The sequence below is a fragment of the Pseudomonas huaxiensis genome (assembly GCF_003231275.1).
Classification (GTDB): domain Bacteria; phylum Pseudomonadota; class Gammaproteobacteria; order Pseudomonadales; family Pseudomonadaceae; genus Aquipseudomonas; species Aquipseudomonas huaxiensis.
Genome location: NZ_QKVL01000029.1, coordinates 1 through 56,224, shown reverse-complemented (window position 1 = coordinate 56,224; position 56,224 = coordinate 1). Strand labels below are relative to the sequence as shown.

Annotated in this window: 52 protein-coding genes and 1 pseudogene (1 of these 53 cut by a window edge); 19 read left to right on the top strand and 34 right to left on the bottom strand. The window is 63.3% G+C overall.

The window, feature by feature from the left end; genetic code table 11:
* Positions 1–498 carry the start of a glutamine--tRNA ligase/YqeY domain fusion protein gene (locus tag DM374_RS23985; protein WP_110972105.1) on the bottom strand. It extends 1,203 nt beyond the left edge of the window, so the window shows 498 of its 1,701 coding nt (coding positions 1–498); its start codon is at positions 496–498; the stop codon falls past the left edge of the window.
* Positions 499–735: 237 nt separating this feature from the next.
* Between DM374_RS23985 and DM374_RS23980 the strand changes: the two genes are divergently transcribed.
* The 3 genes from DM374_RS23980 to DM374_RS23970 all read left to right on the top strand — a co-directional run bounded on the left by DM374_RS23980 (position 736) and on the right by DM374_RS23970 (position 2,531).
* Positions 736–1,239: a peptidylprolyl isomerase gene (locus DM374_RS23980; RefSeq protein WP_110972104.1), complete on the top strand. Its 504-nt coding sequence runs from the start codon at positions 736–738 to the stop codon at positions 1,237–1,239.
* Positions 1,236–1,961, top strand: a complete 726-nt coding sequence (locus tag DM374_RS23975) for a UDP-2,3-diacylglucosamine diphosphatase (RefSeq protein WP_110972103.1) — start codon at positions 1,236–1,238, stop codon at positions 1,959–1,961. The genes DM374_RS23980 and DM374_RS23975 overlap by 4 nt, the downstream gene beginning before the upstream one ends.
* Positions 1,962–2,252: 291 nt before the next feature.
* Complete coding sequence (locus DM374_RS23970; RefSeq protein WP_110972102.1) at positions 2,253–2,531, top strand: hypothetical protein; 279 nt, start codon at positions 2,253–2,255, stop codon at positions 2,529–2,531.
* Positions 2,532–2,584: 53 nt separating this feature from the next.
* Here DM374_RS23970 and DM374_RS23965 read toward each other — a convergent pair whose 3' ends face one another.
* The 5 genes from DM374_RS23965 to miaE all read right to left on the bottom strand — a co-directional run bounded on the left by DM374_RS23965 (position 2,585) and on the right by miaE (position 8,054).
* Entirely contained in the window at positions 2,585–4,114 is a 1,530-nt protein-coding gene (locus tag DM374_RS23965) for a DHA2 family efflux MFS transporter permease subunit (protein WP_110972101.1), read from the bottom strand.
* Positions 4,111–5,307: an HlyD family secretion protein gene (locus DM374_RS23960; protein WP_110972100.1), complete on the bottom strand. Its 1,197-nt coding sequence runs from the start codon at positions 5,305–5,307 to the stop codon at positions 4,111–4,113. Before DM374_RS23960 ends, DM374_RS23965 begins: the two co-directional genes overlap by 4 nt.
* An 18-nt stretch (positions 5,308–5,325) precedes the next feature.
* Entirely contained in the window at positions 5,326–6,807 is a 1,482-nt protein-coding gene (locus DM374_RS23955; protein WP_110972099.1) for an efflux transporter outer membrane subunit, read from the bottom strand.
* The gene (locus DM374_RS23950; RefSeq protein ID WP_110972098.1) at positions 6,804–7,277 is read right to left on the bottom strand and encodes a MarR family winged helix-turn-helix transcriptional regulator; all 474 of its coding nucleotides are present in this window, start codon (positions 7,275–7,277) and stop codon (positions 6,804–6,806) included. The genes DM374_RS23955 and DM374_RS23950 overlap by 4 nt, the downstream gene beginning before the upstream one ends.
* Before the next feature lie 171 nt (positions 7,278–7,448).
* Positions 7,449–8,054 (bottom strand): tRNA-(ms[2]io[6]A)-hydroxylase, encoded by a 606-nt coding sequence (gene miaE, locus DM374_RS23945; protein ID WP_110972097.1) that lies wholly within the window; start codon positions 8,052–8,054, stop codon positions 7,449–7,451.
* A 154-nt stretch (positions 8,055–8,208) separates the two neighbouring features.
* Here miaE and DM374_RS23940 point away from each other — a divergent pair, with 154 nt between their 5' ends.
* Entirely contained in the window at positions 8,209–9,072 is an 864-nt protein-coding gene (locus DM374_RS23940; RefSeq protein ID WP_110972096.1) for a universal stress protein, read from the top strand.
* Positions 9,073–9,127: 55 nt separating this feature from the next.
* On the opposite strand, the gene DM374_RS23935 is transcribed toward DM374_RS23940, so the two are convergent.
* Positions 9,128–9,595 carry a DUF1289 domain-containing protein gene (locus DM374_RS23935; protein WP_110972095.1) on the bottom strand — a complete coding sequence of 156 codons (468 nt, stop codon included), beginning with the start codon at positions 9,593–9,595 and terminating at the stop codon, positions 9,128–9,130.
* 405 nt (positions 9,596–10,000) lie between these two features.
* On the opposite strand from DM374_RS23935, the gene acnB reads away from it, so the two are divergent.
* Entirely contained in the window at positions 10,001–12,601 is a 2,601-nt protein-coding gene (acnB, locus tag DM374_RS23930) for a bifunctional aconitate hydratase 2/2-methylisocitrate dehydratase (protein WP_110972094.1), read from the top strand.
* 232 nt (positions 12,602–12,833) lie between these two features.
* On the opposite strand, the gene prpF is transcribed toward acnB, so the two are convergent.
* The 5 genes from prpF to DM374_RS23905 form a co-directional block, all read right to left on the bottom strand.
* Entirely contained in the window at positions 12,834–14,024 is a 1,191-nt protein-coding gene (prpF, locus tag DM374_RS23925; RefSeq protein WP_110972093.1) for a 2-methylaconitate cis-trans isomerase PrpF, read from the bottom strand.
* 168 nt (positions 14,025–14,192) lie between these two features.
* Positions 14,193–16,778, bottom strand: coding sequence for a Fe/S-dependent 2-methylisocitrate dehydratase AcnD (gene acnD / locus DM374_RS23920; protein WP_110972092.1), 2,586 nt, complete (start codon positions 16,776–16,778; stop codon positions 14,193–14,195).
* Positions 16,779–16,954: 176 nt separating this feature from the next.
* Complete coding sequence (gene prpC / locus DM374_RS23915; protein WP_110972091.1) at positions 16,955–18,082, bottom strand: bifunctional 2-methylcitrate synthase/citrate synthase; 1,128 nt, start codon at positions 18,080–18,082, stop codon at positions 16,955–16,957.
* A gap of 121 nt (positions 18,083–18,203) precedes the next feature.
* The gene (gene prpB, locus DM374_RS23910) at positions 18,204–19,094 is read right to left on the bottom strand and encodes a methylisocitrate lyase (RefSeq protein ID WP_110972090.1); all 891 of its coding nucleotides are present in this window, start codon (positions 19,092–19,094) and stop codon (positions 18,204–18,206) included.
* Positions 19,091–19,801: a GntR family transcriptional regulator gene (locus DM374_RS23905; RefSeq protein ID WP_110972089.1), complete on the bottom strand. Its 711-nt coding sequence runs from the start codon at positions 19,799–19,801 to the stop codon at positions 19,091–19,093. The genes prpB and DM374_RS23905 overlap by 4 nt, the downstream gene beginning before the upstream one ends.
* Positions 19,802–20,086: 285 nt before the next feature.
* Between DM374_RS23905 and rloA the strand changes: the two genes are divergently transcribed.
* From rloA to pabB, 4 genes are all read left to right on the top strand, one after another.
* Positions 20,087–20,623 carry a retropepsin-like aspartic peptidase RloA gene (gene rloA / locus DM374_RS23900; protein WP_110972088.1) on the top strand — a complete coding sequence of 179 codons (537 nt, stop codon included), beginning with the start codon at positions 20,087–20,089 and terminating at the stop codon, positions 20,621–20,623.
* Positions 20,624–20,628: 5 nt separating this feature from the next.
* Positions 20,629–22,161 carry an osmotic stress tolerance membrane protein RloB gene (gene rloB, locus DM374_RS23895; protein WP_110972087.1) on the top strand — a complete coding sequence of 511 codons (1,533 nt, stop codon included), beginning with the start codon at positions 20,629–20,631 and terminating at the stop codon, positions 22,159–22,161.
* Entirely contained in the window at positions 22,161–23,141 is a 981-nt protein-coding gene (locus tag DM374_RS23890; protein WP_110972086.1) for an alpha-L-glutamate ligase-like protein, read from the top strand. Before rloB ends, DM374_RS23890 begins: the two co-directional genes overlap by 1 nt.
* Positions 23,142–23,259: 118 nt before the next feature.
* Positions 23,260–24,603, top strand: a complete 1,344-nt coding sequence (pabB, locus tag DM374_RS23885) for an aminodeoxychorismate synthase component I (protein WP_110972085.1) — start codon at positions 23,260–23,262, stop codon at positions 24,601–24,603.
* 23 nt (positions 24,604–24,626) lie between these two features.
* On the opposite strand, the gene thrH is transcribed toward pabB, so the two are convergent.
* Positions 24,627–25,244, bottom strand: coding sequence for a bifunctional phosphoserine phosphatase/homoserine phosphotransferase ThrH (gene thrH, locus DM374_RS23880; protein WP_110972084.1), 618 nt, complete (start codon positions 25,242–25,244; stop codon positions 24,627–24,629).
* Between the two features lie 146 nt (positions 25,245–25,390).
* Here thrH and DM374_RS23875 point away from each other — a divergent pair, with 146 nt between their 5' ends.
* Entirely contained in the window at positions 25,391–26,125 is a 735-nt protein-coding gene (locus tag DM374_RS23875) for a phosphoadenylyl-sulfate reductase (protein ID WP_110972083.1), read from the top strand.
* Between the two features lie 161 nt (positions 26,126–26,286).
* On the opposite strand, the gene cysB is transcribed toward DM374_RS23875, so the two are convergent.
* The 3 genes from cysB to DM374_RS23860 form a co-directional block, all read right to left on the bottom strand.
* On the bottom strand, positions 26,287–27,261 hold the full coding sequence (cysB, locus tag DM374_RS23870; RefSeq protein WP_009394496.1) for an HTH-type transcriptional regulator CysB: 975 nt from the start codon (positions 27,259–27,261) through the stop codon (positions 26,287–26,289).
* A gap of 121 nt (positions 27,262–27,382) precedes the next feature.
* Complete coding sequence (locus DM374_RS23865; protein WP_095157792.1) at positions 27,383–27,880, bottom strand: universal stress protein; 498 nt, start codon at positions 27,878–27,880, stop codon at positions 27,383–27,385.
* Between the two features lie 84 nt (positions 27,881–27,964).
* Entirely contained in the window at positions 27,965–28,873 is a 909-nt protein-coding gene (locus DM374_RS23860) for a 5'-nucleotidase (protein ID WP_095157794.1), read from the bottom strand.
* A 294-nt stretch (positions 28,874–29,167) separates the two neighbouring features.
* Here DM374_RS23860 and DM374_RS23855 point away from each other — a divergent pair, with 294 nt between their 5' ends.
* Positions 29,168–30,241, top strand: a complete 1,074-nt coding sequence (locus DM374_RS23855) for a 3-deoxy-7-phosphoheptulonate synthase (RefSeq protein ID WP_095157796.1) — start codon at positions 29,168–29,170, stop codon at positions 30,239–30,241.
* 72 nt (positions 30,242–30,313) lie between these two features.
* Here the strand turns inward: DM374_RS23855 and DM374_RS23850 are convergent, their stop codons facing one another.
* Positions 30,314–30,595 carry a GNAT family N-acetyltransferase gene (locus tag DM374_RS23850; protein ID WP_095157798.1) on the bottom strand — a complete coding sequence of 94 codons (282 nt, stop codon included), beginning with the start codon at positions 30,593–30,595 and terminating at the stop codon, positions 30,314–30,316.
* Positions 30,596–31,108: 513 nt separating this feature from the next.
* On the opposite strand from DM374_RS23850, the gene oprI reads away from it, so the two are divergent.
* Entirely contained in the window at positions 31,109–31,360 is a 252-nt protein-coding gene (oprI, locus tag DM374_RS23845) for an outer membrane lipoprotei OprI (RefSeq protein WP_037058464.1), read from the top strand.
* 131 nt (positions 31,361–31,491) lie between these two features.
* Here oprI and DM374_RS23840 read toward each other — a convergent pair whose 3' ends face one another.
* From DM374_RS23840 to DM374_RS23830, 3 genes are all read right to left on the bottom strand, one after another.
* Positions 31,492–32,469: a L,D-transpeptidase family protein gene (locus DM374_RS23840; protein ID WP_110972082.1), complete on the bottom strand. Its 978-nt coding sequence runs from the start codon at positions 32,467–32,469 to the stop codon at positions 31,492–31,494.
* A 103-nt stretch (positions 32,470–32,572) separates the two neighbouring features.
* Positions 32,573–32,854, bottom strand: a complete 282-nt coding sequence (locus DM374_RS23835) for a hypothetical protein (protein WP_110972081.1) — start codon at positions 32,852–32,854, stop codon at positions 32,573–32,575.
* A gap of 56 nt (positions 32,855–32,910) precedes the next feature.
* Entirely contained in the window at positions 32,911–33,516 is a 606-nt protein-coding gene (locus tag DM374_RS23830) for an arylesterase (protein WP_177431598.1), read from the bottom strand.
* A 10-nt stretch (positions 33,517–33,526) separates the two neighbouring features.
* Here DM374_RS23830 and DM374_RS23825 point away from each other — a divergent pair, with 10 nt between their 5' ends.
* The 3 genes from DM374_RS23825 (at position 33,527) to greB (ending at position 37,282) form a co-directional block, all read left to right on the top strand.
* Positions 33,527–34,210 carry an ABC transporter ATP-binding protein gene (locus tag DM374_RS23825; protein WP_095157806.1) on the top strand — a complete coding sequence of 228 codons (684 nt, stop codon included), beginning with the start codon at positions 33,527–33,529 and terminating at the stop codon, positions 34,208–34,210.
* Entirely contained in the window at positions 34,211–36,718 is a 2,508-nt protein-coding gene (locus tag DM374_RS23820; RefSeq protein ID WP_110972079.1) for an ABC transporter permease, read from the top strand.
* A 90-nt stretch (positions 36,719–36,808) separates the two neighbouring features.
* Positions 36,809–37,282: a transcription elongation factor GreB gene (greB, locus tag DM374_RS23815; RefSeq protein ID WP_110972078.1), complete on the top strand. Its 474-nt coding sequence runs from the start codon at positions 36,809–36,811 to the stop codon at positions 37,280–37,282.
* Positions 37,283–37,306: 24 nt separating this feature from the next.
* On the opposite strand, the gene DM374_RS23810 is transcribed toward greB, so the two are convergent.
* The 3 genes from DM374_RS23810 to DM374_RS23800 form a co-directional block, all read right to left on the bottom strand.
* Positions 37,307–37,615, bottom strand: coding sequence for a hypothetical protein (locus tag DM374_RS23810; protein WP_110972077.1), 309 nt, complete (start codon positions 37,613–37,615; stop codon positions 37,307–37,309).
* A 260-nt stretch (positions 37,616–37,875) separates the two neighbouring features.
* Entirely contained in the window at positions 37,876–38,310 is a 435-nt protein-coding gene (locus DM374_RS23805; protein WP_110972076.1) for a DoxX family protein, read from the bottom strand.
* Positions 38,311–38,412: 102 nt separating this feature from the next.
* On the bottom strand, positions 38,413–39,837 hold the full coding sequence (locus DM374_RS23800; protein WP_110972075.1) for an MltF family protein: 1,425 nt from the start codon (positions 39,835–39,837) through the stop codon (positions 38,413–38,415).
* 165 nt (positions 39,838–40,002) lie between these two features.
* Between DM374_RS23800 and DM374_RS23795 the strand changes: the two genes are divergently transcribed.
* Both DM374_RS23795 and DM374_RS23790 read left to right on the top strand, forming a co-directional pair.
* Positions 40,003–40,809 (top strand): TatD family hydrolase, encoded by an 807-nt coding sequence (locus DM374_RS23795; protein WP_110972074.1) that lies wholly within the window; start codon positions 40,003–40,005, stop codon positions 40,807–40,809.
* Positions 40,810–40,904: 95 nt separating this feature from the next.
* Positions 40,905–42,383 (top strand): methyl-accepting chemotaxis protein, encoded by a 1,479-nt coding sequence (locus DM374_RS23790; RefSeq protein ID WP_110972073.1) that lies wholly within the window; start codon positions 40,905–40,907, stop codon positions 42,381–42,383.
* 129 nt (positions 42,384–42,512) lie between these two features.
* Here DM374_RS23790 and DM374_RS23785 read toward each other — a convergent pair whose 3' ends face one another.
* From DM374_RS23785 to DM374_RS23775, 3 genes are all read right to left on the bottom strand, one after another.
* Complete coding sequence (locus tag DM374_RS23785; protein ID WP_110972072.1) at positions 42,513–43,310, bottom strand: acyl-CoA thioesterase; 798 nt, start codon at positions 43,308–43,310, stop codon at positions 42,513–42,515.
* Positions 43,311–43,394: 84 nt separating this feature from the next.
* Complete coding sequence (locus DM374_RS23780; protein ID WP_110972071.1) at positions 43,395–44,162, bottom strand: CHAD domain-containing protein; 768 nt, start codon at positions 44,160–44,162, stop codon at positions 43,395–43,397.
* A gap of 14 nt (positions 44,163–44,176) precedes the next feature.
* Entirely contained in the window at positions 44,177–44,455 is a 279-nt protein-coding gene (locus DM374_RS23775) for a hypothetical protein (protein ID WP_110972070.1), read from the bottom strand.
* 165 nt (positions 44,456–44,620) lie between these two features.
* On the opposite strand from DM374_RS23775, the gene DM374_RS23770 reads away from it, so the two are divergent.
* Positions 44,621–45,685, top strand: coding sequence for a patatin-like phospholipase family protein (locus tag DM374_RS23770; RefSeq protein ID WP_110972069.1), 1,065 nt, complete (start codon positions 44,621–44,623; stop codon positions 45,683–45,685).
* A 150-nt stretch (positions 45,686–45,835) separates the two neighbouring features.
* On the opposite strand, the gene DM374_RS23765 is transcribed toward DM374_RS23770, so the two are convergent.
* The 6 genes from DM374_RS23765 to kdpF are packed head-to-tail and all read right to left on the bottom strand — an operon-like array spanning position 45,836 to position 53,789.
* Positions 45,836–46,534: a response regulator gene (locus DM374_RS23765; protein WP_095157832.1), complete on the bottom strand. Its 699-nt coding sequence runs from the start codon at positions 46,532–46,534 to the stop codon at positions 45,836–45,838.
* The gene (locus DM374_RS23760; protein ID WP_110972068.1) at positions 46,531–49,194 is read right to left on the bottom strand and encodes a sensor histidine kinase; all 2,664 of its coding nucleotides are present in this window, start codon (positions 49,192–49,194) and stop codon (positions 46,531–46,533) included. Before DM374_RS23760 ends, DM374_RS23765 begins: the two co-directional genes overlap by 4 nt.
* Positions 49,195–49,203: 9 nt before the next feature.
* Complete coding sequence (gene kdpC / locus DM374_RS23755) at positions 49,204–49,764, bottom strand: potassium-transporting ATPase subunit KdpC (RefSeq protein WP_110972067.1); 561 nt, start codon at positions 49,762–49,764, stop codon at positions 49,204–49,206.
* Between the two features lie 15 nt (positions 49,765–49,779).
* Positions 49,780–51,834 (bottom strand): potassium-transporting ATPase subunit KdpB, encoded by a 2,055-nt coding sequence (gene kdpB, locus DM374_RS23750; RefSeq protein ID WP_110972066.1) that lies wholly within the window; start codon positions 51,832–51,834, stop codon positions 49,780–49,782.
* Complete coding sequence (gene kdpA / locus DM374_RS23745; protein ID WP_110972065.1) at positions 51,831–53,540, bottom strand: potassium-transporting ATPase subunit KdpA; 1,710 nt, start codon at positions 53,538–53,540, stop codon at positions 51,831–51,833. The genes kdpB and kdpA overlap by 4 nt, the downstream gene beginning before the upstream one ends.
* Positions 53,541–53,549: 9 nt before the next feature.
* Positions 53,550–53,789, bottom strand: a complete 240-nt coding sequence (gene kdpF / locus DM374_RS33820) for a K(+)-transporting ATPase subunit F (RefSeq protein ID WP_225422572.1) — start codon at positions 53,787–53,789, stop codon at positions 53,550–53,552.
* A gap of 124 nt (positions 53,790–53,913) precedes the next feature.
* Here kdpF and DM374_RS23735 point away from each other — a divergent pair, with 124 nt between their 5' ends.
* Positions 53,914–54,699 (top strand): sulfite exporter TauE/SafE family protein, encoded by a 786-nt coding sequence (locus DM374_RS23735; protein WP_095157844.1) that lies wholly within the window; start codon positions 53,914–53,916, stop codon positions 54,697–54,699.
* A 130-nt stretch (positions 54,700–54,829) separates the two neighbouring features.
* Here DM374_RS23735 and DM374_RS23730 read toward each other — a convergent pair whose 3' ends face one another.
* Positions 54,830–55,408, bottom strand: coding sequence for a hypothetical protein (locus DM374_RS23730; RefSeq protein ID WP_225422571.1), 579 nt, complete (start codon positions 55,406–55,408; stop codon positions 54,830–54,832).
* Positions 55,389–56,224: pseudogene (locus DM374_RS23725) on the bottom strand (PAAR domain-containing protein); the annotation flags it as partial. The gene DM374_RS23730 and the pseudogene DM374_RS23725, both read right to left, overlap by 20 nt.

Genomic DNA, 56,224 nt, shown 5'->3' with positions numbered 1-56,224 from the left:
GTTTTCCTCGACGCTGCGCTCGCGGAACGGGCTGTTCTTGCCCGGCTCGGTCAGGTTGCCGCGGTATTCCCTGGCTTGCTCAGGGGTCAGGTCGCAGACATAGGCGTTGCCCGACTTGATCAGATCCACGGCCCAGTCGTGCAGTTGATCGAAGTACTGGGAGGCGTAGCGTACGGGACCGGTCCATTCGAAGCCCAGCCACTTGACGTCTTCCTGGATGGCGTCGATGTACTCCTGGTCCTCTTTGGCCGGGTTGGTGTCATCGAAACGCAGGTGGCAGGCACCGCCGAATTCCTTGGCCAGGCCGAAGTTCACACAGATCGACTTGGCATGGCCGATGTGCAGGTAACCGTTGGGCTCAGGCGGGAAACGGGTAACGATGCTGCTGTGCTTGCCCGATTCCAGGTCGGCCTGCACGATCGGGCGCAGGAAATTGACAGGGACGGCGGGCGCGCCTTTGGCGGCATTGGGAGCGGTGTCAGCAGTGGGCTTGCTCATAGGATCCTTGGAATTCTGGTCTTCGGCCCGGGTAGGCCGCGTGAAACAAAGCGCTTATCATAGCCGAAGCGGTCGCGCTGCCGACAGCACCGCGCCGACAAACCGGCGCTAATATGGGCAGGCACCGCAAAAAAATCAGCACAATGAACGTATCGCCGACGCCAGAGCGGGCGTCAGGGTCAAATACGCATTTTTACACCCCTCCTTCCCACATGCCTTGAGAGAGCGAATTTCAGCATGGCCAAAGTCAAATTGAGCACCAACCACGGCGATATCGTTGTGGAACTGAATGCAGAAAAAGCCCCGATCACCGTGGCCAACTTCATCGAATACGTAAATGCTGGTCACTACAGCAACACCGTATTCCACCGCGTCATCGGCAACTTCATGATCCAGGGCGGCGGTTTCGAGCCGGGCATGAAAGAGAAGAAAGACAAGCGCCCAAGCATCCAGAACGAAGCCGACAACGGCCTCAGCAACGACAAGTACACCATCGCCATGGCCCGCACCATGGAACCGCATTCGGCGTCGGCACAGTTCTTCATCAACGTTGCCGACAACAGCTTCCTCAACCACAGCGGCAAGAACGTGCAAGGCTGGGGCTACGCCGTGTTCGGCAAAGTGACCGAAGGCACCGAAGTCGTCGACAAGATCAAAGCCGTTGATACCAGTTCCAAATCCGGCCACCAGGACGTGCCGAAAGAAGACGTGATCATCGAGAAAGCCGAGATCATTGAGTGATACTGCTGATCTCCGATCTGCATCTGCAAGAAGAACGCCCGGACATTACCCGGGCGTTTCTTGATCTGCTGGCAACCCGCGCCCGAGATGCACAAGCGTTGTACATCCTGGGCGACTTTTTCGAGGCCTGGATCGGCGATGACGGCATGACGCCGTTCCAGACTTCAATCTGCCAGGCCCTGCGTACGCTGAGCGACAGCGGCACTCAGGTGTTCCTGATGCACGGCAATCGCGACTTCCTGATTGGCAAGGCCTTCTGCAAGGCCGCGGGCGTCACCCTGCTGCGCGATCCCAGCGTGGTCGAGATGGGCGGTGAGCCTGTGCTGCTAATGCACGGCGACAGCCTGTGCACCCGCGACGAAGCCTATATGAAGCTGCGCCGCACCCTGCGCAACCCGCTGAGCCTGTGGATCCTGCGTCATCTGCCGCTGAGCACCCGGCGCAAGCTGGCGCGCAAACTGCGCAGTGAAAGCAAGACGCAGACCCGCATGAAAGCCACCGACATCATCGATGTGACCACCGAGGAAGTGCCACGAATCATGCAGCAGCATGGCGTGCACACCCTGGTCCACGGCCATACCCATCGGCCGGCGATCCACAAGCTCACCCTCGATGACGGCAGCGCTGGACGCCGCATCGTTCTGGGTGACTGGGACCGCCAAGGCTGGGCCCTGCAGGTGGATGAACAGGGTTTTCAACTGGCTCCGTTCGCGTTCGCCTGAACACCCGCTTCGCGGCACCGGCCGCGAAGCCTCCCCCCTGCCTGAACCCTCCGAAAGTCTCCCCGCACTACTTTGCGCACGCAGCTTCAAATACGTATCTGTCGTGGGCGATCGCTTACATTTCGCGAAGCCAATGACCGACAGACGCCATCTTTGCCAGTGATATCGTAGAGCCATTATGTGAACTGGATCACAGCCAAACACCGCGAACATGGATGCCGGAAACCATCGAATAAACGGGGCGATATCCGAAAAGCCAGACGAGTAGGAATTTATAGGGAGATAAACCGCATGACCGCTCAAGCACAAATTGTTGGTGGCTGGACTCCACTGCACGCTCTGGACTCCAACGAACAGGCCATCTTCGACAAAGTCACCTCGCAGTTGATCGGCGCAACCTACAAGGCACTGGAAGTCCGTTCCCAAGTGGTCAACGGCATCAAGTACCAGTACGTGGCCAACCAGTCCATCCCAGGCTACGAAGGCACCAGCCGTGTAGCCGTGGAAGTCTATGCACCGGCCGGCGGCAACCCAAGCATCATCTCGATCACCCCGCTGCTGCTGGGTTGATTGCACCAACCCCCGGGCGCATGGATTAGGCGCCTGGGGGTTACCGCCTTATTTCAATGCCCGCCCGCAGCCGGCCCCGCCTTCGCCGCAAACGGCGGCTTCGCCAGCCATACCAGCAGAATCAACCCCGCGAACACCCAGCCCATCAGCGTGAAATAATCCACCGTCGACATCATGTACGCCTGGCTGCTGAGCATCTGCTCCAATTGCCGGTATGACGCGCCCCCTGCCCCGCCCATCTGGTTCAGCGCCTCGCGAGTCGCAGGTTCATAGGTGCTGATGCTTTCGCTCAGGTAAGCATGGTGCTGATCGGCGCGGCGGATCCAGATCCAGGTGGTCAGCGACGCGGCAAAACTGCCGCCCAAGGTCCTCAGGAAAGTCGCAAGGCCCGAGCCGTCGGCGATCTGCTGTGGCGGCAGGTCCGAGAGCAGGATGCTCAGGGTCGGCATGAAGAACAGTGCCACGCCAATCCCCATGAACAACTGCACCAGGGCTACGTGCTGGAAGTCCACTTCATGGGTGAACCCCGCCCGCATGAAGCAACTCGCGCCAATCGCCAGAAACGCAAGCCCGGCCAGCAGGCGCAGGTCGAAGCGGTGCGCGTACTTGCCGACGAAAGGCGACAGCAGCACCGGCAGCAGGCCGATTGGCGCCACCGCCAGTCCGGCCCAGGTCGCGGTGTAGCCCATCTGCGTCTGCAGCCATTGCGGCAGGATCAGGTTGATACCGAAGAACCCGGCATAGCCGAGCACCAGCACGATGGTGCCGATGCGGAAGTTGCGGTGGGCAAACAGCCGCAGGTTCACCACCGGGTGCTTGTCGGTCAGTTCCCAGATGATGAACACCGCGATGAACACCACGGAAATCAGGCTGCCAATGACTATGAAGTTCGACTCGAACCAGTCCAGGTCATTGCCCTTGTCCAGCACGATCTGCAAAGCGCCGACCCCGATGATCAGGCTCAGCAGGCCGATGTAGTCCATCGGCTGGCGGCTGGTCTGCACCGGCCGCGTGCGCATCTGCTGGCGAACCACGGCAGCGGCGAACAGGCCGATGGGGATATTGATGAAGAAGATCCACGGCCAGCTATAGCTGTCGGTGATCCAGCCTCCGAGAATCGGCCCCGCGATCGGCGCCACCACCGTGACCATCGCCAATAGCGCCAGGGCCATCCCGCGTTTCGCCGGCGGATAGACGGCAATCAGCAGGGTCTGGGTCATCGGGTACAGCGGCCCGGCGACCACGCCCTGGAGAATGCGGAAACCCACCAGTTCCGGCATCGACTGCGAGATCCCGCAGAGGAACGACGCCAGCACGAACAGCAGGGTCGCCCAGATGAACAACTTGACCTCGCCGAAGCGCCGGCTGAGCCAGCCGGTCAACGGCAGGGCAATGGCGTTGCTCACCGCAAACGAGGTGATGACCCAGGTGCCCTGCTCCGAACTGACGCCGAGGTTGCCGGAAATGGTCGGCAACGCCACGTTGGCGATCGTGGTGTCGAGCACCTGCATGAAGGTCGCGAGCGACAGGCCGATGGTGGTCAGCAGCAGGCTCGGCGGGGTGAACGAAGCCTGGTTGCTCATCGCTGGGCAGTCTTGTCGCTGGCGCTGTTGTCGTGGATCAACCGGGCAATCAGGGTGTCGGCCTCGGCCAGTTGACGGTCATACACCTGGGTGGCGAAGGTCGCCTTCTGCGGCGCCTGTTGGGCCAGTACCGGACCGCTCTGGTCGTGCAGATCGACGTCGACCGTTGTCGACAGGCCGATGCGCAGCGGGTGCTGGGTCAGTTGCTCAGCGTTGATGTGCACCCGCACCGGGACGCGCTGGACGATCTTGATCCAGTTGCCGGTGGCGTTCTGCGCGGGCAGCAGGGCGAACGCGCTGCCGGTACCGGCGCCGAGGCTGTCGATGGTGCCGCTGTATTTGACGTCGCTGCCGTACAGGTCGGTGCTGATGTCCACCGGCTGGCCGATGCGCATGTTGCGCAGTTGGGTTTCCTTGAAGTTGGCGTCGATCCACAACTGATCCAGCGGGATCACCGCCATGGTCGCGGTGCCCGGCTCCAGGCGCTGACCCAGTTGCACGGTGCGCTTGGCGACATAACCGGTGACCGGCGCCACCAGGGTGGTGCGGGCATTGCTCAGGTAAGCCTGGCGCAGGTCGGCGGCGGCGGCCTGAACCTCAGGGTGAGACGACACCACGGTGTCATCCACCAGCGCGGTGGTGGTGTTCAGTTGCTGTTTGGCATTGCTCAGCGCGCTCTGTGCCGACGACAGGTCGTCACGGGCGTGGGACAGTTCTTCCTGGGAAATCGCCCCACCAGCGGCAAGGGTCTTGCGCCGGTTGTAGTTTTCCTGGGCCTTTTGCAGCTCGGCCTGGCGCGCAGCGACCTGGGCTTTCATGCCGTCGACGTTGCTGTACAGCCCGCGCACCTGACGTACCGCCCGGGCCAGCTTGGCCTCGGCAGCCTGCAGGCCGACCTCGGCATCGCTCGGGTCGAAGCGGATCAATTCCTGGCCGGCGTGCACCAGGTCGCCATCGTCGGCGCCGATGCTGACCACGGTGCCGCTGATCAGCGGCGTGATCTCGACCACGTTGCCGTTGACGTAGGCGTCGTCGGTGCTTTCAGTCCAGCGCCCGTACAGCTCATGCCAGGCCCAGGTGCCGGCGCCGATGGCGAGCACCACGAGTAGCAGCCCGAGCAGCCAGGTCTTGCGCTTGCGCTGATTATTAACGTCCTGCTCGTTGACGGCAGTGTCCGAAGTTGGGGTAGCCATTGACGAATACCTTGGCGATTAAGGGTGACGGGAGGCCGGCGATGCTGCTGCGGCCTGCTGTTGTTGGGATGCCGCATCAGGCTGGAAACCACCGCCGAGCGCCTGCATCAGCAGGATCGAACGGTCGATGCGCTCAGCATTGAGCTCGGCCAGTTGGCGCTGGGCCTGCAGCAGTTGCTGCTCGATGCTCAGCACATCGAGGAAGTTGCCGATGCCGGAGCCGTAGCGCTGCATGACGGTGTCGTAGGACTGCTGGGCGATGTCGGTGGCACGCTGTTTGGTCGCCACCTGCTCGCCGAGGGCATGCAACTGGTCGATGTTGTCGCTGACTTCGCCGAGGGCGTTGACCAGGCTCTTGTTGTACTGGGCAACGGCCAGGTCGTAGTCGGCGTCGCGGGCATCGAGGTCGGCGCGCAGGCGGCCACCATCGAAGATCGGCAACGAGATGGTCGGGGCAATATTGAAGAAGCGGCTCGGCGCACCGAAGATCGCATCGCCCAGCAACGCCTGCGTGCCAGCCGCGGCGCTCAGGTTGAGGTTGGGGTAGAAGCGGGTCTTGCTCGCGTCGATCGACTTGCTCGCCGCCTCGACTCGCCAGCGCGCCGCTACCAGGTCCGGACGCCGACCGAGCAGCTCGGCGGGCAGCACCGATGGCAACGCCACCGCGCCCGGTTTGAGCACGGCGGGCCGGGCAATCTGCTGGGCACGGTCCGGCCCTTTGCCGAGCAACACCGCCAGGGCGATCTGCGCGCTGCGCAATTGTTTCTGGGCGCTGATCGCCTGCTCTTCGGAGCTGGCGGCCAGGCTTTCGGTCTGCTGGAGCTGGTATTCGCTGTCGATTCCGGCAGCCAGGCGGCGCTGACCCAGGTCGAGCATCTGCCGGGTGCGTTTGAGGTCGTCCTGGGTCAGGTCGTGGACGATATAGGCCTGGCCCAACTGACTGTAGGCCCGGGCCACGTCGGCGGCGAGGGTCAGACTGGCGGCCTGGCGGTCGACTTCGGCGGCGCGGGCCTGGCCCAACGCGGCTTCCCAGGCGGCACGCTGGCCGCCCCAGAGGTCGAAGGTGTAATTGAAGTCGAGGCTCAGACTGCGCAGGGTCGAATAGCGACCGCCCTGCCCGGCCGGATCCTGGTCCCGCGCCAACCGCGAGCGGCTGGCGCTGGCATTGGCGTCCAGGCTCGGCATGCGATCGGCGTCGGCGGCATAGGCTGCGGCGCTGGCCTGATGGGCGCGGGCGCTGGCGATCTGCATGTCCGGGCTGTCGCGCAGGGCTTCGCCGATCAGGCCGTCCAGTTGCGGATCACCAAGGCTGCGCCACCAGTCGCTTTTCGGCCAGGCGGCCGGCGACAGTGTGACGCCCTTGAGGGTCTGTTCGGCCTTGAGGTCGCTGGCCGCCAGGCGCTCGCCTTCCGGCGCGAGACCGCGATAGCTGGCGCAACCGGCCAGGGTCAGGGCGATAACCAGCAGGCTCAGGCTACTGCGCAAGGTGGTGGTGTTCATTTGTCACTCACCCGCAGCGCTGTCAGCGAATCGCCGGCGTTGAGCAGGACCTTGGTGAGAATCGCGGTGAGCGTGGCCAGCTCGTCAGGCGCCAGCACGCCGACCAGTTCGTTCATCGCCTCGGCGCCGATATGCGGCAGACGGTCGGCGAGCTTCTGTCCTTCTTCGGTCAGTTCGACGCGCACTTGCCGGCGGTCCTCTGGGCAGCGACTGCGGGCGATCAGGTCTTTCTGTTCGAGGCGGTCGAGCATGCGGGTCATGGAACCGCTGTCCAGGCCGAGGTAACGGCACAGCTCGGCGGGGGTGTCGACGCCGTATTGGGCGACGATGATCAGCACCTTGAACTGCGCGGCGGTGACGCCGTAGTCCTGCAGATGGCTGTCGAGAATGCGGTCCTTGACCAGCGCAGCACGCCCGAGGAGCAGGCCGATAGTGCAGGTCTGGAAGTTTTCCGGAGTGAAATGGGACATGAAGGGAGAAACCTGCTTAGGCAGTGATGTAAGCAGATATTACTGCCCAGACATTAATTGTCCAGGCATTTATTAGCTTGCTTCCTATTTTGACGACGAAAGGCCGAGTAGATCGGTCGGGATTCAGGCAGGGAAACATCGGCGCGCAGAGAACCCGCGCGCCGTGGGAACTCAGGCTGGAACGCCGCTGTGGAAGCGGAATTCCTCGTCCGGAGAAACGACCAGTTCGGCCTCGGCTTCACGGACTTTGACGATGGTGCGTTCGATATCAGCGGCGTCGCCGTATTGGTAGGCCAACTTCAGGTAGCCCTGATAATGCCGCGCCTCGCTTTTCAGCAGGCCGTGATAGAACTTGCCGAGTTCTTCGTCGAGATGCGGCACCAGTGTGGCGAACCGCTCGCAACTGCGCGCTTCGATAAAGGCACCGACCACCAGGGTGTCGACCAGCTTCACCGGTTCGTGGGAACGCACCAGGCGGCGCAGGCTCGAGGCATAGCGGCCGGCATTGATCGGACGCAGCGGCACCTTGCGCCGCTTCATCAGACGCAACACCTGTTCGTGGTGCACCAGTTCCTCGCGGGCGAGGCGCGACATCATGTGGATCAGGTCGATGTGGGTGTTGTACTTGGCGATCAGGCTCAGCGCCGTACTGGCGGCCTTGAACTCGCAATTCTTGTGGTCGATCAGCATTGTTTCCTGATCGGCCAGCGCCGCTTGCACCCAGGCATCTGGCGTGCGGCAGCCGAGGAAGGCTTCGATTTCGGGGATGAGTTCCATGATTCACAACAGGCATGAGGCGGCAGGGCCGGCGATTATACCGGCGCGGGCGGCTATCACCAGTGACTATGCTTTGATATGTATCAAGCCGCGCCGCATCGAGCGCCGACTATAGTCAGGCATTGGTCGCCATTTCCCAAGGGAGTTCTCGTTCATGCAAGCCGTCCGCAGCATCCTGGTGGTACTCGATCCCGAGCACGCCCACAGCCGGGCCTTGACCCGGGCCAAACTCATCGGCAAAGCGACCGGCGCACGCCTGCACCTGTTGATGTGCGACAAGAAACACGACCACAGCGCCCTGCTCAGCCTGCTTTCCAGCCAGTTGCACGACGATGGCTACGACAACGTCACCTATGAGCAGGCGTGGCACGACACCCTTCATGAATCGATCATCGATGTGCAGCAAGCCGAAGGCTGCGAACTGGTGATCAAGGAGCACCGCCCGGACAGCCCGCTGAGAAAGGCCCTGCTCACCCCTACCGACTGGAAACTGCTGCGTCTGTGCCCGGCAGCGGTGCTGATGGTCAAGACCGAACGGCCCTGGACCGGCGGCGTGATCCTCGCGGCCGTCGACGTGGGCAACAACGACCAGGACCACCGTGTGCTGCACGGCGATATCGTCGATCACGGCTACGCCATCGCCGACCTGGCCAAGGGCAATCTGCACGTGATCAGCGCCCATCCGTCGCCCATGCTTTCAGCGGCGGACCCGGTCTATCAGCTCAAGGAAACCATCGAACAGCGCTACCGCGAAGCCTGCGCCGCGTTCCAGGCGGAGTTCGATATCAGCGATGAGCGCCTGCATGTCGCCGAAGGGCCCGCGGATGTGTTGATTCCATACACCGCCAGCAAACTGGACGCCGTCGTGACGGTGATCGGCACCGTGGCCCGCACCGGGATCACTGGCGCGCTGATCGGTAATACGTCGGAAGTGGTGCTGGATTCGCTGGAATGCGATGTGCTGGTGCTGAAGACGGCGGAAGTGGCGGCGCAGTTGAATGAACTGGCCCAAGGCTGATTTCTGAAGAAACCTTCAGGGCCTCATCACTGGCACGCGATGAGGCCCTGACGAATCAGCCCAAGGCGTCCTTGAGGAACCCCGGCGCGATATAGCGCTGGTAATGGGCTTCGGAAAGCAGGAAGAACTCGGTATCGATGGCATCCCGCAGTTGCGGCAATTCCCACTCGCGAAACTCTGGCAACAGCACCAGCCCGTAGGCTTCCAGCTCGCGGATCACCCGCGCACCACGGGCGATCAACTGGTAGGCCCAGCAATATTCCGACTGATGCGGCACGTAGCGAATCTTGCGCTGCTCCAGTTGCAGGCGCAGCCGCTCGGCGTCGAAAACCTCCAGCTTGGCGGTCATCACCTGGACCAGAAGCTGTTCCAGGCGCAACCATACCGCGCGTTTTTCATCCTCGCTGTAGCCGTTCCAGTGGATCACTTCATGGTGGAATCGCTTGCAGCCGCGGCACACCAGATCCCCGTAAACCGTGGAGCAGAGACCGACGCAAGGCGTCTTGATGGACTGATTGGACATGGGCAGATCGACAGCATGGCAACGAAACAGACGGCCATGTTAGCCCTTTGTCTAACGAGGGTCACTCGCTAAAGTCTTCGTCGTCGCCTTACCTTTATTTTGAATTTACCGTAGAATCACCCGGCCTTTTAAGGCGCCAAATGTCCGTTAGAAGCTGTTTTCAAAGCGTCACGAGCACAGTTATCCGGTAGAACGGCGTTGGCACGGGGAATTCACCAGTGAATGTCCCGTGCCAGCCCTCATCAGCTCCCCGTTCTGCAGGCGTAAAACTTTGAAAGCAGCTTCTGTAAGGATTTCCTGCAACTCTGGCTACGCGGCTCAAAAAGCCGTATTTGCGCATGAGTGCGGATTTTCTGGATGAGCGTCCCGGACACCCATTTGGGACCACTGATGAGGGTAATAACTGTGCTTGAAGCCTACCGCAAACATATCGAAGAGCGTGCAGCCCTGGGTATCGTTCCCCAGCCGCTCAACGCCGAACAAACTGCAGGCCTGGTCGAGCTGCTGAAAAACCCGCCGGCCGGCGAAGAAGCCTTCCTCGTTGAACTGATCACCGACCGCGTTCCACCGGGAGTCGACGAAGCCGCCTACGTCAAGGCCGCTTTCCTCTCCGCCATCGTCAAAGGCGACGCCAAATCCCCGCTGATCGACCGCAAGCGCGCCACCGAGCTGCTGGGCACCATGCAGGGCGGCTACAACATCGCCAGCCTGGTCGAGCTGCTGGATGACGCCGAGCTGGGCGCCGTCGCGGCCGAACAGCTCAAGCATACCCTGCTGATGTTCGATGCCTTCCACGACGTGGCCGAAAAAGCCAAGGCCGGCAACGCGCATGCCAAGGCTGTGCTGGACTCCTGGGCTGCCGGCGAGTGGTTCACCACCCGTCCTGCGATCGCCGAGAAATACACCCTGACCGTGTTCAAGGTGCCTGGCGAAACCAACACCGACGACCTGTCCCCTGCTCCAGACGCCTGGTCGCGCCCTGACATCCCGCTGCACGCCCTGGCCATGCTGAAAATGGCCCGTGACGGCATCGAGCCAGAGCAACCCGGTTCGGTCGGTCCGCTGAAGCAGATCGAAGCGGTCAAGGCCAAAGGCTTCCCGGTCGCCTACGTCGGTGACGTGGTCGGTACCGGTTCCTCGCGCAAATCCGCAACCAACTCCGTGCTGTGGTTCTTCGGCGACGACATCCCGTACGTGCCGAACAAGCGCGCCGGTGGTTTCTGCTTCGGTACCAAGATCGCTCCGATCTTCTACAACACCATGGAAGACGCCGGCGCCCTGCCGATCGAATTCGACTGCACCAACCTGGCCATGGGCGACGTCATCGACGTCTACCCGTTCAAAGGTGAAGTACGCCGCCACGGTAGCGACGAGCTGGTCACCAACTTCGAACTGAAAACCGAAGTGCTGCTGGACGAAGTCCGCGCTGGCGGCCGTATCCCGCTGATCGTCGGCCGCGGCCTGACCGAGAAAGCCCGTACCGAACTGGGCCTGGGCGCTTCCGACCTGTTCAAGAAGCCAGAGCAGCCTGTCGACACCGGCAAAGGCTACACCCTGGCACAGAAAATGGTCGGCAAGGCTTGCGGCGTGACCGGCGTTCGTCCGGGCACCTACTGCGAACCGAAGATGACCACCGTCGGTTCCCAGGACACCACTGGCCCGATGACCCGCGACGAGCTGAAAGACCTGGCGTGCCTGGGCTTCTCCGCTGACCTGGTCATGCAGTCGTTCTGCCACACCGCTGCCTATCCGAAGCCGATCGACGTCACCACCCACCACACCCTGCCGGATTTCATCCGCACCCGTGGCGGCGTGTCCCTGCGTCCTGGCGACGGCATCATCCACAGCTGGCTGAACCGCATGCTGATGCCTGACACCGTCGGCACCGGCGGCGACTCGCACACCCGCTTCCCGATCGGCATCTCGTTCCCGGCCGGTTCCGGCCTGGTCGCCTTCGCCGCGGCTACCGGCGTCATGCCGCTGGACATGCCGGAATCGATCCTGGTTCGCTTCAAGGGCAAGCTGCAACCTGGCATCACCCTGCGTGACCTGGTTCATGCCATCCCTTACTACGGGATCAAGCAAGGCCTGCTGACCGTCGAGAAGAAGGGCAAGATCAACGCCTTCTCCGGCCGCATCCTGGAAATCGAAGGTCTCAACGAGCTGACCGTCGAACAAGCCTTCGAGCTGTCCGACGCCTCGGCCGAGCGTTCCGCTGCAGGTTGCACCATCAAGCTGCCGGAAAAGGCTATCGCCGAGTACCTGACCTCCAACATCACCCTGCTGCGCTGGATGATCGGCGAAGGCTACGGCGACCCACGCACCCTGGAGCGCCGTGCGCAAGCCATGGAAGCCTGGCTGGCCAACCCTGAGCTGCTGGCTGCCGATGCTGACGCCGAATACGCCGAAATCATCGAAATCGACCTGGCCGACGTCAAAGAGCCTGTGCTCTGCGCGCCGAACGACCCGGACGACGCTCGTCTGCTGTCGACCGTTCAGGGCGAGAAGATCGACGAAGTGTTCATCGGTTCGTGCATGACCAACATCGGTCACTTCCGCGCTGCCGGCAAGTTGCTGGAGAAGGTCAAGGGTGGCATCCCTACCCGTCTGTGGCTGGCTCCGCCAACCAAGATGGACGCTCACCAACTGACCGAAGAAGGCTACTACGGCATCTACGGCAAAGCTGGCGCACGTATGGAAATGCCAGGCTGCTCGCTGTGCATGGGTAACCAGGCTCGCGTTCAGACCGGTTCGACCGTGGTGTCCACCTCGACCCGTAACTTCCCGAACCGCCTGGGCGACGCGACCAACGTGTACCTGGCCTCGGCTGAACTGGCTGCGGTCGCTTCGATCCTCGGCAAGCTGCCGACCGTCGAGGAGTACATGGAGTACGCGAAGAACATCGACAGCATGGCTGCCGACGTTTACCGCTACCTGAGCTTCGACCAGATCGCCGAGTTCCGCGAAGTCGCTGCGAACGCCAAGATCGCCGCTGTTCAGATCTAAGCAGAACCTGCGTTGAAAAAGCCCCGCTGAAAAGCGGGGCTTTTTTATGCCTTTGATCCTAGGCGTCGAGTTGCTGCCATCGCGAGCAAGCTCGCTCCTACAAAAACGACGCAACCAACTGTAGGAGCGAGCTTGCTCGCGATGGGCCTGCACAGCAGGCCCGGAAACAAAAAAGCGGCGCCCGCCTCTCGACGGACACCGCTGTTCAACGCTGAAGCCTGCGAAAAATGCCTTAGAACGAATCCCCCGGCACCCGCACCCACCCTTCCATCAACACCCGCGCACTACGGCTCATGATCGCCTTGGTCACGGTCCACTGCCCGTTCACCTGCTGCGCCTGCGCCCCCACCCGCAAAGTCCCGGAAGGATGCCCGAAGCGCACCGCTTCGCGCTCGCCACCACCGGCCGCGAGGTTGACCAGCGTTCCCGGAATCGCCGCCGCCGTACCAATCGCAACCGCCGCAGTGCCCATCATCGCGTGGTGCAGCTTGCCCATGGACAGCGCCCGCACCAGCAGGTCGATATCACCCGCCTTCACCTGTTTGCCACTGGACGACAGGTAGTCCGCCGGCGGCGCCACGAAAGCGACCTTCGGCGTGTGCTGCCGGCCCGCGGCTTCGTCGATGTGCTTGATCAACCCCATGCGCACCGCACCATAGGCACGGATGGTTTCGAAACGGGCGAGCGCCGCGTTATCGCCATTGATCGCGTCCTGTAGCTCGCTGCCGGTGTAACCGATGGCCTCGGCGTTGACGAAGATAGTCGGGATGCCGGCGTTGATCAGGGTCACTTCGAAGCTGCCGACACCCGGCACATCAAGCTGATCGACCAGGTTGCCAGTGGGGAACATCGCCCCGCCGCCGCCGTCTTCATCGGCCGCCGGATCGAGAAACTCCAGTTGCACCTCGGCCGCCGGGAAGGTCACGCCGTCGAGTTCGAAGTCACCGGTTTCCTGGACCTCGCCGTTGGTGACCGGCACGTGAGCAATGATGGTCTTGCCGATATTCGCCTGCCAGATACGCACGGTGGCGACGCCATTGGCCGGGACGCGAGCCGGATCGACCAGGCCAGCGCTGATGGCGAAGGAACCCACCGCCGCCGACAGGTTGCCGCAGTTGCCGCTCCAGTCAACGAAGGCCTTGTCGATCGACACCTGACCGAACAGGTAATCGACGTCATGCTCCGGCTTGATGCTGCGGGACAGGATCACCGTCTTGCTGGTGCTGGACGTCGCCCCGCCCATGCCGTCGATCTGCTTGCCGTAGGGATCGGGACTGCCGATCACCCGCAGCAGCAGCGCATCGCGGGCGGCGCCGGGCAGTTGCGCGGCTTCGGGAAGGTCCTGGAGATTGAAGAACACACCCTTGCTGGTACCGCCACGGATGTAGGTGGCGGGGATTTTGATCTGGGGTACATGCGCCATGAATTTGTCCTGTCAGTTCAATAGGTGAAACCCCGATCGCTGGCCAGACCAGCTCCCACAAAGACCGCGCCAGACACTTATCTTGTGACCAACAAAGAACCTTGTGGGAGCTGGCTTGCCAGCGATAAGGCCAGGGCAGCCAACATCACTGCCAGCGCCTTGCCGATATCAGGCCGCGCCTTCCAGGAAGTCCTGGGCAAAGCGCTGCAACACGCCACCGGCCTCGTAGATCGACACTTCTTCAGCCGTATCCAGGCGGCAGGTCACCGGCACCTCGACGCGCTCGCCATTGCTACGGGTGATGACCAGGGTCAAGGTCGCTCGCGGGGTACGCTCGCCGACCACGTCATACAATTCGCTACCGTCCAGCCCCAGCGTCTTGCGATCCACGCCCGGCTTGAACTCCAGCGGCAGCACGCCCATGCCGACCAGGTTGGTGCGGTGGATACGCTCAAAACCTTCGGCCACGATGGCCTCGACACCCGCCAGCCGCACGCCTTTGGCCGCCCAGTCACGGGACGAGCCCTGGCCGTAGTCGGCACCGGCGACGATGATCAGCGGCTGCTTGCGCTCCATATAGGTTTCGATCGCTTCCCACATGCGGGTGACCTTGCCTTCCGGCTCGACCCGGGCCAGCGAACCCTGCTTGACCTTGCCGTCTTCCAGCACCATCTCGTTGAACAGTTTCGGGTTGGCGAAGGTAGCGCGCTGGGCAGTCAGGTGGTCACCGCGGTGGGTCGCGTAAGAGTTGAAGTCCTCTTCTGGCAGGCCCATTTTCGCCAGGTACTCGCCCGCAGCGCTGTCCAGCATGATGGCGTTGGACGGCGACAGGTGGTCGGTGGTGATGTTGTCCGGCAGCACTGCCAGCGGGCGCATGCCGGTAAGCGTACGCGCACCGGCCAGGGCGCCTTCCCAGTACGGCGGACGGCGGATGTAGGTGCTCATTTCGCGCCACTCATACAGCGGCGGAACCTTCGGCCCCTTGTCTTCTTCGATGGCGAACATCGGAATGTAGACCTGGCGGAACTGCTCCGGCTTCACCGAAGCGCGAACCACCGCGTCGATTTCGGCATCGCTCGGCCAGATGTCTTTCAGGCGGATTTCCTTGCCGTCGACCACGCCCAGCACATCCTTCTCGATATCGAAGCGGATTGTGCCGGCAATGGCGTAGGCCACCACCAGCGGCGGTGAGGCGAGGAACGCCTGCTTGGCATACGGGTGGATACGCCCGTCGAAGTTGCGGTTACCCGACAACACCGCGGTGGCGTACAGGTCGCGATCGATGATTTCCTGCTGGATCTGCGGATCCAGCGCACCGGACATGCCGTTGCAGGTGGTGCAGGCGAAGGCGACGATGCCGAAGCCCAACTGCTCCAGCTCGTCGGTCAGGCCCGCTTCGTCCAGGTACAGGGCGACGGTCTTCGAACCCGGCGCCAGAGACGATTTGACCCACGGTTTGCGGGCCAGGCCGAGCTTGTTGGCATTGCGCGCCAGCAGGCCGGCGGCGATGACGTTGCGCGGGTTGCTGGTGTTGGTGCAACTGGTGATGGCGGCGATGATCACCGCGCCATCCGGCATCTGTCCCGGCACCTCTTCCCAGGCCCCGGCGATGCCCTTGGCCGCCAGGTCGCTGGTGGCGACGCGGGCATGCGGGTTGGACGGACCGGCCATGTTGCGCACGACGCTGGACAGGTCGAAACGCAGCACGCGCTCGTATTCGGCATTGATCAGGCTGTCAGCCCACAGGCCGGCTTCGCGGGCGTAGGTCTCGACCAGCTTGACCTGTTCTTCTTCACGACCGGTCAGGCGCAGGTAATCGATGGTCTGCGAGTCGATGGCGAACATCGCCGCGGTGGCGCCGTATTCCGGGGCCATGTTGGAAATGGTGGCGCGGTCGCCCAGGGTCAGGGCACGGGCACCTTCGCCATGGAATTCAAGGTAGGCACCCACTACCTTCTGCTTGCGCAGGAATTCGGTCAGGGCCAGCACCACGTCAGTGGCGGTAATGCCCGGTTGCGGCTTGCCAGACAGCTCGACACCGACGATTTCCGGCAGGCGCATCCAGGACGCGCGACCGAGCATGACGTTCTCGGCTTCCAGGCCACCGACACCGATGGCGATCACGCCCAGGGCATCGACGTGCGGGGTGTGGCTGTCGGTGCCGACGCAGGTGTCGGGATAGGCGACGCCGCGTTCGGCGTGGATCACCGGCGACATTTTCTCCAGGTTGATCTGGTGCATGATGCCGTTGCCGGGCTGGATCACGTCGACGTTCTTGAACGCCTTCTTGGTCCAGTTGATGAAGTGGAAACGGTCTTCGTTGCGACGGTCTTCGATGGCGCGGTTCTTCTCGAACGCCTGCGGGTCGAAGCCGCCGCACTCCACGGCCAGCGAGTGGTCGACGATCAACTGCACCGGCACCACCGGGTTGACCTGGGCCGGGTCGCCGCCTTTATCGGCGATGGCGTCACGCAGGCCGGCGAGGTCGACCAGGGCGGTCTGGCCAAGGATATCGTGGCAGACCACCCGGGCCGGGAACCACGGGAAGTCGAGGTCGCGCTTGCGCTCGATAAGCTGGCTCAGCGACGCGTTGAGGGTTGCAGGATCGCAACGGCGTACCAGGTTTTCCGCCAGCACGCGGGAGGTGTAGGGAAGCCGGTCGTAAGCGCCCGGCGCGATCGCGTCGACTGCCGCGCGGGCATCGAAGTAGTCCAGGCCGGTGCCTGGCAGGGACTTGCGGAATTCGGTGTTCATGGTCAGGTCGGCTCGGTCACGGTGTTCGGTGGATAGACCCTGTCTGCCCTGCCCGGCCCTGTAGGAGCGAGCTTGCTCGCGATAGCGTCAGCAGGATCAACCCCACTGACAGATTCATCGCCATCGCGAGCAAGCTCGCTCCTACAGAAACCGCGACAGGTGCGGCGGGCTCTTTATCAGCGCTGTTCGATCGGCACGTATTTACGCTGCTCGACGCCGGTGTACTCGGCGCTCGGACGGATGATGCGGTTGTTGGCGCGCTGCTCGAAAACGTGCGCCGCCCAGCCGGTCAGGCGCGAGCAGACGAAGATCGGGGTGAACAGCTTGGTCGGGATGCCCATGAAGTGGTACGCCGAGGCATGGTAGAAGTCGGCGTTGGGGAACAGCTTTTTCTGCTCCCACATGGTCTTGTCGATGGCTTCGGATACCGGGTACAGCACGGTGTCACCCACTTCATCGGCCAGCTTCTTGGCCCAGCCCTTGATCACTTCGTTGCGCGGGTCGGACTCTTTGTAGATGGCATGGCCGAAGCCCATGATCTTGTCCTTGCGCTCGAGCATTTTCAGCAGCTCGGTCACGGCTTCCTGCGGGCTCTGGAAGCGTTCGATCAATTCCATCGCCGCTTCGTTGGCGCCGCCGTGCAACGGGCCGCGCAGCGAACCAATGGCAGCGGTGACGCAGGAGTACAGGTCCGACAGGGTCGAGGCGCACACCCGTGCAGTGAAGGTCGAGGCGTTGAATTCGTGCTCCGCGTAGAGGATCAGCGAAACGTTCATTACCTTGACGTGCAGCTCGCTCGGTTTCTTGCCGTGCAGCAGGTGCAGGAAGTGGCCGCCGATGGTGTCTTCGTCGCTGGTGCAGTCGATGCGCACGCCGTGATGGCTGAAGCGGTACCAGTAGCACATCACCGCCGGGAACAGCGCCAGCAGGCGATCGGTCTTGTCACGCTGCTGGTCGAAGTTCAGCTCTTGTTCCAGGGTGCCGAGCACCGAGCAGCCGGTCCGCATGACGTCCATCGGGTGGGCGTTGGCCGGAATACGTTCCAGCACTTCTTTCAGCGCCTGCGGCAGGTCACGCAGGGTTTTCAGACGGGCCTGATACTCGGCCAGTTGCGCCTGGTTCGGCAGTTCTCCGTAGAGCAGCAGGTAGGCGACTTCTTCGAACAGGGCATTGGCCGCCAGGTCACGGACGTCATAGCCGCGGTAGGTCAGCCCGGCGCCCGCCTGACCGACTGTCGACAGTGCGGTCTGCCCGGCCACCTGGCCACGCAGGCCGGCTCCGCTGAGTACTTTTGCTTCGGCCATGGGATATCTCCTTTCTTGAATTTGTTATGGAAGCTTTGGCTAATCGTGTTTCGGATCCTGAGGACACAGCGTCCTGGCTGGCGCCTTCGCGAGCAAGTTCGCCCCTACAGGATCATGTGGGTCAGGCTTTTTTCTGGGCGAACAGGGCGTCGAGGCTCTGTTCAAACGCGTGGTAGTTGATGGCGTCATACAGCTCCATGCGGGTTTGCATGGTGTCGATCACGTTCTTCTGCGTGCCGTCGCGGCGCAGGGCGTTGTAGACGTTCTCGGCGGCCTTGTTCATGGCGCGGAACGCCGACAGCGGGTACAGCGCCAGGGAGACGTCGGCGGACGCCAGTTCCTCGGTGGTGTACAGCGGGGTCGCGCCGAATTCGGTGATGTTGGCCAGGATCGGCGCACGCACGCGATCGGCGAAGGTCTTGTACATCGACAGTTCGGTGATGGCTTCCGGGAAGATCATGTCGGCGCCAGCTTCGATACAGGCGGCGGCACGGTCCAGCGCGGCCTCCAGGCCTTCGACCGCCAGGGCGTCGGTGCGCGCCATGATCACGAAGCTGTCATCGGTACGGGCATCGACGGCGGCCTTGATGCGGTCGACCATCTCTTGCTGCGAGACGATTTCCTTGTTCGGGCGGTGACCGCAACGCTTGGCGCCGACCTGGTCTTCGATATGGATGGCGGCGGCGCCGAACTTGATCATCGACTTCACGGTACGGGCGACGTTGAAAGCCGAAGAACCGAAACCGGTGTCGACATCCACCAGCAGCGGCAGGTCGCAGACGTCGGTGATGCGGCGCACGTCGGTGAGCACGTCATCCAGGCCGGTGATGCCCAGGTCCGGCAGACCGAGGGAGCCGGCAGCGACGCCGCCACCGGAGAGGTAGATGGCCTTGAACCCGGCACGCTTGGCCAGCAGCGCGTGGTTAGCGTTGATGGCGCCGACAACCTGCAACGGGTGCTCGGCAGCTACTGCATCGCGGAAACGCTGGCCGGGACTGCTTTTCTGACTCATGACTCACCTCGTGGGCTAGTGGCGTCCAGGTAGTGACGCTCAATGTTGCGTTTGGAAGCGCCGATGTGGCGGCGCATCAGGAGTTCCGCCAGTTCGCCGTCACGGTCGGCGATGGCGTCGAGAATCCGGTGGTGTTCGGTAAAGGCCTGGCGCGGCCGGTTCGGCGTCGCGGAGAACTGGATGCGGTACATGCGCACCAGTTGATAAAGCTCGCCGCATAGCATTTGCACCAGGGTGCGGTTGCCGCTGCCCTGGATGATCCGGTAGTGGAAGTCGAAGTCGCCTTCCTGCTGGTAATAGCCAACCCCGGCCTGGAACGCGGCGTCGCGCTCGTGGGTGTCGAGCACCCGGCGCAGTTCATCGATCTCGGCTACGCTCATACGCTCGGCGGCCAGGCGGCAGGCCATGCCTTCGAGGGACTCGCGGATCTCGTACAGCTCGATCAGTTCGGCATGGCTCAGTGACACCACCCGCGCGCCGACATGCGGAACCCGCACCAGCAGGCGCTGGCCTTCCAGGCGGTGGATGGCTTCACGCAGCGGGCCGCGGCTGATGCCGTAGGTGCGGGCCAGTTCCGGCTCGGAGATCTTGCTGCCCGGGGCGATCTCACCCTTGACGATCGCGGCCTGGATGCGTCGGAAGACGTTTTCGGAAAGGGTTTCCGAATCATCCTGGGTGACGCCGGGTGCTTGAGCTGTGTCCAGCATGATTGTCGACACCTTGAAAATCCAATGCGCTGAAATTAGCTAAATACGCCATTGCAGTCAAAGACAAATTCAATATTGTCGACAATCGTCTAAGAACGAACTTCAAGGGACTGCGTGTTGTCTGAGTTGCGCCGCTGGCGCCGGAATACCAGCGTGATAGAATGCCGCCGCCTCTTTGGGGTATGGATAGTGTGTCTGTCATGTTTTTCTGTCAGACCAACGAGGAGCTTGCGCAGAACTGCCAGTGGCCTTGACCTGAACACCCACAGCATTGCGCCAGGATCTATGAGACTTTCGCCCCTTCTACTGTTGCTCAGCCTTTGTTTGCTACCGGCCCTGGGCCAGGCGGCGGGCAAGACCGTCTACGGCCTGAACGAATACGCCCGGCTTGCCGATATCAACCTGGAAGTCGCCGCCAAACTCGACACCGGGGCCAAGACCGCCTCCCTCAGCGCCCGCGACATCAAGCGTTTCAAGCGTAACGGCGAATCCTGGGTACGCTTCTACCTGGCCATTGACGCCGCCCATTCTCACCCGATAGAACGCCCTCTGGCGCGCGTCAGCAAGATCAAGCGACGCGCCGGCGACTACAACCCGGACGAGGGCAAGGGCTACACCGCCCGTCCGGTGATCAGCCTGAATATCTGCATGGGCAACGCCCTGCGCAGCATCGAAGTGAACCTGACCGATCGCAGCGCCTTCCAGTACCCGTTGCTGATCGGCTCCGAGGCGCTCAAGCACTTCGATGCACTGGTCGATCCAAGCCTTAAATACGCTGCCGGCAAACCCGCCTGCGCCACTGACGCTCACACCGCAGAGTAACCCCGATGCGCTCTCTTACCCTTCATCTGAAAGTCCTGATCACCGTACTGGTGCTGCTGGGTATCCTGATCACGGCTTATCAGATCTTCTTCCTGGGCATCCCGGTGACCGAGGACGAAACCGACGACCTGTGGAACATCGACGCCAAGGTCGAGTTCGTCGCGAGTCCGAAAGACCCGGTCAAGGTCCAGATGTACGTGCCGCCGCTGAGCCGTGACTACGTCAGCCTCAACGAGAGCTTCATCTCCAACAACTATGGCGTGAGCGTCAACCGTGTCGACGGTAACCGCAAGGTGACCTGGTCGGCCCGTCGCGCCAGCGGCAACCAGACGCTCTACTACCGTCTGGTGCTGACCAAGCGTTACAGCACCGAGAAGCCCAAGATCAAAGGCCCGACCTTCCGCGACAGCCTGCCTGTGGAAGGCCCGGAGAAGATCGCTGCCGAAGCGCTGCTGGCGCCGATCCGCCAGCATTCGGCGGACGTCGAGACCTTCGTCGGCGAAACCATCAAGCGTGTCAACAATCTCAACGACGACAACGTCAAGCTGCTGCTGGCCGGCGACACCTCGGTGCAGAAGAAGGCCAAGGTCATCGACCTGCTGCTGTCCATCGCCCACGTTCCGCTCGAGCGCGTGCAGACCATCCGCCTGGTGGCCGACCAGCCGCAGACCCCGGAACTCTGGCTGCGCAGCTTCAACGGCAGCGATTGGCTGTACTTCAACCCGGATACCGGCGAGCAGGGCCTGCCGAGCGACCGCCTGCTGTGGTGGACCGGTGACGACAACCTGATCACCGTCGACGGCGGCAAGAAAGTCAGCGTCAGCTTCAGCCTGAACAACAGCGAAATGAACGCCATCCGCCTGGCCAAGCTGACCGACGAGAACACCGACGCCGACTTCCTCGAATACTCGCTCTACGGCCTGCCGCTGCAGACGCAGCAGACCTTCATGATCATGGTGATGATCCCGATCGGCGTGCTGGTGATCCTGATCCTGCGCAACCTGATCGGCGTGCAGACCCTCGGTACGTTCACCCCGGTACTGATCGCCCTGGCCTTCCGCGAAACGCAATTGGGCTTCGGCATCATGCTGTTCACCGTGATCACCGCGCTGGGTCTGTCACTACGCTCCTACCTTGAACACCTCAAGCTGCAGATGCTGCCGCGCCTGTCGGTGGTGCTGACCTTCGTCGTGGTACTGATCGCCGCCATCAGCCTGTTCAGCCACAAACTCGGCCTGGAACGCGGCCTGTCGGTGGCACTGTTCCCGATGGTGATCCTGACCATGACCATCGAACGCCTGTCGATCACCTGGGAAGAGCGCGGCGGTGGCCATGCGATGAAAGTCGCTATCGGCACCCTGTTCGCCGCCTCCCTGGCGCACTTGCTGATGACCGTGCCGGAACTGGTGTACTTCATCTTCACCTTCCCGGCGGTGCTGCTGATCCTGGTGGGCTTCATGCTGGCGATGGGTCGCTACCGCGGCTACCGCCTGACGGAGCTGGTTCGCTTCAAGGCTTTCGTGAAGGCTGACGCCTGATGTTCGGACTCTGGAAAACATGGAAGGCCCTGGAAGCCCGGGGCATCATGGGTATCAACCGGCGCAACGCGGACTATGTCCTGAAGTACAACAAGCGCCACCTGTACCCCATCGTCGACGACAAGATCATCACCAAGGAACGGGCGATCCAGGCCGGCATCCATGTGCCGGAGATGTACGGGATCATTTCCACCGAGAAAGAGATCGAGAAGCTCGACCAGATCATCGGCGGGCGCAGCGACTTCGTCATCAAGCCGGCCCAGGGCGCCGGCGGTGACGGCATCCTGGTGATCGCCGACCGCTTCGAGAATCGCTACCGCACCGTCTCGGGCAAGATCATCAGCCACGAGGAAATCGAGCACCAGATTTCCAGCATCCTCACCGGCCTCTACTCCCTGGGCGGTCACCGCGACCGTGCGCTGATCGAGTACCGGGTGACCCCGGACCAGATCTTCAAGAGCATCAGCTACGAAGGCGTGCCGGACATCCGCATCATCGTGCTGATGGGCTACCCGGTCATGGCCATGCTGCGCCTGCCGACCCGGCAGTCCGGCGGCAAGGCCAACCTGCACCAGGGCGCCATCGGCGTCGGGGTCGACCTGGCCACCGGCGTGACCCTGCGCGGTACCTGGCTGAACAACATCATCAGCAAGCACCCGGACACCACCAACGCGGTGGACGGCGTGCAACTGCCGAACTGGGACGGTTTCATGAAGCTGGCCGCAGGCTGTTATGAGTTGTGCGGCCTGGGTTACATCGGCGTGGACATGGTGCTGGACCAGGACAAGGGCCCGTTGATCCTCGAACTCAACGCCCGCCCTGGCCTGAACATCCAGATCGCCAACGATTGCGGCCTGACCCAGCGTACCCATGCCATCGAGGCACACCTGGAAGCGCTGGCGAAAGACGGCATCCAGGAAAGCGTCGAAGACCGCGTGCGTTTCGCCCAGAACCTGTTCGGCCACGTGCCGGCCCAGTGAACCTCGACCGCCCCGTCGCTTTTGCCCTCGGGGCGGTCGCTTTCTTCCTGCAGGACCTCTAGGAGCATTTCCTACGCAGGTCTACAATGCCTCCCCCGCCTACAAGCCGTTCAAACGAATGCCAACCTGCACACTGCACCCCCTGCCCTACCAGGCCGACCCCGCCCGCTATTTCGACTGCATCCGCCACGCACCCGGCGCCGTGCTGCTCGACAGTGCCCGTCCGGGTGCAGAACGTGGCCGTTTCGACCTGCTCAGCGCCTGGCCGCTGCGCAGCCTGGTGGTGCAAGCGGGCGAGTCCGGCGAGCACTACCTGCAACGGCTGCGCGACAGGCTTGCCGAGCTGGGCCCGGCGCAACTGCCGGAAGGCGTGGAGTTGCCCTTCGCCGGCGGCGTGATCGGCTACCTGAGCTATGACTTCGGCCGACGCCTGGAACAATTGCCGGAACTGGCGCGGGACGACCTCGGTCTGCCGGACGCGACCCTCGGCCTGTATCCGTGGGCACTGATCAGCGACCACCAGCAAGGCACCAGCCAGTTGCTGTTCCACCCGACGCTGGCGCAGGCCGAGCGCGAGCGCCTGATCGCACAGTTCAGCCAGGTCTCGCCGAGCCCCAGCGAACGTTTCCATCTCGACGCGCCGATGCGCGGCGACATCAGCGCCGAGCAATACCGCGAGGCCTTCGAACGGGTCCAGCAGTACATTCAGGCCGGTGACTGCTACCAGATCAACCTGACCCAGCGTTTCCGCGCGCCCTGCCAGGGCGATCCTTGGCACGCCTACCAGGCGCTGCGGGCGGCGTGCCCGACGCCCTTTTCCGGCTTCCAGACGCTGGATGACGGCAGCACCCTGCTGAGTTTCTCGCCCGAGCGTTTTATCCGGGTCAACGGCGGCCAGGTGGAAACCCGCCCGATCAAAGGCACCCGCCCGCGCAGCGCCGATCCGCTGCAAGACCGCGCCAACGGCGAAGAACTGCTGGCCAGCAGCAAGGACCGCGCGGAAAACCTGATGATCGTCGATTTGCTGCGCAACGACCTCGGCCGCACCTGCGAGATCGGCTCGGTGCGGGTGCCGGAGCTGTTCAACCTGGAGAGCTACCCGAACGTGCACCACATGGTCAGCGCAGTGACCGGGCGACTGGCGGCGGACAAGGACGCGCTGGACCTGATCGCCGGCAGCTTCCCTGGCGGCTCCATCACCGGCGCCCCGAAAATCCGCGCGATGCAGATCATCGACGAGCTGGAACCCAGCCGTCGGGCGCTGTATTGCGGGTCGTTGCTGTATGTCGACGTACGCGGCGAGATGGACAGCTCCATCGCTATCCGCAGCCTGCTGGTGAAGGACGGGCAAGTCTGCTGCTGGGGTGGTGGCGCGGTGGTGGCGGACTCGGACTGGGAGTCGGAGTATCAGGAGTCGATTACCAAGGTGCGGGTGTTGCTGGAAACCTTGCAGGGTCTTTGAGAACCTCAAAGACCCAACATTTCTTACAGGCTCAACGAGCGATTCGAAGCCTTGATGAACTCTTGCTTCAGCGCCTCGAAATCATGCACCGCCGGGAACTGCGGGAATTCGCGAATCACGTTTTCCGGCGCATGGAACAGGATGCCGGCATCCGCCTCGCCCAGCATGGTGGTGTCGTTGTACGAATCACCCGCAGCGATCACCCGGTAGTACAGGCTCTTGAAGGCCAGGACCGACTGACGCTTGGGATCCTTCTGGCGCAGTTGGTAACTCACCACGCGATCAGTCTCATCAGTGATCAGGCGGTGGCACAACAGGGTCGGGAAGCCCAGTTGGCGCATCAGTGGCTGGGAGAACTCATAGAAGGTGTCGGAGAGGATCACCACCTGGAAGCGCTCGCGCAGCCAGTTGACGAATTCGACGGCACCGTCCAGCGGCTTGAGGGTGGCGATCACCGCCTGGATATCCGACAGCTTCAGGCCATGCTCATCGAGAATCCGCAGGCGCTGCTTCATCAGTACGTCATAGTCCGGAATATCGCGGGTGGTGGCCCGCAGCGATTCGATTCCGGTTTTCTCCGCGAAGGCGATCCAGATTTCCGGGACCAATACGCCTTCCAGATCGAGACAGGCAATTTCCACAACACACTCCTCGAACAACGCCAAAAAATGGGAGCTGCACTCTAGCAATGCTTGTCTGGCATTGCGACCCGTCTGGCCGGGCATTTTTTGGTAACATCTGCCCCACTACGAGCGCCAAGCGCCATTCAATGACCGGAAGCCGCCTGATGAGCCAATCCTTCGACGTCGCCGCACTGGCCGCGACCTACGCCAACAAGTCCCCCCAGGACATTCTCAAGCTCGCCTTCGAACACTTCGGCGATGACCTGTGGATTTCCTTCAGCGGCGCCGAAGACGTCGTGCTGGTGGACATGGCCTGGAGACTGAACAAGAACGTCAAGGTGTTCAGCCTCGACACCGGGCGCCTGCACCCTGAGACCTACCGCTTCATCGACCGGGTCCGCGAAGAGTACAAGCTGCCGATCGAGCTCCTTTCTCCGGATCGCGAAAAGCTCGACCCGTTCGTCAAGGACAAGGGCCTGTTCAGCTTCTACAAGGATGGTCATGGCGAATGCTGCGGCATCCGCAAGATCGAACCGCTGCGCCGCAAACTGAGCACCGTGAGCGCCTGGGCCACCGGCCAGCGCCGCGACCAGAGCCCGGGCACCCGCAGCCAGGTGGCTGCGCTGGAAATCGACAGCGCCTTCTCCACCCCGGAGCGCACCCTGTACAAGTTCAACCCGCTGGCCCAGATGAGCAGCGCGGAAGTCTGGGGTTACATCCGCATGATGGAAATCCCCTACAACAGCCTGCACGAACGCGGCTTCATCAGCATTGGCTGCGAACCCTGCACCCGCCCGGTGCTGCCGAACCAGCACGAACGCGAAGGTCGCTGGTGGTGGGAAGAGTCAACCCAGAAGGAATGCGGCCTGCACGCCGGCAACCTCATCTCCAAAGCCTGACGGCTTTTCTCAGCTAAAAGCTTCAAGTGGCAAGCTACAAGTAGAGGCGGTCCTTATCAGGGCCGCTTTTTCTTTTCGGCTTTAAAAGGTCAAAAAAGAAAGCGGCCCGCATGCGGACCGCTTTTCTCTTGAAGCTTAAAGCTTACAACTTGGAGCTGCCGTCAATGGACAGGCAGTTCCACGCCTTCGAACAGCTCTTCCAGCTCCTGCTTGTTGTGGCACTGGATCGCCTTGGCCATCACTTCGCGGGTCAAGTGCGGCGCGAACTTCTCGATGAAGTCGCACATGAAGCCGCGCAGGAAGGTGCCGCGACGGAAACCGATCTTGGTGATGCTGGATTCGAACAGTTCGCTGGCATCCAGGACCACCAGGTCGCTGTCCAGCTTCGGATCCACTGCCATCTTGGCGACGATGCCAACACCCAGGCCGAGGCGCACGTAGGTCTTGATGACGTCGGCGTCGGCAGCGGTGAACACCACTTTCGGCGTCAGGCCGCGGTGGCTGAAGGCTTCGTCCAGCTTGGAACGGCCAGTGAAACCGAACACGTAAGTGACGATCGGGTATTCAGCCAGCACTTCCAGGGTCAGCTTCGGCAGCTTGGTCAGCGGGTGTCCTTGCGGGACCACCACGCAACGGTTCCAGCGGTAGCACGGCATCATCACCAGGTCACCGAACAGCTCCAGCGCCTCGGTGGCGATGGCGAAGTCGACGGTGCCGTCAGCAGCCATCTCGGCGATCTGCATCGGCGAACCCTGATGCATGTGCAGGGCGACTTCCGGGTACTGCTTGATAAACGAGCTGATCACCGGCGGCAGCGCATAACGCGCCTGGGTGTGGGTGGTGGCGATCGACAGGGTGCCTTTCTTCTCGTTGGAGAATTCCTGGGCAATCTGCTTGATGCTCTCGACCTTGCGCAGGATTTCGCCTGCGGTATTGATGATGCGTTCGCCCGCCGGGGTCACGCGGGTCAGGTGCTTGCCGCTACGGGCAAACACTTCCACGCCCAGCTCGTCTTCCAACAGGCGAATCTGCTTGCTGATCCCCGGTTGGGAGGTGTACAGGCTCTGCGCTGTCGCGGAAACGTTGAGGTCGTGGTGCGCCACTTCCCAGATGTAGCGCAATTGTTGAAGCTTCATAGGTATCCCTCAGATGCTGGGCGTCACCGGCAACAGCGACGAGTTATAACTATATTAGTGGTCAGGAGAATAAATCTAGAACAATTTCATCAGTTTTCTTACAAGCACCACGGAAATTTCCTCAAACCTTTCTCCGGCCAAGGTGCTGGGCGAGGGGCACCATGTACACCGGCACCGGGGACAACTGCAGAATGCGCACTGCCGTGCGCCCGATCGGAATCTCCACCCCGGCCCCGTGGGTGTGACTGCCGACGATGAGCAGATCGACACTCAGCCGTTGGGCCTGTTCGAGAATCACCTGGGCCGGATCCCCCTGGCGTACCCGCACCGCGCGTATCAGCGCCAGGTCCTCCTGATCCCCCAACTCTTCGCGAAAGTTTTCCAGCACCCGCTGCTCGATATTGGCCATGACGGTGTTCACGCCCTGACTGTGCAATTGGTCGAGGGTTTGTTCATCCAGGTAACTCTGCAGCAGTGATTCGGCGAATTGCCCCATCGGCTCCACGGCATGGATCACATAGAGCTCCGCATTGAAAGTCCGCGCCAGGGCCAGCGCGTGTTGCATGACATAGGGCGCGTACACACCAAGGTCCGTGGCATACAGCATCGAACGGATCATTGAGCCTCCTCCGACTGCCGAAACGGCAGAGCAAGCTTCAGCTTAGCAGCGCCCTGTTGATGCGCAGGCCCCGTCCGGCGGGGCTCAGCCGGGCGTGCGTTCGTTGCTGATGCCGTGCGGAACATGGCCGGTAGCCACAACCCGACTGGCCCGGTCGCAGTGTCCGGCCTGGTCATCGAAGAACACATCCGCAGCGAATGCTTCGAGGAACGCCGACTTGTCCAGGCCGCCGAGAAACAGCGATTCATCGAGGCGGATGTCCCACTCGCGCAGGGTGCGGATGACCCGCTCGTGCGCCGGCGCCGAGCGCGCGGTGACCAGCGCAGTGCGGATCGGACAGGCGCCACTGGGAAACTCTTGCTGCAGTTGATTGAGTGCCGCCAGGAACGGCTTGAACGGCCCGCCGCGCAACGGATCGCGGGCCGATTGCCGCTCGCTGGCCTGAAACGCTTCCAGCCCTCCCGACTGATAGACACGCTCGGATTCATCGGAAAACAGCACTGCATCGCCGTCGAAGGCGATCCGCAGTTCCGTGATGGCATCCCGCCGGGCGCCACCGGAAAGAATGGTGGCTGCGGCAAAGCCGGCCTCCAGGGCGCTACGCACATCATCGGCATCGGTGGACAGGAACAGGTGGCAACCAAACGCCGCCAGATAAGGATACGGACTACGCCCGCCAGCGAACGCCGCGCGGGAAATGCCCAGGCCGTAATGCTCGATGGAATTGAACACCCGCAGGCCGGTGTCGGCGCTGTTACGCGACACCAGTATCACCTCGACCCGTTGCTGACCGAGGGCGGCATTGAGGCCCAGCAGCTTCTCCACCAACAGGAAAGCATCGCCCGGCTCAAGGTATTCGTCTTCATGCTCGATCTGGTATTGGCGATAAGCCTCGACACCCTCGGCCAGGTACAGCCGGTGGCTCTCGCTGAGATCGAACAGCGCTCGCGAGGAAATCGCCACTACCAGTTTGTCGCCCAACCCCTTGCTCATGACTCGCCCCCGCTACCTGTCATTACATCCGCTGCATCAGGGCTGCCGCGCAGGCCCCGTGAAACATTCGATTCGCACCCGATTATGCCTTCCATCGCGGGTCCAGCCACCCTCCAGCCACTTTAGTCGTAAAAAGCGCGCTCAAAGGCCCATCCCCTGCCGGAAACGGGCCCATACCCATTGTCGAGCCAAGGGTTTACGCGCTAAGGTTCCGCTCCCCGCTGAGCTCAATCATGCTGCTCCGCCGCACGGGGATCGCTGGCGGCCGGCATCCGTGACCTGACGAGTAACACGATGGCTGATTTACCGATCGACGACTTAAACGTTGCCTCCAACGAGACCCTGATCACGCCTGATCAGCTCAAGAAGGAGATCCCACTCAGCGCCACCGCGCTTCAGACCGTGACTGCGGGCCGTGAAGTGGTGCGCAATATCCTCGACGGCAAGGATCACCGCCTGTTCGTCGTGGTCGGCCCCTGCTCGATCCATGACATCAAGGCCGCGCATGAATATGCCGAGCGCCTCAAGGTTCTCGCTGCGGAAGTCTCCGACACTCTTTATCTGGTGATGCGCGTCTACTTCGAGAAGCCGCGTACCACCGTGGGCTGGAAAGGCCTGATCAACGACCCGTACCTGGACGACTCCTTCAAGATTCAGGACGGCCTGCACATCGGTCGTCAACTGCTGCTGGACCTGGCGGAAATGGGCCTGCCCACCGCCACCGAAGCCCTCGACCCGATCTCCCCGCAGTACCTGCAGGACCTGATCAGCTGGTCGGCCATCGGCGCCCGTACCACCGAATCCCAGACCCACCGCGAAATGGCCTCCGGCCTGTCTTCGGCGGTCGGTTTCAAGAACGGCACCGACGGCGGCCTCACCGTTGCCATCAACGCCCTGCAATCGGTTTCCAGCCCGCACCGCTTCCTCGGCATCAACCAGGAAGGTGGCGTCTCCATCGTCACCACCAAGGGCAACGCCTACGGTCACGTGGTGCTGCGCGGCGGCAACGGCAAGCCGAACTATGACTCGGTCAGCGTCGCCCTGTGCGAACAGGCGCTGAACAAGGCCAAGATCAAGCCGAACATCATGGTCGACTGCAGCCACGCCAACTCCAACAAGGACCCGGCCCTGCAGCCGCTGGTCATGGAGAACGTCGCCAACCAGATCCTCGAAGGCAACCAGTCGATCATCGGCCTGATGGTCGAGAGCCACCTGAACTGGGGCGCCCAGGCCATTCCGAAGGACCTCTGCGAATTGCAGTACGGCGTTTCCGTGACCGATGCCTGCATCGACTGGGACGCAACCGCCACTACCCTGCGCAACATGCGCACCAAGCTCAAGGACGTGCTGCCGAAGCGTCGCGGCTGATATACGCCACAAACGAAAACGCCGGGCAATTGCCCGGCGTTTTCGTGTCTGTAGAGTGCAAGCCTGGAAAGGTCAGGCCTTGGAAGAATGCTTGTGATGTCGTTCCATGTAACGTTCGACATAAGAGCAGGAAGGAATGACGGTGTAGCCACACTCTTCGGCATAGGCCAGCGCCCGCTCGGTCAATGCCGCGGCGATACCGCGGCCACGCAGGGCGTTGGGCACGAAGGTGCGATAGATATCCAGAGTCTGCTTACCCAGGTCCATGTAAGTCAGGTAAGCACGATGACCGTCCACATTGGTCTCGAACTGATGACCCTTTTGGTCATGGTGGATGGACAACGCCTCGCTCATCACTACTCCTCGCGGGTCTTGTAATAAAACCCTACCTTAACCGATGTTTGTCCGGCGAAGGAACCTCTACGCCACCCCGTGCCCCGTTGGACAGCGAGAAGAGCCTGATCGTTCTCGGGCAACTGAGCACGTAACAAATAGTAGGCGCCCAACGCGGGGATGCTCAAGGTACTGGTCGGAAAATTTCCGCACTTGAGACCGGCCGACGATGCCAGCGGGCAACGTCCTGAGAACAGCAACCGGATGATCTAGTGCTTATGACGCAACCTGACATTTAAAGTCACCATTAGTTCAAGAAAAACTACTTTTACAAGAATGCGTTACAGCCTCCAGACGCAACAATTGCACGGTTTTCGCGGTTCATGGCTGTCAAGAGCAAACGCGGCGCAATTTTTTTCCAATTCTTGCGCTCAGTCAGTTTACTTACTACAAGTAATGGGTACTATGTACGCCGGCCAGTTTCTCTTTGTTGAGAGATGGCTCTTTAATAGAAAGTCCTTGAAGGGGAACACGATGAACAACGTTCTGAAATTCTCTGCTCTGGCTCTGGCCGCAGTTCTGGCTACCGGTTGCAGCAGCGTCTCCAAAGAAACCGAAGCTCGTCTGACTGCTACCGAAGACGCAGCAGCTCGTGCACAAGCTCGTGCTGACGAAGCGTATCGCAAAGCCGACGACGCTCTGGCTGCCGCTCAGAAGGCTCAGCAAACTGCTGACGAAGCCAACGAGCGCGCTCTGCGTATGCTGGAAAAAGCCAGCCGCAAGTAATAATCCTTCGGGGTTGTTATTTAGAAGCCGACCCACTTGTGGGTCGGCTTTTTTATTGCCTGCAAGATAACAACACCCTCAAACGACAAGGCCCGCCATTAAGGCGGGCCTTGGTGTAACACCGATGAAACTTACTGCTCCTGGTAAGGTGCGCTGGAAATGATTGGCACTTCGCCACCCACCCCGCTCGGCACAGCAATTTCAACCGGCATGCCGTCTTCGGTCGCGACCACATCGCGGACCATGTCCCAGTTCATCTGCACGCGGTTGGCCAGGTCTTCACGCTTGAGCAGCGCGTTGATCACCGCGGTGTGCTTGTCCACCACCGACGGATCACCCTTGTCGTCCAGCGGAGTGTGCGCCTCGAGGTAGACCTTGCCGCCACTCATGCCGAACTTGTACGGCTCGTTGATGATCCGCACTGGCGTACCCACTGGCGCCATCTTGGCCAGTTCCAGCACGTTGTTGTTGAACATGCGGAAGCAACCGTGGCTGGTGCGCATGCCAATGCCGAACTTCTTGTTCGAGCCGTGGATCAGGTAGCCCGGCACGCCCAGGGTGAACTTGAACGGACCCAGCGGGTTGTCCGGGCCGGCCGGCACCACGTTCGGCAGCGGATCGCCATCAGCAGCGTGCTCGGCCTTGATCGAGGCCGGCGGGGTCCAGGTCGGGTTCGGCGTCTTGGCCGTCACCTTGGTCTGGGCGATGGGCGAACCCCAGCCTTCACGACCGATGCCCAGCGGATAGGTATGCACCACGTTCTCCCCTTTCGGGAAGTAGTACAGGCGGTACTCGGCGAGGTTGATGACGATACCTTCGCGCGGGCCCGGCGGCAGGATGAAGCGGGTCGGCAGGATGATCTCGGTGCCGGCGCCCGGCAGCCAGGGGTCGACCCCCGGGTTGGCCGCGACCATTTCCAGGTAGCCCAGGTCACCGGCGGTGCCGATATCGGCGAAGGTGTCCTCGTACTTGGCCTTGATCACCTGGACCTGGCCAATGATGTCTTCGCCAGGCGGCGGCAGTGGGAACTCCAACGCGGCAACAGGACCTGCCGACAGCAGGGCGGCCAGGGACAGGCAACGGGTGACGGCGGGAAAGCGCGACAACATCCGGGAAATCCTTCGCAAATTCGGGGTGAAGGCGGCAATTGTACACCTCTGCCGAAACAATCGGGAGGCATGGCCGCTGGATGGTGAGAGAGCGGATCGGTGCTTAAAGTTCCGGCCAGACAGGTCGCGTACCGCGGCGCTGGGCATCGAGGATGGCCCGGCACAACGGGCACAGGCGGCGATCACGGTAAATCGTGTTCGGCACCCCCGACCAGCGCGGCTGCGCCGGTAGCAGGGTGCCGCACAGGGTGCGGTCGGCCGAGCCCGCCAGTTCGAGTTGACGGGCGACCAGATGCACACGGATTTCCTGGCAGGCGAAGAGATCGAGCTGTTCGTCAGGTTCGATCAATTGATAGGCATACAGGGACCAGGCGGGACGCGGCATCGGGGGCTCCAAATCGGGGGCGCAACATTAGCCGAAAGCCGGTCACTATAAAAGCGTCAAAGCAGCGGTTTTATTGCCGGCCAGGCATTTTCCAGCAACCTCGACTGGGCCCCTTGCGCCGGATGGATGCCATCCGCCTGCATCAGATCAGGAACGCCCCCGACGCCCTCCAGGAAAAACGGCACCAGCGCGATGTTTTTCTGGGTAGCCACGTCGGTAAAGACCTGAGCGAAGGCCTTGGTGTAACGCTGGCCATAGTTGGGCGGCAGTTGCATGCCCAGCAGCACGACCTTGGCCCCGGCCTTGCGGGACTGGTCTACCATCGAAGCAAGATTTTGTTGCAATTGCGCAGGAAGCTGCCCCCGCAGGCCGTCATTGCCTCCCAGTTCCAGCACCACCAGGCTCGGTTTGTGCGCTGCAAGCAGCGCCGGCAGCCGCGCCTGGCCTCCGGCACTGGTATCGCCACTGATCGAGGCATTGACCACTTTATCGCTGTAACCCTCGTTGCTGAGCCGCTGTTGCAGCAGCGCGACCCAGCCCTGTCGGGTATCCAGGCCAAAAGCGGCACTGATACTATCGCCGACGATCAATACCGTACCCGCCGTTGCGCTCTGCGCCATGCACAGCAAGGCCAGACCAGCACTCAATAACCACACTCGCATCGGATTCTCCATGGGCCCCAGCATTCTCACTGCGCGGAACCTTAGCAAAGTGGTTCCCAGCGCGGAAGGCAACCTCACCATCCTCCACGAACTGTCCCTGGACCTCAACGAAGGCGACAGCCTCGCCATCGTCGGCGCGTCCGGCTCGGGCAAGTCCACCCTGCTCGGCCTGCTGGCAGGGCTCGACCAGCCCAGCGCAGGCTCCGTCACCCTGGCCGGCCACGACCTCGGGCCGCTGGACGAAGACCAGCGCGCCAAGGTGCGCGCCGAGCACGTCGGCTTCGTGTTCCAGTCGTTCCAGTTGCTCGACAGCCTCAACGCCCTGGAAAACGTCATGCTGCCGCTGGAGCTGGAAGGCCGCCGCGACGCCCGCGAGCACGCCCGCACCCTGCTGGAGCGCGTCGGCCTGGGCCAGCGCCTGAGCCATTCGCCGCGCCAGCTCTCTGGCGGCGAGCAGCAACGGGTGGCGATCGCCCGGGCCTTCGCCGCCGAGCCGGATGTGCTGTTCGCCGACGAGCCCACCGGCAACCTCGACAGCCATACCGGTGAACGCATCAGCGACCTGCTGTTCGAACTGAACAAGGAGCGCGGCACCACCCTGGTGCTGGTGACCCACGACGAACGCCTGGCCCGGCGCTGCCGCCGCCAGATCCGCCTGGACGCCGGCCATCTGGTCAGCCCGATGGAGCCCTAGATGGCACGCCTGTCCTTTCTGCGCCTGTTCAACCTTGCCCTGCGCCAACTGCTGCGCGATGCCCGCGCCGGTGAACTGCGGGTGCTGTTCTTCGGCCTGCTGATCGCCGTGGCGGCGAGCACCGCCATCGGCTACTTCGGCGCCCGCCTCAACGGCGCCATGTTGCTGCGGGCGACCGAATTCCTCGGCGCCGACCTGGTGCTGCAAGGCAGCTCGCCGGCCAGCGCCGAACAGATCGAACGCGGCACAGCGCTGGGTCTGGCCCATGCGCGGGTGGTTGAATTCTCCAGCGTAATCGCCACCGACAACGGTATCCAACTGTCCAGCGTCAAAGCCGCCGACGCCGCGTATCCGCTGCGCGGCGAACTGCGCAGCGCCCCTGAACCCTACGCCGCCGAAACCACCGGCGGCGGCCCCGCCTCCGGCGAAGCCTGGGCCGAGCCACGCTTGCTGGCGGCCCTCGACCTGAAGATTGGCGACAGCATCGACGTGGGCATGAAAACCCTGCGCCTGAGCCGGGTGCTGACCTACGAGCCGGACCGCGCCGGCAATTTCTACAGCCTGACCCCACGGGTGATGATCAACCTCGCCGACCTCGACGCCACCGGCGTGGTCCAGCCCGGCAGCCGGGTGACCTACCGCGAGCTGTGGCGCGGCGACAACCTGATACTCGCCGACTACCGCCAGGCGCTCGAAGCCACCGTGGCGCCCAACCAACGCATCCGCGACGCCCGCGACGGCAACCAGCAGGTCGGCGGCGCCCTGGGCAAGGCCGAGCGTTACCTGAACATGGCCAGCCTGGTCGCGGTGTTGCTGGCCGGTGTGGCCGTGGCGCTGTCCGCCAGCCGCTTCGCCGTACGCCGCTTCGATGCCAGCGCCTTGTTGCGCTGCCTGGGCCTGTCGCGGCGCCAGGCGCTGAGCCTGTTCTGCCTGCAGCTGGCGATCCTCGGCAGCCTCGCCGCCCTGGCCGGCGCTCTGCTCGGCTGGCTGGCGCAACTGGGCTTGTTCGCACTGCTCGACGGCTTGCTGCCAGCGGAGATTCCCGACGGCGGCATCACCCCGGCGCTTGCCGGGATCGCGACCGGCCTGGTCGCCCTCGCCGGCTTCGCCCTGCCCCCTCTCGCCGCGCTGGGCCGGGTTCCGCCGCTGCGGGTGCTGCGTCGGGATTTGCTGCCGGTGCCAGCGAGCAGTTGGCTGGTCTACGGTGCGGCGATCCTCGCCCTCGGCCTGATCATGTGGCGCCTGAGCCTCGACCTGCTGCTGACCTTCGCCCTGCTCGGCGGCGGCCTGATCGCTGCACTGTTGCTCGGCGGCCTGCTTTTGCTGGGTTTGCGCAGCCTGCGCCGGTTGCTCGCCGGAGCACCCCTGGCCTGGCGACTGGGCCTCGGGCAACTGCTGCGCCACCCGCTGGCGGCGGCCGGCCAATCGCTGGCATTCGGCCTGATCCTGTTGGCAATGGGCCTGATCACCCTGCTGCGCATCGAGTTGCTGGACACCTGGCACAACCAGTTGCCCGAAGATGCGCCCAACTATTTCGTGCTGAATATCCTGCCGGACGACAAGGCCAGCTTCGCCAGCCAACTGGAAGGCTTCTCCAGCCACGCCGCGCCGCTCTATCCGGTGATCCCCGGCCGTCTGACGCAAATCAACGGCGAAGCGGTGAACCAGATCGTCAGCAAGGAATCCACCGGCGACCGCGCAGTGCAACGTGACCTGAGCCTGACCTGGGCCGCCGACCTGCCCGAAAGCAACAGCCTCAGCGCCGGACAGTGGTGGCAGGGCCAACCGGCGGCGGACGCGCTGCCCGGGGTGTCGGTGGAGTCGGAACTGGCGGAAAGCCTCAAGCTCAAGCTAGGCGACCGCCTGACTTTCGTCATCGGCGGCGAAGAGCGCGAGGCTCAGGTCAGCAGCCTGCGTACGGTCAACTGGGACAGTTTCCAGCCGAACTTCTACATGATCTTCCAGCCCGGCACCCTGCAGGGTCTGCCGACCACCTACCTGACCAGCTTCTACCTCGCACCGGGCAACGACCAGCAAGTGGTCGCCCTGTCCCGCGCCTTCCCGGCGACCACCATCCTTCCGGTCGATGCTCTGCTGGAGCAACTGCGCAGCATCCTTGCGCAAGTCACCCTGGCGGTGCAGTACGTGCTGCTGTTCGTGCTCGCGGCAGGGCTGGCGGTGTTGTTCGCCGGCCTGCAGGCAACCCTCGACGAGCGCATCCGCCAAGGCGCCCTGCTGCGGGCGCTGGGGGCCGGCCGGGCCTTGCTGGTCAAGGCGCGGCGTATCGAGTTCGGCCTGCTCGGCGCCGCCAGCGGCCTGCTCGCGGCGATCGGTTGCGAGCTGATCACCTGGGTGCTCTACCGCTTCGCCTTCGACCTGCACTGGGGCCCGCACCCGTCGCTGCTCCTGCTGCCGCTGGTCGGCGCGCTGCTGGTCGGTGGTGCCGGCGTGGTCGGCACTCGCCGCGCGCTCAACGCCAGCCCGCTGACGGTGCTGCGCGAAGGCTGAGTCCTGCGTGCCCGCCACCGGCAGCCTGTACCGCTGCCGATTCGGCGGGTACTCTTTGCGGCTGACGTATCGCCCGCCCAGGAGAAGGCATTGGCTACCAACATCATCACCCGAAAAGGCCACGAGGCGCTGAAGGCGGAGCTGGACCACCTCTGGCGCGTTTACCGTCCCGAAATCACTCAGAAAGTCACTTGGGCCGCCTCCCTTGGCGACCGCAGCGAAAACGCCGACTACCAGTACAACAAGAAACTGCTGCGCGAAATCGACCGCCGCGTGCGCTATCTGCGCAAACGCCTGGAAGACGTGAAAGTGGTGGACTACCGCGCAGAGCAGGAAGGCAAGGTGTTCTTCGGCGCCTGGGTGGAGATCGAGAACGATGCCGGCGAGCAGATGACCTTCCGCATCGTCGGCTATGACGAGATCTATGGCCGCAACGACTACATCTCGGTGGACTCGCCCATGGCCCGCGCTCTCTTGAAGAAAGAAGAGGGCGACGAGGTGGTGGTGCAGACCCCGGGTGGCGAGGCGGTCTGGTATGTGAACAGCATCAGCTATCCACAGTGATGCTTCACCGCTGCGGCACCGGCCTCAGGCGCGGGTAATCAGACCCTGCCGTGCGATGCGGGTCAGGTGGCTGATCATTTCGGCAGCGTCTTCGCGGGCTGGCGACTGCACCACGGCGAGGTCGAAACGGTCATTGGTGTAGTCGGCGAGCGCCGCGACGTCATCGACGAACTGGATCAGCAAGGCGGTAGCGCGGCCCTTGCGACGCGGCCAGCCATCGAGCAAGCGAACGAGAGTGGGTTGGTGCGGGCCGATCAGCAGGACGCGCGGGGCGCGGGCCGACTGGCTGGAAGACAGGGGTGTCAGACAGACAATGGAACGTGGGCAACTCATGGAGTCATATTCTCCGCCTCGCAGATCCCGCTGGGCTGCGGTGGGAGGCATCACCGAACCAGCGTTTTAGCGGTATTCGGATCACCACGAAGGGCTCTCCTGCGCCCCGCAAGTAGCTGTTTAAATCGGCGCAAGTGCGAATCCTAGAGAAGCGGCTGGCGAACTGTCAACACGACCAATGGCAAAATCGCGAGCAAGCTCGCTCCTACAAGGTCCGTAGGAGCGAGCTCGTCGGGGCGCCGAACCGTCGCGATTTCCCCTCAACTCTTGGAAATGGCCGCATCCACCGAAGCCCGCCCTGCCCCTTCGAACAGCACCGCCACCGCGCCACCCAGCAGCGCCAGGGCGAACTCGTAACCGTTGTTCTGCATGAACAGGCCGTTGTGGATATGCACCGAGAAGATCGCCACCAGCAACAGGCCGATCAGTGCTACCGCCGCAGGCCGCGCCAACAGGCCGATCACCAGGGCCAGGCCACCGAAGAACTCGGCGCCACCAGACAGGGCGGCCATCAGGGTGCCGGGTGTCAGGCCGAGGCTTTCCATGAACTGCGCGGTGCCCGCCAGACCACCGCCGCCAAACCAGCCGAACAGCTTCTGCGAACCGTGAGCCATGAAGATGATGCCGACGATGATGCGCAGGACGGTCATACCCCAGCCAGCGCGGGTGGTCATTACGGAATGGAGGGCGTTCATGCTGTGTTCCTTACAAGGTGTGATGTGGTGTTGGCGCCATAATAATCATATTACTCAATATGAAAATCGCAATTAACCCATCATTAGAATCGAATAATTTGATTATTTGCGATTCGCCACCTTTTGCGCCCGAGAGGACTCCAGCGTCTCCCGCTCCCGGTCGAAGGCCAGAAAGTACTTGTTGACGCTATTAACATAGCTGACCGGCCCCATTCCCACCTGCTCAAGGGCCACCCGCTCGACCTGAAAGAACCACTGGTTGTGATTGAGGCCGCGGCGACGGGCCTCGGCGCGCATCGCCTGGACCCGCTCGGGGCCAAGGTTGTAGGCCGCCAGCACGAAGGCCATGCGTTCGCGCTCGTTGAGTTGGTTGCTGGCAAAGAACTTGCGCCGGATCAGCGCCAGGTAACGGGCGCTGGCCTGGACATTGCCATCGACGCTGTTGATATCACTGACCCCGACCCGCTGCGCCGCGCTCGGGGTCATCTGCATCAGGCCGTGGGCACCACCGGCACCGCGAGCGGCGGGGTTTAGCGAGGATTCCTTGAACGCCAGCGCGGCGAGGTTGAGCCAATCAAGATTCTGCGCCTCAGCGTGTTTCTGCAGGACCGGGCGCAGGTTGTCGAGACGCTGGCGGTTGGCCTTGGCCAGCGGATAGTGAACCTTGTACAGACGACGGTAGATGCGCTCGAAGGCCACGTCCTGGTCCGCCGGCACGCGGTATTCCTGAAGGAAGCGGTCGACGCTGGCGTGCAGCATCACCGCCTCGCGGCGCATGTACCAGTGCATGTTCTCCGGCGCCGTCAGGCTGACGCGGCGCTGGATCTGCAACTTGGGCATGACCTTGCTCCAGCGCTCGGCGATCGGCTGCTCCACCACGGTGAGCGGCAGAATCCCGGCCTGGACCATTTCCAGCACGTCCTCGACCGCCAGACTTGGGTCGATCCATTCCACCTTGATCGGCGCCAGCTTGCGCAAGGCCAGTTTCTGATTGATCTCGTGCAAAGTGTCGCCGGCGGCGCTGGCGCTGGGCAGGGCCACGCTGCGGCCGGCAAGTTGCTCGACCTTGCCGTACACCCGCTCGCCCTTGCGCCCCACCAGCACCAGCGGAACCTGGGCCATCACCGGATCGCTGGAGCTGACGCCGCGGATCGACACCGGATCGAGCAACTCACCCGGCGCCACCAGATCGCCTTCGCCCCGCTGCAGGGCGCTGATCAGCTGGTCCTTGGCCTTGGGAATCAGCTTCAGGCGCAGTTCCTGGCCGTCGCGGGCGCGGGCATTGAGGTAATGTTCGAAGGCGCGCAGGCGGTGGTATTCGACGCCATAGGACTGGCCCTTGACCTCGCCGGAGCTGTTGCGGCTCTGGTTGACCAGCACGCGCAGTTCGCGGCTGGCGCGGATTTGCGCCAGGTCACGGGTCTTGTCGTTGCTGACCACCTGCGGCGGACCGGGCAGGCGCGCGCTGGCCGACCCTGGCAGCAGCAGTCCGGTACACAGCAGAATCATCAGTAACGCTCGCGTCATCCGGGCTCCGGCAACAGGCCGCGATGGGGTGTCGGGGGTCATACTCTGCAGCAGGTCCATGACAATTGACCGCAAAAGACCGTGACAACTCATTGAAGTTCTTGTGTTTATTGATATTTTTTGGCGCAACCAGCGCCCATCTGCGGCAAATCCCGAGGTAGCACCATGCAACTCATTGACATCGGCGTCAATCTGACCAACTCCAGTTTCGCCGGCAAACACCAGGCCATTCTCGAGCGCGCCGAAGCTGCGGGCGTGCGGCAAATGCTGCTGACCGGCACCAGCCTGGCGGGCAGCGAAGAGGCGCTGGAGCTGTGCCAGCAGCTGGACGAGAGCGGCCAGCGGCTGTTTTCCACTGCGGGTGTTCACCCCCACGACGCCAGCCACTGGGACGCCGAAAGCCCGCGCCGCTTGCGTCAGTTGCTGGAGCAACCGCGGGTGCAGGCGGTGGGTGAATGCGGGCTGGATTTCAACCGCGATTTCTCGCCGCGTCCGCAGCAGGAAAAAGCCCTGGAGGAGCAATTGGCCCTGGCGGTCGAGCTGCAGATGCCGGTGTTCCTGCATGAACGCGACGCCAGCGAGCGCCTGCTACATATCCTCAAGGACTACCGCGACCACCTCACCGCCGCCGTGGTGCACTGCTTCACCGGCGAGCGCGAGGCGCTGTTCGGCTACCTCGACCTCGACCTGCACATCGGTATCACCGGCTGGATCTGCGACGAACGCCGCGGCACCCACCTGCATCCGCTGGTGGGCAGCATTCCCGAGGGACGGCTGATGCTGGAAAGCGATGCGCCCTACCTGCTGCCGCGCAGCCTGCGGCCGAAGCCGAAAAGCGGGCGCAACGAACCCGCCTTCCTCCCGGAAGTGTTGCGCGAAGTAGCCCTCCACCGGGGTGAGTCCGTGGAGCAGGTGGCAGCCCACACGACCCGCTGTGCACAGCGCTTTTTCAGCCTGCCCGAGCTGGCTTGACACATATCAAGATTTATTGCTGATTAGTCGAACAGAATGCCGGCACCTTGCCAAAAAACTTTCCGCTTAAACGCTTAACTCAGAGAAGACCTACCATGGGTGCCTGGCTTAGCAATATCTCCCTGAAGTACAAGTTCTGGGCTGTCAACGCGGTCGCCTTCGTCACCACGCTGTTCCTGGTGCTGTACGCGGTGTTCCTCGAACAGCAGGCGCGGGTGGACGAAGCCCAGAGCCGGGCCGTCGCCGAAGCACGCTTGCTGGCCGCCTGGCCGGCGGGACAGGCGTTGCCACAGAGCCCGCACGTCCTGACCTTCACTCCCGGTCAGGTGCCCAACTACCAGGGCAAGCCCCTCGAATCCGTGGCCAACGCCAGCGGTTGGGTGACGATCGAGCCCTATGCGGTCTTCGGCGATGATCCGCTGGCCGGTGCCCAGGTCATCAGCCGTGACGGTCAGCGGGTCGCCGTGCTGGCGCCTTCGCCGAGCTTCGTGCAGGTCTATGGCGACCGCTTCGGCAACTACGCGGTGTGCGTGCTGATCCTGATGCTGGCGATGCTCTGCGCCTCGCAGTTGCTGATCCGCTTCCTGCTGGCCCAGCTCAACATCCTCAAGGACGTGATGCTGCACGTCGAGAAGACCGGCGACCTCTCGGCCCGGGTGCCGCTGGCCTGCCACGACGAGATCGGGCAGATGGCCACGGCCTTCAACGCCATGCAGACCACCTACCATCGCGTGGTGAACACCGTCGCGCTCACCGCCGCGCAACTCGATTCCGGTGCCGCGCGCCTGGCCTCCAGCATGAGCGATGTGCGCCACGGCATGCTCGGCCAGCAGAGCGAAACCGACCAGGCGGCCACGGCGATCAACGAGATGTCCGCGACCGTCTACCATATCGCCCAGCATGCCGGCGCCACCCGCGACCTGTCGCAGACCGCCGACACCCTGGCCGGCAGCGGCCAGCAAGTGGTCAGCCGGGTGCAGACCTCTATCGCCGGGCTGTCTAGCGGCGTGCAGCAGACCGCCGAGATGATTCGCCAACTGGCCGAGGACAGCCAGAAGATCAACGGCGTGGTCAATGTGATCCACAGCATCGCCGAACAAACCAACCTGCTCGCCCTCAACGCCGCCATCGAGGCCGCCCGTGCCGGCGACCTGGGCCGTGGCTTCGCGGTGGTAGCGGATGAAGTGCGCAACCTGGCCAAACGAGTGCAGAGTTCGACCGACGAAATCACCGACATGGTTTCCGCCTTGCAGGCCGGTACCCGCGACGCGGTGGAGTTCATGACCGAAAGCTCGTTCAAGGCCGACGATTGCGTCAAACAGGCGCAGGAAGCCGGCGAAGCCCTGGCGGAAATCACCGCGGCGGTGGCGCAGATGCGCGAGAGCAATACCCAGATTGCTGCGGCGGCCGAAGAGCAGAGCCATGTCGCCGAGGAAATGAACCGCGCCGTGGTGAGCATTCGTGACGTGACCGAGGACACAGTGCAGCAGACGGTGTCGTCGGCGACCACCAGCGATGAACTGGCGACCCTGGCCGGGGAATTGAACAAGGTGATCGGGCAGTTGAAGTTGTAGAGCATTTTGGGGCCTCATCGCCGGCAAGCCGGCTCCCACAGGTCACGTGGGAGCCGGTCTTGCCGGCGATGAGGCCGACCGGAACGACGTTGTTACCAAGCCTGGCCCTATCGCCACCGTCACTGACACTCAAGCGAACACGGTCACCGTTTGCCGACTGATCGCCAGCAGCTCGCCACGTGCGTCCCACATGGCTGCGGCGGTGTGGCCATAACCATCACGGGCGTGCTCGATGTCCGCGCAGTACTGGCACCAGTCCAGGGTGCTGAGGCTGGCCACCGGCTGGACGAATTCGATGGTCCAGGTCAGGGTGCTGCCCGCTGCCGGTTTGCTCAGGTACGGCAACAACGCCGGCGGCCAGGCGTCCACCAGCGCCAGCAGATGCGCTTCGGTCACCGGCTCTTCCACCGCGTCCTTCAAACGCACCCAGCCGCCCATGCTGCGCAGCGGCTTGTTGCTGAACGGCATGGCGCCGATGCCCCAGCGCATGGACAGGTAGCGGATGTATTCCGGGGTCGCGCCGGGGATGTACGGCAGTTCCGGGCTGGAGTCTTCCAGGCTTTTCATTTCCCTCGCCGGCAACGCCGGCACATCGATGACCGAGGTACGCCCAGCGCCGAAGCTGCCCTGGATCAGGGTGACGGTCTGGCCGTTCTGGATTGCCCGGCCCAGCAGCGAACTCACTGCACGACCCTCGCGGAGCATCTCCACCTCAAAACTGATGGGCACGCCCGGCTCGGCGGGGCCGACGAAGGTGATGGCCAGTGAACGCACCGGACGCTCCGGCGACACCTTGGCGTGCATGGCCTCGTAGACCAGCGCCGCCATCAGGCCGCCGAAACAGGCGCGACCTTGTGCCCACTCGGCGGGAATGACCACTTCCTGCGGGCGCTGACGGACAGCGGTGAGCAGTTGGGAAAAATTCATGCGGACCTCACCTACGGAAAAGTCCCACGATCTTAAGAGGAGATAGCCCACCCCAGCAGGCCGCATAACTGCCAATTCAGCGCATTATCGCTCGTCGATATGCTTCAGCAGGGTGTTAAGGGTCTTGTCCGCGCGCTGTTCGGCTTCGACAAGCTGCGCCTGCCACTGCGGCACAAGGGCGGCCAGGTCAGGCTGCTTTTCGGCCTGGGTCAGCCATTGCAGCAGGTCATGCCAGTGTCCGAGGTCATCCTGGGCGCGCTTGAGCGAGGCGCGCATCGAACGCTTCAGGCGCCCCAGTTGCGGGTAGGCTTCGGCGCCGTAGCGCGAGCGCTTGATCAACAGGCGCAGGCGATGGCGGTCGTGGGCCGGGTCGTGCATGGCTTTGACGATGTTCTTCCATTGCTTGTCCAGGCGCTTTTCGATGCGCTTGCGCAGGTCCGGCACCAGCTTCTGTTGTTCGATGGCGCGGAGGAAGGCCGGGAAGGCATCGATGATCGCCAGCAGTTTGTGCAACTGGGTGCTGGCCGCCACGGCGGCGAAGGTCGCGCCCTCGCCCGCCAGGCGCCGCTGCGCCGCATCCGGTTGCTGGCGCTCGAACAGTTGCTCGGCGAGCACTTCGCGGTCGCGCAGTGGCGTGGTCATGTCGCCCACCGCCTTGGCCGCGCTCTCCAGTTGATCGACTCCTGGCAGGCCGCGCAGCGGTCGCAGCAAGCTGCGCAGTCGCCGCACGTTGGTGCGTAGGTCGTGCAACGCTTCGCTGTCGGTGTTTTCCGCGAGGCGTGCCTGGCAGGCCAGCAGACGAACGTGCAAGCCAAGCACCTGAGCGACGACATGATCGAACATCTGCGACATGGGGCCTTACCTCATCAACGTCCGGCGCGGGACTCACGGATATAGAAGCGGGCTTTCTCGGCTTTCTTGGTGCAACCTTCGAAGGCTTCGAACTGCTGTTGGGTCTTGGCGCCGGTCAGCAGCGACAGGGCCTTGGAGTAACTGACGGTACCGGCGAAGCCCTCGGCCTTGGCCAGGTCGAGCTCCTTCCAGGCGGCGTCGAGCTGGCTGCCGCAACTGTCGCGATAGGCCGTCTTGCCCGCGCAACCCGCCAGGGCCACAACAATCAGGGACAGGGTGATCAGGGCTTTCATCGGTGTTACCTCGAAGATGGGAAAAGTCGTGTCGGCATGTTCGACGGCGGGCATCAGCAAAAGTGCCCTGTTCAGCGTAGCCCAGCGCAGACGACGATTGAAGCGCAACCCGAAACAGGCGCATTCTCGGGTCATCAAAGTGGCGATCGACGCAGGGGCGCAATCATGAAAAAGCGCGTAGCGCTGGTGTTGGGCTCGGGCGGGGCCCGGGGGTATGCGCATATCGGCGTGATCGAGGAAATCGAACGGCGAGGTTACGAGATTTCCTGCATCGCCGGCTGTTCCATGGGTGCGGTGGTTGGCGGGATCTACGCCGCTGGCAAGCTGGACGAATACCGCAACTGGATCGAGAGCCTGGACTACCTCGACGTGCTGCGCCTGGTGGACGTGAGTTTCCGCCTAGGCGCGATCCGTGGCGACAAGGTTTTCGGACAGATCCGCAAGATCGTCGGCGAAATCAATATCGAGCAGTTGCGCATTCCCTACACGGCGGTGGCCACGGACCTGACCAACCAGCAGGAAATCTGGTTTCAGGAAGGCTGCCTGCATCAGGCGATGCGGGCCTCTGCGGCGATTCCCAGCCTGTTCACCCCGGTGGTTCAGGGCAACCGCACCCTGGTCGATGGCGGCATTCTCAACCCGCTGCCGATCATCCCGGTGGTGTCCAGCCACAGCGACCTGATCATCGCGGTCAACCTCAACTCCACCAACCAGAAGCAATACCAGCTGCCGGTTATCGAGCGGCCGCCAGCGTTCAAGCTGCGCTTCGACAACCTGATCAGTTCGGTGGGCTCGCGCCTGCCGTTCCGGCGCAAGCAGGCCGAGGTGCTGCTGGGGTTGGAAAAGGAACTGGCGCAAGAGATGGAGCAGGACCTGGCGATCGAGGCGACGCAGGTGCCCAATCCTTGGCTGGCAGACGCCGCCAGCCCCAAGGCCCAGCAACCCTCCGCGGCGCCGGAGCGCGACGGCGCGCCGAAGTCGGCGACCGGCTCGTTCATTGTCGATAACGTCGGGCCGGCGTCCCTGCTGGACCTGATCAACCAGAGTTTCGAGGTGATGCAGACCTCGCTGGCGCAGTACAAGATCGCCGGGTATCCGCCGGATGTGCTAATCAACGTGCCGAAGCGGGTGTGCCGGTTTTTCGAGTTCTACAAAGCGCCGGAGCTCATCGCGCTGGGACGGGAGATTGCGCGGGATACGCTGGATAACTATGAGGCGGAGCGGCGGTAGGCCACCACAAACTGTGGGAGCGCAAGTGGCTGACGGTCTGCGATTGCCTGCGAGATGTGTAGATACCCATGCTCATCGCTGGCAAGCCAGCTCCCACAAGGTCAGCATGCACCGGACTCTGTGGGAGCTGGCTTGCCAGCGATGAGGCCTTTAAACCGGCTCCTGCCCCACCAACCGATACCCCACACCCGGCTCGGTCACGATAAACCGCGGCGCCGTCGGGTCATCCCCGAGTTTCTGCCGCACATGCGCCACGACGATGCGCAGGTAATGCGTGTCGTCGACATGGGTCGGCCCCCAGATGTCCTTGAGCAACTGCTGCTGGGTAATGACCCGCCCGGGATGCCGTGCCAGTTGCGCCAGCAAGGCGTATTCCTTGCGGGTCAGCGCCACTTCTTCACCGTCGAGGGTCACTCGCCGGTACGCCAGGTCCACGGTCAACGCGCCGAAACTGCACGCCGCCTGCGGCGCAGCCGCCTGGGGCACCTGGCGCAGCAGCGCGCGAACCCGGGCAAGAAATTCCTGGATGCCGAACGGCTTGGTCACGTAGTCATTGGCGCCGCTGTCCAGCGCCCGGACTTTCTCGCCCTCGCTGGCCCGCACCGACAACACCAGCACCGGCACCGCGCTCCATTCGCGCAGTTCGCGCAGTACGTCCTGGCCGTCCATGTCCGGCAAGCCGAGGTCGAGCACCACCAGGTCCGGCCGGGACAGCGCCGCCTGGCTCAGGCCCTCGGCGCCGGTCCCCGCTTCGAGCACTTTGTAGCCCTGGGAACTGAGGCTGATACGGAGGAATTTGCGGATCTGCGGTTCATCGTCGATGACCAGCAGGGTCGCGGTCTGGCTCATGGGGTCTCGCTGTCCAGTTCGGGTTGGGCCGGAAGCGGCAAGCATAGTGTGATGCAGGTGCCGTGACCATCGAGGCCGTCATCGACGCGGATATGCCCGCCATGGGCGCCAATCATGCCCTGGCAGATGGCAAGCCCGAGCCCGGTGCCCTGCCCGCCGCGATCACCGCGGGCGGCGGTGTAGAACATGTCGAAGATGCGCTCGCGGTCCTGCGCGGCGATGCCCGGGCCTTCGTCGGCGACGGCCAGGCACAGGTGCTCGTCCTCGACACTCACGCGCATCTCCAGCCGGCCATTGAGCGGAGAAAACCGCGCGGCGTTTTCCAGCACATTGACCAGCGCCTGCTCGATCAGCGCCGCATGCACATAGAGCAGCGGCAGGTGCGCCGGCACCTCGGTGTGCAGGCGCAGCGGCGCCAGCACCACGCGCAGGCGGTTCAAGGCGCTGCCGACAATGTCCGCCGGCGCGACCCAGTCCCGCGCCAGCTTGAGGCCGCCGTGGCCGAGGCGGGTCATGTCCAGCAGGTTCTGGATATAGCGGTCCAGCCGTTCAGCTTCGTCGCGGGTGCCTTCCAGCAGTTCGCGGCGGTCTGCGGCGGGAATCGCATCGCCCAGCGCCAGCAAGCTGTCGATGCTGCCGCGCATCGCGGTCAGCGGCGTGCGCAAGTCATGGGACACCGACGCCAGCAAGGCGCTGCGCAACTGCTCGGTTTCGCCGTGCAGGCGCGCGGCTTCCAACTGGTCCGCCAGCCGCGCCCGGGCCAGCGCCTGGGCCAGCGGCTGACTGAGTGCCTTGAGCAGGCGGCGACGTTGTGGGGCCAACGCCTCGTCGCCCGTACGGGCACGCACACCGAGCAAGGCGAGCGGGCCTTCGTCCACCGACAGCGGCCACCACCACCAGCGACCATTGGGCAGCGTGTCGCTGCCCTGCCCCGCGGCCTGGTCGTGCTGCCAGGCCCACTCGGCGGCGGCGCGCTCGTTGTCGCTGAATTGCAGCACGCCGCCGCTGGCCACCTGCAAACGGCCCTCGGCGTCGCGCTCCAGCAGGCACGCCTGCAAGTCCGACCAGCCTTCCAGGTGTTGCCCCGCGGCACTGAATACCGCCTGGCGGTCAGTGGCTGCGGTGAGCTTGCGTGACAGGTCGAGCAGTTGCCCGGTCTGTTCCTGGGTCTCGCGCAACGCCTTGAGTTGCCGGCGCTGCCGCGCGGCGAGGTTGCCGGTGAGCACGGCCATCAACAGGAAGAACAGCGAGGTCAGCACGTCTTCTTCGCGCTGGATGGCGAAGGAGAAATTCGGCGGGATAAACAGGAAGTCATACGCCAGGAATGACATCGCCGCACAGGCCAGCGCCGGGCCGATGCTACTACGCACCGCCACCAGCAGGACCGCGGCGAGGAACACCAGCGAGATGTTCGGCAGGTCCATGACCCGTGCCACCGCCGAGGCCAGCCCTGTGGCGAGCAAGGTGGCCAGCAGGGCCAGGGCGTAGTGACGCCAGACCCAGACGCGAGGCGCGACCGTGCGCGTCGGCTCCGGCTGGACATCGCGGTCAAGGACGTTGATTTCCAGGCCGTGGGCCTCGCGCAGCAAGCGAGTCGCCACGCCCGCGCCGAACAGACGGCGACGCAGGCGATCCCGCGACTGCCCCACCAACACCAGGCTGGCGCGGCGCTCGATGGCGTGCTGAATCAGCGTGCGCGCCACTTCCCCGGCGCGCAGCACCACCACTTCGCCACCCAGGCGCTCGGCCAGTTGCTGCGCCGCTTGCAGGCGCTGGCGAGCGGTTTCGTCGCGCAGGCGGCCATTGTCGACATGCACCAGGCTCCACGGCAGATGGCGGCGCTGGGCGACCCGGCTGGCATGCCGTACCAGCCGCTCGGCCTGGGCATCGCCATCCACGCCCACCAGCAAGCGCCCGCGCAGCGCCGGGGCATCCTGGCCGAGACGACGATAACCGTGGGCCAGGTCGGCATCGACCTGGGCCGCAGCGGTCTGCATCGCCAACTCGCGCAAGGCGGTGAGGTTGGTCTGGGTGAAGAAGGCATCGATCGCCGCCCGCGCCTGCTCCGGCACGTAGACCTTGCCGTCGCGCAGGCGCTCCAGCAGTTCTCGCGGCGGCAGGTCGATCAGCACCAGCTCGAAGGCTTCCTGCAGGACCCAGTCCGGCAGCGTTTCGCGCACCTGCACGCCGGTGATGCCGCGCACATGGTCGTTGAGACTTTCCAGGTGCTGGACGTTGACCGTGGTGTAGACGTCGATGCCCGCCGCCAGCAGTTCCTGCACATCCTGCCAGCGCTTGGTGTGTCGGCTGCCGGGGGCGTTGCTGTGGGCCAGCTCGTCTACCAGCACCAGCTCCGGTGCGGCCTTGAGCAGGCCGTCGAGGTCCATTTCCTCAAGGATCACGCCGCGGTATTCCGAGCGCACCAGCGGCTGCTGCGGAATGCCGCCGAGCAGCGCTTCGGTCTCGCTGCGGCCGTGGGTTTCCACCACCCCGGCGAGCACCCGCACGTTATGCCGCAGGCGCGCATGGGCGGCCTGCAGCATGGCGTAGGTCTTGCCCACCCCCGGGGCGGCGCCGAGAAACACCTTGAGCCGGCCGCGCCCTTCGCGCGGCAGTTCGGCAAGCAGCGCGTCGGCGCGCTGCGAATCACTGTGGGTCACGCTGTGTCCTTATTTCGAGAGCGGGGCGAGCCGGTCGAGGGCCGCGTTCAGCGCCAGGACGCTGACCACAGGTGGGCCGACCAAGGGTTGCAGGGTGGCCTGCTCCACCAGACCTTGCAACGTCTGTTGCGAGATCTGCCGCGCCGCCGCCACCCGTGACAGTTGATAGGCCACCGCCGCCGGCGGCAGGTGCGGATCGAGGCCGCTGCCGGAGGTAGTCAGCAAGGCCAGCGGCACCGGACCTTGTGCCTCGCGGTAAAGACCGCCGGCGGCCTCGTCGATCCGCGTGGCCAGGGCCGGGTTGCTCGGCGCCAGGTTGCTCGCGCCGCTGGCCACGGTAGCGTAGTCGGCGGCAGACGGCCGCGACTGGAACCAGGCGTCGCCGCTGAACGGCTGGGCGATCAGCCAGGAGCCACGGACCTGGCCCTGGTCGTCGCGCATCAGGCTGCCATTGGCCTGCTCGGGAAAGGCCACCTGGGCGATGCCGGTGACCAGCAGCGGGTAACCGACCCCGGTCAGCAGGGTCATCAGCAGCAACAGGCTCAAGGCCGGACGTAGATGAGTCGTCATGGGTAATTCCTCGGTTCAGACCAGGTGCAGGGCGTTGAGCAGCAGGTCGATCAGCTTGATGCCGGCGAACGGCACCAACAGACCGCCCAGGCCATAGATCAGCAGGTTGCGCCGCAGCAGGTGGGCAGCGCTGGCCGCCTTGACCCGCACCCCGCGCAAAGCCAGCGGAATCAACACGACGATGATCAGCGCGTTGAACACGATGGCCGAGACGATGGCGCTCTGCGGGCTGGCCAAGTGCATCAGGTTGAGCACGCCCAGTTGCGGGTATATCGCGGCGAATAAAGCCGGCAGGATGGCGAAGTACTTGGCCACGTCATTGGCGATGGAAAAGGTGGTCAACGCGCCACGGGTGACCAGCAGTTCCTTGCCGACCTGAACCACATCCAGCAGCTTGGTCGGGTCGCTGTCGAGGTCGACCATGTTGGCCGCCTCGCGAGCCGCCTGGGTGCCGTCGTTCATCGCCATGCCGACATCGGCCTGGGCCAGCGCCGGGGCATCGTTGGCGCCATCGCCGCACATGGCGACCAGGCGACCGTCGTCCTGCTCCTGACGAATGCGCGCCAGTTTCTTCTCCGGCGTGGCTTCGGCCAACACGTCATCGACACCGGCTTCGGCGGCGATGGCGGCGGCGGTCAGCGGGTTGTCGCCGGTGACCATGACCGTGCGGATGCCGAGCTTGCGCAGTTCGGCGAAGCGCTCGCGGATGCCGGGCTTGACCACGTCCTTGAGGTGAATGACGCCCAGCAGGCGCTTGTCCACACAGACCAGCAAGGGTGTGCCGCCGCTCTGGGCGATCTTGTCCACTTCGCGGGCCAGCGGCGCCGGCATTTCCAGGCGTTGCAGACCGACGAAGGCCAGCAGCGAATCCACCGCGCCCTTGCGGTAGCGACGCGGACCGAAATCGACGCCGGACAGCCGCGTCTCGGCGCTGAAGGGCACTGGCACCAGCTCTGCCATCGACGGCTCGGCGAAGTCATGCAACTGACGCAGGTACTCGACGATGGACTTGCCTTCGGCGGTGTCGTCGGCCAGCGAGGCGAGCAAGGCGCCCTCGGCCAGCTCCCGCGCGGTGACGCCTGGCGCGGCGAACACGGCGCTGCAACGACGGTTGCCGAACGTGATGGTGCCGGTCTTGTCGAGCATCAGCACATGCACGTCCCCCGCCGCTTCCACGGCGCGGCCGGAGCGGGCGATGACGTTCAGGCGCACCAGGCGGTCCATGCCGGCGATGCCGATGGCCGAGAGCAGACCGCCGATGGTCGTGGGGATCAGCGTCACCAGCAGCGCCACGAGGAACACCATGGGAATGCTGCCGCCGCCGAAATGGGCGAACGGCTGCAGCGTGACCACCACCACGAGGAAGATCAGGGTCAGGCCGATCAGCAGGATGTCCAGGGCGATTTCATTGGGCGTCTTCTGCCGCTTGGCGCCTTCGACCAGGGCGATCATGCGGTCGAGGGTCGATTCGCCGGGGTTGGTAGTGATCTGCACCAACAGCCAGTCGGACACCAGCCGGGTGCTGCCGGTGACCGCCGAACGATCGCCGCCGGACTCGCGGATCACCGGCGCGGACTCACCGGTAATCGCTGCTTCGTTGACTGCGGCGATGCCTTCGATCACCTCGCCGTCGCCGGGGATCATCTCGCCGGCTTCGACCCGCACCACGTCACCCTTGCGCAGGGCCGTGGCGGCGACCACTTCGAAACCACCGCTGCCGGTCCGGCGCCGGGCACTGAGGCCCTGGTTGCCCGCCTTGAGGCTGTCGGCGCGGGCCTTGCCACGGCCCTCGGCAAGGGCTTCGGCAAAGTTGGCGAACAGCACGGTGAACCACAGCCACACCGCGATCTGCACCGACACACCAGTGGGCACGCCGCTGTCGGGCAACAGGCACAGCACCGTGGTGAAAATCGCGGTCAGCTCCACCACCAGCATCACCGGGGCGCGCTTGAGCTGGCGCGGGTCAAGCTTGACGAAGGCCTGCAACAACGCCGGGCGCCACAGTGCGGCGAACGAGGTCCGGGGGCTGCTTTTGGCTGCCGTGTTCACTTCGGGAATCGGCATGTTCATGGATTCACTCCTTGCAAGCCCAGGCTCAGGAATTCAGCGACCGGACCCAGGGCCAGGGCCGGCAGGAATGTCAGGCCACCGACCAACAGAATGGTGACCACCAGCAGGGTGACGAACAGCGGACCGTGGGTCGGGAAGCTGTTCAGGCCCACCGGCGCGGTCTTTTTCAGCGCCAGGCTGCCAGCCAGGGCGAGCACCGGGAGGATGTAGCCGAAGCGACCGATCAACATGCCCAGGCCGATCATCAGGTTGTGGAAGGTGGTGTTGGCGCCCAGCCCGGCGAAGGCCGAACCGTTGTTGGCGCTGGCCGAGGTGTAGGCGTAGAGCAACTGGCTGAAACCGTGGGCGCCGGGGTTGCTGACACTCGCCGCCGGGCCGGGTAACGCGGTAGCGAGGGCGCCGAGGACCAGCACACCGACCGGCATCACCAGCAGCGTCGCGACCAGCAGTTGCACCTCGCGGGCCTGGAGTTTCTTGCCGAGGTATTCCGGGGTGCGGCCGATCATCAGGCCGGCGAGGAACACCGCGATCAGCACGTTCAGCAACATGCCGTAGAGCCCCGCGCCGACGCCGCCGAAGATCACTTCGCCGACCATCATGTTGACCAGCGCGACCATGCCGGTCAGCGGGTTGAGGCTGTCGTGCATGGCGTTCACCGAGCCGTTGGAGGCGGCGGTGGTGGTCACGGTCCAGAGCACGCTGCCGGTGGTGCCGAAGCGGCTTTCCTTGCCTTCGAGCGGCGCGCCTTGCTCGACCTGTGGGTTACTCAGGGTCGGGTTGGCCTGGTACTCCGACCACAGCGCGGTGGCCCCGCCGATCAGGAACAGCGCGAGCATGCCGGCGATGATCGCGCGGCTCTGGCGCAGGTCCTTGACGTAATGGCCGAAGGTGAACACCAGGGCCACCGGGATGAGGATGATCGACGCGACTTCGAACAGGTTGCTCCAGGCCGTGGGGTTCTCGAACGGGTGCGCCGAGTTGACGCCGAAGAAGCCGCCACCGTTGGTACCCAACTGCTTGATGGCGATCTGGCTGGCGGCCGGGCCGAGCGGAATGAGCTGATCGGCGCCTTGCAGCGTGATCGCGTGAACGTAGTCACTGAAGGTCTGCGGCACGCCCTGCCAGACCAGCAGCAACGCCAGCACCAGGCACAGCGGCAACAGGCCGTAGAGGGTGGCACGGGTCATGTCGACCCAGAAGTTGCCGAGGGTGCCGACGGAACGCCGGGCAATGCCGCGGCACAGCGCGACCAGCACGGCCAGGCCGGTAGCGGCGCTGACGAAGTTCTGCACGGTCAGGCCGATCATCTGGCTCAGGTAGCTGACCGAGGCTTCGCCGCTGTAGGACTGCCAGTTGGTGTTGGTCATGAAACTGACCGCAGTGTTGAACGCCAGCGACCACTCCTGGCCCGGCAGGTGCTGCGGGTTCAGCGGCAGGAACGCCTGCAGGCGCAGCACCGTGAACAACAGCAGGAAGCCGGCAAGGTTGAACGCCAGCAGCGCCAGGGCGTACTGCTTCCAGTTCTGCTCCTGTTCGGCCTTGACCCCGGCGATGCGGTAGCAGCCGCGCTCGACCGGTCCCAGCACGGGCGTCAGCCAGGTGCGCTGGCCTTCCATCACCTTGTAATAGAAGCGCCCGAGCCAGGGTGCCGGCAACAGCACCAGGGCGAAGAACGCCAGCAGCAATGCGTAATCGTAACTGTGCATGGCTGCTCCCTAGCCGCGATCGGCGCGCAGCAACGCGGCCATCAGGTACACAAACAACGCCACTGCCAGCAGCAGTGACACCCCGTCCAGAATGCTCATGAGAAATCTCCGTCCAACGGCACCTGCCGCGTAGGGAAATTCTCTGGCTGAGGCGAGTAAAGGGACGAGACCGAGGATGCGTGTTGCGCATAAAGAAAGCGTAAAAGCGGCGCCAGCCGGGCATTTTGATGCATCAGACACAATCGACATCGGTCACGTATGCATAGACCGAATCGATATCGGTTATAAGCTAATTCGATATGAATATATTTAGGTATAAAAAAAGTGGTTATGCTGCGCGCGCCCTTCGATTCAAGAGCGTGTCAGGTAACGTATGGATGTCGGTTCTTTTGGCTTCACCATTGCTGGTCTGGTAGTCGGTTTCATTGTCGGTATGACCGGTGTCGGCGGCGGCTCGCTGATGACCCCGATCCTGCTCTGGTTCGGCATCAACCCCGCCACTGCGGTCGGCACCGACCTGCTCTACGCGGCCATCACCAAGGCCAGCGGCGTCTGGGTCCATAGCAAACAGAAAAACATCGACTGGGCGATCACCGGCTGGCTGGCCCTCGGCAGCGTGCCGGCGGCCGCGGCGACCTTGTGGTTCCTCAGCACCCTGCACACCGACACTGCGGCGCTGAACGCCATCATCAAGCAGGGCCTGGCGGTGGTGCTGATCCTCACGGCGCTGGCGATCCTGTTCAAATCCCGTCTTCAAGCCTTTGCCAGCAAGCATGCTGGTGACCGTTACCACCTGAGCGGGCGCAGCCTGAATGTGCTGACCGTGATCACAGGCGTGGTCCTCGGCGTGATGGTCTCGCTGACCTCCATCGGTGCCGGCGCGCTGGGCACCGTGGCGTTGTTCCTGCTTTATCCGTACCTGGTGACTCGCCGCCTGGTCGGCACCGAAATCGCCCACGCCGTGCCGCTGACCCTGGTCGCCGGCCTTGGCCATGCCAGCATGGGCAACATGGACTGGTCGCTGCTGGGTTATCTGCTGCTGGGCTCGTTGCCGGGGATCTACATCGGCAGCCACCTGACCGGGCGGATCTCGGACAACGTGCTGCGCCCTTGCCTGGCGACGATGCTGTTGTTGATCGGGTACAAGCTGGCGTTTTGAGATGCCGGAGATGTGAATGAAAGAGGGCCGCTATTGCGGCCCTTTTGCATTTTTGGGGTTTGGGTGCAGGTGGGGGAAGTTGGTTTGGCAGTTTCCAAGCCGGTGTTGCCGGATGAAAACAGAAGGCATTTTACTGCGGAGCAGGACAGCTCTTTACGGCTGCTGCGAATGCTTTGGTGTAATCAACGTAGGTTTCGGGATTGTAGGGCTTTCCAGTTACAACGAAGCGATCGGTTCTATTCGAACGGAAGATCTGGTCAACTTCCAAAGCCCATTTCAAGCCCGCATGGTCAGCCAGTAAAAAGAACTTATGGCTCCAGATCTCGCCGCTTTCATCGACTCCGGAGTAAACATATTGAAGGTTTTTATACCATTCAGTCCTTTCAACAGCAGCGCTGATTGCCTCCTTGACCGAGCCGGCATCACGCCGGCTCAAATAGTTCATCTTTCCCACAGTCACCTCGCCTAGGGCACTCAACTCCGCCAAAGGTGGCAACAAGGGTTCCCGGCTGACCACGCGAGAGTATTGGCAGTCAAATACCCAACGACCGCTCTTTACGTAATCATCGCCATAGATCACCACGCCATTTCCCAGATCGGTATTATATACACTAGTCACCACCTTGTACCCATAATTTCCTACGAGCAAAAGCAGCGGCGAGAACATTATTATTGCAACCCACGCGCCTTTATTTTGGATAAAAATCAAAATACCCCCCCGGTGCGCCGATGGGGCTATTGCCTGAGATCACAGGATTAACTGCGCCGAGCGTTTGGTAGGTAAATTTGAGATCTCGGTGATTCTTGCGACGCTCATCTTTAAGTGCTTTCCACTCACCACACCACTCTTGCTGAGGCACAACGTCATTGCTGACTTCACAAACATCCCCCATCCGACGCTCGCTGAACGATCCCCAAGTATTTTTGTAGTCCGAACGACGAATGAAGGCGCCCACTTTGATCCGCAGATGATTCGCCAGCAACTGGGCCAGGCTTTGATTCGTCTGTGGGGAAACTTGGAGGGCGTCTTCGATTGGATTGTCCGAGAGATTGCCCATGCCCGTGCGGCAGGCATAGCTGTCGAGCCGGGCCGTTTTTGAGAAGGCTTCCGGCGAGATGTCCTGATAATCCAGCACATCCAGCGACATCTGGAAGTGCCCCGGGAGTTGGTAGCCAAAGGCAATCTGCTGGGGCACGCCATGGCTGAAGATCGACAGGCGCTCGATCGGCGATTGCCGCCTCTCCTTTCCGTGGTTCAGATAGTCGATGAATTCCTGAGTCGTCGTGATTTCGACGATGTCCGCACCGTAAACATCAGCGGAGCCGCGTGCCTCAGTGAGCATGTCTTCGTTGTACGAAGGCGTGAACACCACCAGTGTCCGGGTCAACGCAGGATTGAAGCGCTTGAACTGGGCCAGTTCGCGTACGGCCTGACCAATGAACATCATCTTGTTGCCTGAGCCATTGTCATGCTGGCTACCGGCGACGGCGATCAGTTCAGGCGTCAGTGGTTTGCCAGACGCTT

Coding starts and splice junctions, on each gene's coding strand:
- prpC (WP_110972091.1), bottom strand. CDS start 18,082: ATGGCCGAAGCAAAAGTACTCAGCGGAGCCGGCCTGCGTGGCCAGGTG.
- DM374_RS23955 (WP_110972099.1), bottom strand. CDS start 6,807: ATGAACACCACCACCTTGCGCAGTAGCCTGAGCCTGCTGGTTATCGCC.
- DM374_RS23850 (WP_095157798.1), bottom strand. CDS start 30,595: ATGAGCGAGGCGTTGTCCATCCACCATGACCAAAAGGGTCATCAGTTC.
- DM374_RS23840 (WP_110972082.1), bottom strand. CDS start 32,469: ATGTTGTCGCGCTTTCCCGCCGTCACCCGTTGCCTGTCCCTGGCCGCC.
- DM374_RS23860 (WP_095157794.1), bottom strand. CDS start 28,873: ATGAGCAAGGGGTTGGGCGACAAACTGGTAGTGGCGATTTCCTCGCGA.
- DM374_RS23780 (WP_110972071.1), bottom strand. CDS start 44,162: ATGTCGCAGATGTTCGATCATGTCGTCGCTCAGGTGCTTGGCTTGCAC.
- rloB (WP_110972087.1), top strand. CDS start 20,629: ATGCGCTCTCTTACCCTTCATCTGAAAGTCCTGATCACCGTACTGGTG.
- DM374_RS23830 (WP_177431598.1), bottom strand. CDS start 33,516: ATGCGAGTGTGGTTATTGAGTGCTGGTCTGGCCTTGCTGTGCATGGCG.
- DM374_RS23965 (WP_110972101.1), bottom strand. CDS start 4,114: ATGAGCAACCAGGCTTCGTTCACCCCGCCGAGCCTGCTGCTGACCACC.
- pabB (WP_110972085.1), top strand. CDS start 23,260: ATGCCAACCTGCACACTGCACCCCCTGCCCTACCAGGCCGACCCCGCC.
- DM374_RS23950 (WP_110972098.1), bottom strand. CDS start 7,277: ATGTCCCATTTCACTCCGGAAAACTTCCAGACCTGCACTATCGGCCTG.
- DM374_RS23770 (WP_110972069.1), top strand. CDS start 44,621: ATGAAAAAGCGCGTAGCGCTGGTGTTGGGCTCGGGCGGGGCCCGGGGG.
- kdpB (WP_110972066.1), bottom strand. CDS start 51,834: ATGAACATGCCGATTCCCGAAGTGAACACGGCAGCCAAAAGCAGCCCC.
- DM374_RS23980 (WP_110972104.1), top strand. CDS start 736: ATGGCCAAAGTCAAATTGAGCACCAACCACGGCGATATCGTTGTGGAA.
- DM374_RS23785 (WP_110972072.1), bottom strand. CDS start 43,310: ATGAATTTTTCCCAACTGCTCACCGCTGTCCGTCAGCGCCCGCAGGAA.
- DM374_RS23970 (WP_110972102.1), top strand. CDS start 2,253: ATGACCGCTCAAGCACAAATTGTTGGTGGCTGGACTCCACTGCACGCT.
- prpB (WP_110972090.1), bottom strand. CDS start 19,094: ATGAGTCAGAAAAGCAGTCCCGGCCAGCGTTTCCGCGATGCAGTAGCT.
- kdpC (WP_110972067.1), bottom strand. CDS start 49,764: ATGACGACTCATCTACGTCCGGCCTTGAGCCTGTTGCTGCTGATGACC.
- DM374_RS23765 (WP_095157832.1), bottom strand. CDS start 46,534: ATGAGCCAGACCGCGACCCTGCTGGTCATCGACGATGAACCGCAGATC.
- cysB (WP_009394496.1), bottom strand. CDS start 27,261: ATGAAGCTTCAACAATTGCGCTACATCTGGGAAGTGGCGCACCACGAC.
- DM374_RS23735 (WP_095157844.1), top strand. CDS start 53,914: ATGGATGTCGGTTCTTTTGGCTTCACCATTGCTGGTCTGGTAGTCGGT.
- DM374_RS23835 (WP_110972081.1), bottom strand. CDS start 32,854: ATGCCGCGTCCCGCCTGGTCCCTGTATGCCTATCAATTGATCGAACCT.
- DM374_RS23820 (WP_110972079.1), top strand. CDS start 34,211: ATGGCACGCCTGTCCTTTCTGCGCCTGTTCAACCTTGCCCTGCGCCAA.
- kdpA (WP_110972065.1), bottom strand. CDS start 53,540: ATGCACAGTTACGATTACGCATTGCTGCTGGCGTTCTTCGCCCTGGTG.
- DM374_RS23890 (WP_110972086.1), top strand. CDS start 22,161: ATGTTCGGACTCTGGAAAACATGGAAGGCCCTGGAAGCCCGGGGCATC.
- miaE (WP_110972097.1), bottom strand. CDS start 8,054: ATGGAACTCATCCCCGAAATCGAAGCCTTCCTCGGCTGCCGCACGCCA.
- DM374_RS23935 (WP_110972095.1), bottom strand. CDS start 9,595: ATGTCCAATCAGTCCATCAAGACGCCTTGCGTCGGTCTCTGCTCCACG.
- kdpF (WP_225422572.1), bottom strand. CDS start 53,789: ATGTCGATTGTGTCTGATGCATCAAAATGCCCGGCTGGCGCCGCTTTT.
- DM374_RS23775 (WP_110972070.1), bottom strand. CDS start 44,455: ATGAAAGCCCTGATCACCCTGTCCCTGATTGTTGTGGCCCTGGCGGGT.
- DM374_RS23825 (WP_095157806.1), top strand. CDS start 33,527: ATGGGCCCCAGCATTCTCACTGCGCGGAACCTTAGCAAAGTGGTTCCC.
- oprI (WP_037058464.1), top strand. CDS start 31,109: ATGAACAACGTTCTGAAATTCTCTGCTCTGGCTCTGGCCGCAGTTCTG.
- rloA (WP_110972088.1), top strand. CDS start 20,087: ATGAGACTTTCGCCCCTTCTACTGTTGCTCAGCCTTTGTTTGCTACCG.
- DM374_RS23865 (WP_095157792.1), bottom strand. CDS start 27,880: ATGATCCGTTCGATGCTGTATGCCACGGACCTTGGTGTGTACGCGCCC.
- DM374_RS23940 (WP_110972096.1), top strand. CDS start 8,209: ATGCAAGCCGTCCGCAGCATCCTGGTGGTACTCGATCCCGAGCACGCC.
- DM374_RS23810 (WP_110972077.1), bottom strand. CDS start 37,615: ATGAGTTGCCCACGTTCCATTGTCTGTCTGACACCCCTGTCTTCCAGC.
- DM374_RS23795 (WP_110972074.1), top strand. CDS start 40,003: ATGCAACTCATTGACATCGGCGTCAATCTGACCAACTCCAGTTTCGCC.
- DM374_RS23855 (WP_095157796.1), top strand. CDS start 29,168: ATGGCTGATTTACCGATCGACGACTTAAACGTTGCCTCCAACGAGACC.
- DM374_RS23805 (WP_110972076.1), bottom strand. CDS start 38,310: ATGAACGCCCTCCATTCCGTAATGACCACCCGCGCTGGCTGGGGTATG.
- DM374_RS23800 (WP_110972075.1), bottom strand. CDS start 39,837: ATGACGCGAGCGTTACTGATGATTCTGCTGTGTACCGGACTGCTGCTG.
- DM374_RS23790 (WP_110972073.1), top strand. CDS start 40,905: ATGGGTGCCTGGCTTAGCAATATCTCCCTGAAGTACAAGTTCTGGGCT.
- DM374_RS23960 (WP_110972100.1), bottom strand. CDS start 5,307: ATGGCTACCCCAACTTCGGACACTGCCGTCAACGAGCAGGACGTTAAT.
- prpF (WP_110972093.1), bottom strand. CDS start 14,024: ATGGCGCATGTACCCCAGATCAAAATCCCCGCCACCTACATCCGTGGC.
- acnD (WP_110972092.1), bottom strand. CDS start 16,778: ATGAACACCGAATTCCGCAAGTCCCTGCCAGGCACCGGCCTGGACTAC.
- DM374_RS23875 (WP_110972083.1), top strand. CDS start 25,391: ATGAGCCAATCCTTCGACGTCGCCGCACTGGCCGCGACCTACGCCAAC.
- DM374_RS23905 (WP_110972089.1), bottom strand. CDS start 19,801: ATGCTGGACACAGCTCAAGCACCCGGCGTCACCCAGGATGATTCGGAA.